49 protein-coding genes and 2 tRNA genes (2 of these 51 cut by a window edge) are annotated in these 57,671 nt (G+C 38.9%); 37 read left to right on the top strand and 14 right to left on the bottom strand.

Translation table 11 applies throughout. From position 1 onward, the window contains the following. The 14 genes from GWJ01_RS08610 to GWJ01_RS08675 form a co-directional block, all read left to right on the top strand. A protein-coding gene (locus GWJ01_RS08610; protein ID WP_075673439.1) for a hydrogenase 4 subunit D crosses the window boundary here: on the top strand, positions 1-6 show its 3' portion. 1,446 nt of this gene lie to the left of the window's left edge; only the last 6 of its 1,452 coding nucleotides appear in the window; the start codon falls outside the window, past its left edge; it ends in the stop codon at positions 4-6. 12 nt (positions 7-18) lie between these two features. Then, positions 19-669, top strand: coding sequence for a hydrogenase 4 membrane subunit (hyfE, locus tag GWJ01_RS08615; protein ID WP_036934333.1), 651 nt, complete (start codon positions 19-21; stop codon positions 667-669). A 4-nt stretch (positions 670-673) separates the two neighbouring features. Continuing rightward, positions 674-2,242 carry a hydrogenase 4 subunit F gene (locus tag GWJ01_RS08620; protein WP_109402373.1) on the top strand — a complete coding sequence of 523 codons (1,569 nt, stop codon included), beginning with the start codon at positions 674-676 and terminating at the stop codon, positions 2,240-2,242. A 1-nt stretch (position 2,243) separates the two neighbouring features. Next, positions 2,244-3,977: a hydrogenase large subunit gene (locus tag GWJ01_RS08625; RefSeq protein ID WP_075673441.1), complete on the top strand. Its 1,734-nt coding sequence runs from the start codon at positions 2,244-2,246 to the stop codon at positions 3,975-3,977. A gap of 11 nt (positions 3,978-3,988) precedes the next feature. After that, complete coding sequence (gene hyfH / locus GWJ01_RS08630; RefSeq protein WP_075673442.1) at positions 3,989-4,543, top strand: hydrogenase 4 subunit H; 555 nt, start codon at positions 3,989-3,991, stop codon at positions 4,541-4,543. After that, positions 4,540-5,322, top strand: a complete 783-nt coding sequence (locus tag GWJ01_RS08635) for an NADH-quinone oxidoreductase subunit B family protein (RefSeq protein WP_109402372.1) — start codon at positions 4,540-4,542, stop codon at positions 5,320-5,322. The genes hyfH and GWJ01_RS08635 overlap by 4 nt, the downstream gene beginning before the upstream one ends. Continuing rightward, positions 5,315-5,725 carry a formate hydrogenlyase maturation HycH family protein gene (locus tag GWJ01_RS08640; RefSeq protein WP_088494545.1) on the top strand — a complete coding sequence of 137 codons (411 nt, stop codon included), beginning with the start codon at positions 5,315-5,317 and terminating at the stop codon, positions 5,723-5,725. Before GWJ01_RS08635 ends, GWJ01_RS08640 begins: the two co-directional genes overlap by 8 nt. Further along, positions 5,722-6,222 (top strand): hydrogenase maturation peptidase HycI, encoded by a 501-nt coding sequence (gene hycI / locus GWJ01_RS08645; RefSeq protein WP_109394985.1) that lies wholly within the window; start codon positions 5,722-5,724, stop codon positions 6,220-6,222. Before GWJ01_RS08640 ends, hycI begins: the two co-directional genes overlap by 4 nt. A gap of 389 nt (positions 6,223-6,611) precedes the next feature. Continuing rightward, positions 6,612-7,601 carry a glycosyltransferase gene (locus tag GWJ01_RS08650; RefSeq protein ID WP_161710978.1) on the top strand — a complete coding sequence of 330 codons (990 nt, stop codon included), beginning with the start codon at positions 6,612-6,614 and terminating at the stop codon, positions 7,599-7,601. Positions 7,602-8,011: 410 nt separating this feature from the next. Beyond that, positions 8,012-9,595, top strand: a complete 1,584-nt coding sequence (locus tag GWJ01_RS08655) for an ABC transporter substrate-binding protein (protein ID WP_161710979.1) — start codon at positions 8,012-8,014, stop codon at positions 9,593-9,595. Beyond that, entirely contained in the window at positions 9,580-10,563 is a 984-nt protein-coding gene (locus GWJ01_RS08660) for an ABC transporter permease (protein WP_109394988.1), read from the top strand. Before GWJ01_RS08655 ends, GWJ01_RS08660 begins: the two co-directional genes overlap by 16 nt. After that, positions 10,560-11,372: an ABC transporter permease gene (locus GWJ01_RS08665; protein ID WP_109394989.1), complete on the top strand. Its 813-nt coding sequence runs from the start codon at positions 10,560-10,562 to the stop codon at positions 11,370-11,372. The genes GWJ01_RS08660 and GWJ01_RS08665 overlap by 4 nt, the downstream gene beginning before the upstream one ends. Further along, the gene (locus GWJ01_RS08670; RefSeq protein WP_075673451.1) at positions 11,366-12,163 is read left to right on the top strand and encodes an ATP-binding cassette domain-containing protein; all 798 of its coding nucleotides are present in this window, start codon (positions 11,366-11,368) and stop codon (positions 12,161-12,163) included. The genes GWJ01_RS08665 and GWJ01_RS08670 overlap by 7 nt, the downstream gene beginning before the upstream one ends. A 59-nt stretch (positions 12,164-12,222) precedes the next feature. Next, entirely contained in the window at positions 12,223-12,867 is a 645-nt protein-coding gene (locus GWJ01_RS08675; RefSeq protein WP_109402369.1) for an ATP-binding cassette domain-containing protein, read from the top strand. Between the two features lie 79 nt (positions 12,868-12,946). Here GWJ01_RS08675 and GWJ01_RS18830 read toward each other — a convergent pair whose 3' ends face one another. From GWJ01_RS18830 to GWJ01_RS08695, 4 genes are all read right to left on the bottom strand, one after another. Continuing rightward, positions 12,947-16,129, bottom strand: a complete 3,183-nt coding sequence (locus GWJ01_RS18830) for an autotransporter domain-containing protein (RefSeq protein WP_237585709.1) — start codon at positions 16,127-16,129, stop codon at positions 12,947-12,949. 111 nt (positions 16,130-16,240) lie between these two features. After that, positions 16,241-17,104, bottom strand: coding sequence for a YjjW family glycine radical enzyme activase (locus GWJ01_RS08685; RefSeq protein ID WP_109394190.1), 864 nt, complete (start codon positions 17,102-17,104; stop codon positions 16,241-16,243). Next, positions 17,076-18,617 (bottom strand): YjjI family glycine radical enzyme, encoded by a 1,542-nt coding sequence (locus tag GWJ01_RS08690; RefSeq protein ID WP_109402089.1) that lies wholly within the window; start codon positions 18,615-18,617, stop codon positions 17,076-17,078. Before GWJ01_RS08690 ends, GWJ01_RS08685 begins: the two co-directional genes overlap by 29 nt. A 238-nt stretch (positions 18,618-18,855) precedes the next feature. Further along, entirely contained in the window at positions 18,856-19,572 is a 717-nt protein-coding gene (locus tag GWJ01_RS08695) for a YtjB family periplasmic protein (protein ID WP_098941880.1), read from the bottom strand. Positions 19,573-19,681: 109 nt separating this feature from the next. Between GWJ01_RS08695 and serB the strand changes: the two genes are divergently transcribed. From serB to GWJ01_RS08740, 9 genes are all read left to right on the top strand, one after another. Next, complete coding sequence (serB, locus tag GWJ01_RS08700; protein WP_075672712.1) at positions 19,682-20,659, top strand: phosphoserine phosphatase; 978 nt, start codon at positions 19,682-19,684, stop codon at positions 20,657-20,659. Positions 20,660-20,697: 38 nt separating this feature from the next. Continuing rightward, positions 20,698-22,089 (top strand): DNA repair protein RadA, encoded by a 1,392-nt coding sequence (gene radA / locus GWJ01_RS08705; protein WP_075672711.1) that lies wholly within the window; start codon positions 20,698-20,700, stop codon positions 22,087-22,089. 11 nt (positions 22,090-22,100) lie between these two features. Continuing rightward, positions 22,101-23,345: a multifunctional transcriptional regulator/nicotinamide-nucleotide adenylyltransferase/ribosylnicotinamide kinase NadR gene (gene nadR / locus GWJ01_RS08710; RefSeq protein ID WP_109394187.1), complete on the top strand. Its 1,245-nt coding sequence runs from the start codon at positions 22,101-22,103 to the stop codon at positions 23,343-23,345. A gap of 379 nt (positions 23,346-23,724) precedes the next feature. Beyond that, a complete protein-coding gene (locus GWJ01_RS08715) occupies positions 23,725-24,864 on the top strand; it encodes a YdcF family protein (protein WP_109394186.1) in 1,140 nt (379 codons plus the stop codon). A gap of 264 nt (positions 24,865-25,128) precedes the next feature. Then, on the top strand, positions 25,129-26,661 hold the full coding sequence (locus tag GWJ01_RS08720) for an alpha/beta hydrolase-fold protein (RefSeq protein ID WP_237585710.1): 1,533 nt from the start codon (positions 25,129-25,131) through the stop codon (positions 26,659-26,661). 211 nt (positions 26,662-26,872) lie between these two features. Continuing rightward, positions 26,873-28,312 carry an alkaline phosphatase gene (gene phoA, locus GWJ01_RS08725; RefSeq protein ID WP_161710980.1) on the top strand — a complete coding sequence of 480 codons (1,440 nt, stop codon included), beginning with the start codon at positions 26,873-26,875 and terminating at the stop codon, positions 28,310-28,312. A 421-nt stretch (positions 28,313-28,733) separates the two neighbouring features. Continuing rightward, positions 28,734-30,368 carry a Na/Pi cotransporter family protein gene (locus GWJ01_RS08730; protein ID WP_109394183.1) on the top strand — a complete coding sequence of 545 codons (1,635 nt, stop codon included), beginning with the start codon at positions 28,734-28,736 and terminating at the stop codon, positions 30,366-30,368. Continuing rightward, complete coding sequence (locus GWJ01_RS08735) at positions 30,368-30,916, top strand: GNAT family N-acetyltransferase (protein ID WP_109394182.1); 549 nt, start codon at positions 30,368-30,370, stop codon at positions 30,914-30,916. Before GWJ01_RS08730 ends, GWJ01_RS08735 begins: the two co-directional genes overlap by 1 nt. A gap of 203 nt (positions 30,917-31,119) precedes the next feature. Then, positions 31,120-31,383, top strand: coding sequence for a DUF1435 family protein (locus tag GWJ01_RS08740; RefSeq protein WP_109394181.1), 264 nt, complete (start codon positions 31,120-31,122; stop codon positions 31,381-31,383). Between the two features lie 58 nt (positions 31,384-31,441). Here the strand turns inward: GWJ01_RS08740 and GWJ01_RS08745 are convergent. The 3 genes from GWJ01_RS08745 to rsmC form a co-directional block, all read right to left on the bottom strand. Continuing rightward, a tRNA-Leu gene (locus tag GWJ01_RS08745) sits at positions 31,442-31,528 on the bottom strand. A 39-nt stretch (positions 31,529-31,567) separates the two neighbouring features. Next, positions 31,568-31,654, bottom strand: a tRNA-Leu gene (locus GWJ01_RS08750). A 153-nt stretch (positions 31,655-31,807) separates the two neighbouring features. Beyond that, positions 31,808-32,824: a 16S rRNA (guanine(1207)-N(2))-methyltransferase RsmC gene (gene rsmC / locus GWJ01_RS08755; protein ID WP_075672705.1), complete on the bottom strand. Its 1,017-nt coding sequence runs from the start codon at positions 32,822-32,824 to the stop codon at positions 31,808-31,810. A gap of 129 nt (positions 32,825-32,953) precedes the next feature. Between rsmC and GWJ01_RS08760 the strand changes: the two genes are divergently transcribed. From GWJ01_RS08760 to deoD, 11 genes are all read left to right on the top strand, one after another. Next, entirely contained in the window at positions 32,954-33,364 is a 411-nt protein-coding gene (locus tag GWJ01_RS08760) for a DNA polymerase III subunit psi (protein WP_109394180.1), read from the top strand. Then, complete coding sequence (gene rimI, locus GWJ01_RS08765) at positions 33,333-33,779, top strand: ribosomal protein S18-alanine N-acetyltransferase (RefSeq protein ID WP_023582914.1); 447 nt, start codon at positions 33,333-33,335, stop codon at positions 33,777-33,779. Before GWJ01_RS08760 ends, rimI begins: the two co-directional genes overlap by 32 nt. Positions 33,780-34,460: 681 nt before the next feature. Beyond that, the gene (gene prfC / locus GWJ01_RS08770) at positions 34,461-36,050 is read left to right on the top strand and encodes a peptide chain release factor 3 (protein WP_109394179.1); all 1,590 of its coding nucleotides are present in this window, start codon (positions 34,461-34,463) and stop codon (positions 36,048-36,050) included. Positions 36,051-36,886: 836 nt separating this feature from the next. Beyond that, positions 36,887-37,231, top strand: coding sequence for a BON domain-containing protein (locus GWJ01_RS08775; protein ID WP_109394178.1), 345 nt, complete (start codon positions 36,887-36,889; stop codon positions 37,229-37,231). A 117-nt stretch (positions 37,232-37,348) separates the two neighbouring features. Further along, entirely contained in the window at positions 37,349-38,413 is a 1,065-nt protein-coding gene (locus GWJ01_RS08780) for a patatin-like phospholipase family protein (protein WP_109402083.1), read from the top strand. Continuing rightward, positions 38,406-39,188: a TatD family hydrolase gene (locus GWJ01_RS08785; RefSeq protein WP_109402082.1), complete on the top strand. Its 783-nt coding sequence runs from the start codon at positions 38,406-38,408 to the stop codon at positions 39,186-39,188. Before GWJ01_RS08780 ends, GWJ01_RS08785 begins: the two co-directional genes overlap by 8 nt. Positions 39,189-39,439: 251 nt before the next feature. Continuing rightward, positions 39,440-40,741 carry a NupC/NupG family nucleoside CNT transporter gene (locus GWJ01_RS08790; protein WP_075672698.1) on the top strand — a complete coding sequence of 434 codons (1,302 nt, stop codon included), beginning with the start codon at positions 39,440-39,442 and terminating at the stop codon, positions 40,739-40,741. Between the two features lie 519 nt (positions 40,742-41,260). Next, positions 41,261-42,040, top strand: coding sequence for a deoxyribose-phosphate aldolase (gene deoC / locus GWJ01_RS08795; protein WP_064721106.1), 780 nt, complete (start codon positions 41,261-41,263; stop codon positions 42,038-42,040). 70 nt (positions 42,041-42,110) lie between these two features. Next, entirely contained in the window at positions 42,111-43,433 is a 1,323-nt protein-coding gene (gene deoA, locus GWJ01_RS08800; RefSeq protein WP_109394174.1) for a thymidine phosphorylase, read from the top strand. Positions 43,434-43,499: 66 nt separating this feature from the next. Continuing rightward, the gene (gene deoB, locus GWJ01_RS08805; RefSeq protein WP_098941894.1) at positions 43,500-44,726 is read left to right on the top strand and encodes a phosphopentomutase; all 1,227 of its coding nucleotides are present in this window, start codon (positions 43,500-43,502) and stop codon (positions 44,724-44,726) included. Between the two features lie 77 nt (positions 44,727-44,803). Further along, the gene (gene deoD / locus GWJ01_RS08810; protein WP_036934279.1) at positions 44,804-45,520 is read left to right on the top strand and encodes a purine-nucleoside phosphorylase; all 717 of its coding nucleotides are present in this window, start codon (positions 44,804-44,806) and stop codon (positions 45,518-45,520) included. A gap of 82 nt (positions 45,521-45,602) precedes the next feature. Here the strand turns inward: deoD and GWJ01_RS08815 are convergent, their stop codons facing one another. After that, positions 45,603-46,052 (bottom strand): hypothetical protein, encoded by a 450-nt coding sequence (locus tag GWJ01_RS08815; RefSeq protein ID WP_109402080.1) that lies wholly within the window; start codon positions 46,050-46,052, stop codon positions 45,603-45,605. Between the two features lie 693 nt (positions 46,053-46,745). Here GWJ01_RS08815 and GWJ01_RS08820 point away from each other — a divergent pair. After that, a complete protein-coding gene (locus GWJ01_RS08820; protein WP_109394172.1) occupies positions 46,746-48,482 on the top strand; it encodes a pyridoxal phosphate-dependent decarboxylase family protein in 1,737 nt (578 codons plus the stop codon). 96 nt (positions 48,483-48,578) lie between these two features. Here GWJ01_RS08820 and GWJ01_RS08825 read toward each other — a convergent pair whose 3' ends face one another. The 4 genes from GWJ01_RS08825 to GWJ01_RS08840 form a co-directional block, all read right to left on the bottom strand. Further along, positions 48,579-48,845 (bottom strand): DksA/TraR family C4-type zinc finger protein, encoded by a 267-nt coding sequence (locus GWJ01_RS08825; RefSeq protein ID WP_109402079.1) that lies wholly within the window; start codon positions 48,843-48,845, stop codon positions 48,579-48,581. A 159-nt stretch (positions 48,846-49,004) separates the two neighbouring features. After that, the gene (locus GWJ01_RS08830; protein WP_161710981.1) at positions 49,005-50,165 is read right to left on the bottom strand and encodes an MFS transporter; all 1,161 of its coding nucleotides are present in this window, start codon (positions 50,163-50,165) and stop codon (positions 49,005-49,007) included. Positions 50,166-50,192: 27 nt separating this feature from the next. Then, on the bottom strand, positions 50,193-51,494 hold the full coding sequence (locus GWJ01_RS08835; RefSeq protein WP_161710982.1) for a hypothetical protein: 1,302 nt from the start codon (positions 51,492-51,494) through the stop codon (positions 50,193-50,195). A 39-nt stretch (positions 51,495-51,533) separates the two neighbouring features. Further along, entirely contained in the window at positions 51,534-52,721 is a 1,188-nt protein-coding gene (locus GWJ01_RS08840; RefSeq protein ID WP_227003149.1) for an ROK family transcriptional regulator, read from the bottom strand. Between the two features lie 285 nt (positions 52,722-53,006). Here GWJ01_RS08840 and GWJ01_RS08845 point away from each other — a divergent pair, with 285 nt between their 5' ends. After that, positions 53,007-53,423, top strand: coding sequence for a Rap1a/Tai family immunity protein (locus GWJ01_RS08845; RefSeq protein WP_161710983.1), 417 nt, complete (start codon positions 53,007-53,009; stop codon positions 53,421-53,423). A gap of 105 nt (positions 53,424-53,528) precedes the next feature. Here GWJ01_RS08845 and pyk read toward each other — a convergent pair whose 3' ends face one another. Together pyk and GWJ01_RS08855 are read right to left on the bottom strand one after the other, a co-directional pair. Next, positions 53,529-54,980 carry a pyruvate kinase gene (gene pyk, locus GWJ01_RS08850; RefSeq protein WP_075672689.1) on the bottom strand — a complete coding sequence of 484 codons (1,452 nt, stop codon included), beginning with the start codon at positions 54,978-54,980 and terminating at the stop codon, positions 53,529-53,531. 65 nt (positions 54,981-55,045) lie between these two features. Next, positions 55,046-56,383, bottom strand: coding sequence for an MFS transporter (locus GWJ01_RS08855; RefSeq protein WP_075672688.1), 1,338 nt, complete (start codon positions 56,381-56,383; stop codon positions 55,046-55,048). A 312-nt stretch (positions 56,384-56,695) separates the two neighbouring features. Here GWJ01_RS08855 and GWJ01_RS08860 point away from each other — a divergent pair, with 312 nt between their 5' ends. Then, positions 56,696-57,671 carry the 5' portion of an ABC transporter substrate-binding protein gene (locus GWJ01_RS08860; RefSeq protein ID WP_075672687.1) on the top strand. The gene runs 314 nt beyond the window's last position, so only the first 976 of its 1,290 coding nucleotides appear in the window; the start codon lies at positions 56,696-56,698; the stop codon falls past the right edge of the window.

Genomic DNA, 57,671 nt, shown 5'->3' on the forward strand with positions numbered 1-57,671 from the left:
GGATAAGGGAGATAAATCATGACTGGAGCACTTATCGTAAACAATTTGGCGGGGTTAATGATGATCACCTCGCTACTGGTAATTGGCGCTAAAAAGCCGATTGCTTCATGTTGGTTCTATGCATTGCAATCTTTCGTTTTAGTGATGATCTTCGTCACTTTAGCCAATACATTAGATGCTCACCAACTCACACTTTGGGCGATTACCGCCTTCTTTACTAAAGTTCTGCTTGTGCCACTTATTTTAGGATTTGCATTCCGTAAGTTATCCGATCCTAGTGCGAATATCAGTGTTATTAGCCCTGCACTTTTAATGTTGTTGGCTGCTGTTATCGTTATTTTAAGTTGGTTTGTGGTTGAGCCAATTCAAATACCAATGGTTGTTGATTTGAAACCTGCACTTGCAGTTTCTTTAGGACACTTTATGTTGGGTCTGCTTTGTATCGTGACTCAACGAAATATCCTAAAACAAGCTTTTGGTTACTGCTTAATGGAAAACGGCTCTCACTTAACACTGGCACTATTAGCGTGGAGAGCACCAGAACTGGTCGAAATCGGTATCGCCACTGACGCCATCTTTGCTGTGATTGTTATGGCAGTGTTGGCTCGTAAGATTTACCGCACGCTCAACACACTGAACGTGGATCAACTGACCGCGCTGAAGGGGTGAGGAGATGAACCAAACAACCATGTTAACAATTTTAATGTTTGCACCGTTGGTATTTTCAATACTGGCGTTTCTAAGTCCGTTATTAAAAGCGGGTGCGCGTCCTGTTGTGACGGGTATTCATGCTATTGGTATCACCGTATTGTTAATCGCTGCATTAGGGACTGTGGCAGATGTCATGTCTCATGGCGAAATATTGGCTGCTGCTAATTGGGTTCATTTAGATAGCCTAGGCGCATTATTCCTTACCATCTTAGGTATTATCGGCTTTTTAACGGGGCTTTATTCTATTGGCTATATGAATCACGAAGTGGATGAGGGTGAAATCTCAGTACGCACTTTGTGTAACTACTATGGATTCTTCCACCTCTTTTTATTCACCATGTTATTAGCAATCACGAGTAATAACTTGATCTTAATGTGGGCGGCCATTGAAGCAACAACCTTAAGCTCTGCATTCTTAGTCGGAATTTATGGTCAACGTTCTTCTCTGGAAGCTGCGTGGAAGTACATCATCATTTGTAGTGTGGGTGTGGCGTTTGGTCTTTTCGGTACTATTTTGGTTTATGCCAATGCCGCAAGCTTTATGCCTGATCCAGATCAGGCCATCTTCTGGACTGAAGTGTTGAAATATACAGACCAGTTAGACCCAACACTAATGCATTTAGCTTTTGTCTTTATTTTAATCGGTTTCGGTACCAAAACGGGTTTATTCCCAATGCACGCATGGTTACCCGATGCGCACAGTGAAGCGCCAAGCCCAGTCAGTGCGCTGTTATCAGCTGTACTACTGAATTGCGCGCTGTTAATCATCATTCGTTACTACATTATTATTGATGCGGCAATCGGTACTGAATTTACTCGTAACTTACTGTTAATCTTTGGCTTCCTCTCTGTTGCTATCGCGGCATTCTTTATTCTTATTCAGCGCGATATGAAACGTCTTTTAGCGTATTCCAGTGTGGAAAATATGGGATTAATTGCCGTCGCGTTAGGAATTGGCGGACCAATTGGCATTTTGGCTGCTTTATTCCACACCTTAAACCACAGTCTGGCGAAAGCACTGTTGTTCTGTGGCTCCGGTAACGTGTTATTGAAATACGGTACTCGTGATTTAAATGTCGTGAAAGGCATGTTTAAAGTGATGCCATTAAGTGCAGCTCTTTTTGCTGGTGGTGCTTTAGCGTTAGGCGGTATGCCTCCTTTCAACGTCTTTATCAGTGAATTTATGATTGTTGTAGCAGGTTTAGCTTCTCAGCACATTGGCTTAACTATCCTATTATTATTGTTATTGACTGTAGTATTGGGTGGGTTAGTTCGTATGGTGGCTAAAACAGTCTTTGGTCCAAAACCTGATGTTGTTGCTAAAGGTGAACTGGGAATTTTAACCACATTACCAATGGTCATTCTGATTGCTCTTATGCTGTTAATGGGAACTCACATTCCTAAGCCTGTCAGCGAGCTGTTAGAAAATGCCGCTAATATCGTGATGAATATTGATAAAAGTGAGTCACCTACTTATGCATGGCCAACGGCTTTAATCAGCAATCCATCCACATCGGTTCAGGAGATGTAACGTGAGCTACCAAAATTATGTCAGTAGAAAAGAGGGAAAAGAACTAGGTGGAGATTATGTTGCCAAAGTTCGTGAAAAGTTCCCATCAGCTGTTCTTGATGAAGAGCGACAAACCGCTGATCAATTGACGATAACAGTAAAAACGGAATCACTTCCTGAAGTGGTGGAATACCTGTATTACGGCTTAGGCGGTTGGTTACCTGTTTTATTTGGTAACGACGAACGTAGTTTAAACGGGGACTATGCTGTTTACTACGCATTATCAATGGAAGAGGGTGAAAAATGCTGGGTTGTTGTAAAAGCCCACGTTAGCCCAATCACTTTAGAATTCCCGTCAGTGACACCGCGTGTACCCGCTGCAGTGTGGGGGGAACGTGAAATCCGTGATATGTATGGTCTTATCCCAGTTGGTTTACCTGATGAACGCCGTTTAGTGCTTCCTGATGACTGGCCTGAAGAGATGTATCCACTGCGTAAAGATGCGATGGATTATCGCCAACGTCCAGCACCAGCGACCGAAGTCGAAACTTATCCTTTCTTGAATGAAGGTAAGCAAGATGCGCGTGTTGTACCAATTGGCCCTATGCACATTACCTCAGATGAACCGGGACACTTCCGCTTATTCGTAGACGGTGAAAATATTGTCGATGCTGATTACCGCATGTTTTATGTTCACCGTGGTATGGAAAAACTCGCTGAAACCCGCATGGGTTATAACGAAGTCACATTCTTATCAGACCGTGTGTGTGGTATCTGTGGTTTTACTCACAGCGTGGCGTATGTGACTTCTGTTGAAAATGCGTTAGGCATTGAAGTGCCTCGTCGTGCGCATACTATTCGTTCTATCTTATTAGAAGTTGAACGCCTTCATAGCCATTTATTAAACATTGGCTTAGCTAGCCACTTCACTGGTTTTGATACTGGCTTTATGCAATTTTTCCGCATTCGTGAAAAATCAATGCAGATTGCAGAAATGCTGACTGGTGCGCGTAAAACGTATGGCTTAAACCTAATTGGTGGTATTCGTCGCGATATCTTAAAAGATCAGCGCCTGAAAACAATTCAATTAGTTAGAGAAATGCGTAAAGAAGTCACTGAATTAGTGGATATACTTCTGTCAGCGCCAAATATGGAACAACGTACTGTCGGCGTAGGTATCTTAGATAAGAAAGTTGCTCGTGATTTTAGCCCAGTAGGTCCAATGATCAGAGCGAGTGGCTTTAAACGAGACGTGCGTTTTGACCACCCATTTGCAGATTATGGCAATCTTCCACTAACTCTCTTTAGTTATGAAGGCGGCGACGTATTCTCTCGTGTGATGGTGCGTATTAAAGAAGTCTTGGATTCAATGGCAATGATTGAATATGCCTTAGATAATTTGCCTGAAGGCCCATTATTAACCGAAGGCTTTACTTATCAACCCTATAAATTTGCACTAGGCTTTACTGAAGCGCCACGAGGCGAAGACGTTCACTGGAGTATGTTGGGTGATAACCAAAAATTATTCCGCTGGCGTTGCCGTGCTGCAACTTATGCTAACTGGCCTGTATTACGCTATATGTTGCAAGGAAATACAGTCTCTGATGCACCGTTAATTATCGGTAGTCTTGACCCTTGTTATTCCTGTACTGACAGGGTAACGCTCGTCGATGTGAAAAAACGTAAATCTAAAACAGTTTCTTATAAAGAAATTGAACGTTACAGCATCGAACGTAAAAATTCGCCGCTCAAGTGAGGGAATGAACGATGTTAAAATTGTTTAAAACCATAATCAAAACAGGCGAAGCAACGACCAAATATCCATTTAAGCCTCTGGATTTACCTGATGGTTTCAGAGGAAAGCCTGAATATGATGCACAGCAATGTATTGTCTGTGGTGCTTGCACCGCAGCTTGTCCTGCTAATGCGTTAACGATGGAAACGAATTTGGAAACAGGCGAGCGTCATTGGCAATTATTTATTGGTCGCTGTATTTACTGCGGTCGTTGTGAAGAAGTTTGCCCAACAAGAGCGATTGTTTTATCCGATATGTTTGAAACGGCAGTGACTAAAAAGTCAGATCTTTATATTAAAGGGACTTTTAAATTATTGAATTGCCGTGAATGCCATCAACCATTTACGCCTAGAAAATCAGTTGAATATGCGATGGAGCTATTAGTGCAATCAGGTTGGGATGAGCAAACTGTAGAAGCGATGCGCCCACAATTTGAAACTTGCCCTGAATGTAAGCGTAAACATAACTTGTTATCTGATGGTCGTGAAAATATTAGTGTGGGCGAAATTGGGAGTACAATAAAATGAGTCTACCAGAAATTCCCATTAATCATCATGTTAGCCAACCGATCACCCTTGATGATCAGGTACAAAAGCTAAAACAGACATTGTTGAAAGATATTCAGCGTTCAGCTTATGTTTATCGTGTTGACTGTGGTGGTTGTAATGGTTGTGAGATTGAAATTTTCTCCGCAATTACACCAGTTTTTGATGCTGAACGTTTTGGTATCAAAGTGGTAGCCTCACCTCGTCATGCTGATATTTTATTATTCACTGGCGCAGTAACGCGCCAGATGCGAGTTCCTGCATTACGTGCTTATGAATCAGCGCCAGATCCAAAAATTTGTATCTCTTATGGTGCTTGTGGCTGTGGTGGCGGTATTTTCCACGATCTGTATTGCGTATGGGGTGGTAGCGAATCTATCGTGCCTATTGATGTGTGGATCCCTGGTTGTCCTCCAACGCCAGCAGCAACGATTTATGGTTTTGCTGTTGCATTGGGTTTGTTAGATCAAAAATTAAAAGGCGAATCACACATTGAAGTAGAAAATGAGAAAGCATCTCTAATTCTACCTTCTATTCCTCTAGATGCTCGAGTAATGATTGAGCGTGAAGCACGTCGTCTTGCTGGTTATTATCAAGGAAGACAAATCAGTGATCATTTTCTTACCTTATTAGAAGGTGCCACTATTCAAGAAGTGAATGGACGTGTTGATGAATGGCTACGACAAGCTAACGATCCTCGTTTATCAGAGATTGTAAAACGTCTGGTCTATTCATTAAGCCAAGGAGGAATTTATGCCTGATGACGCTAAAGTTTACTTTTGGTCACTAAGACAAAAGTTTGTTGATAGCGATGATGATATTCCTGAGCAAGCGCAACAGGTGATGTACTATTCGCTCGCGATTGGTCACCACGTGGGTATGATTGATTGTCTAAAAACAGAACTAGTCTGTCCTTTAGAAAAATATAAAGCATGGATTGATTTATTACCTGAAGGCGAAGCAAAACGCAAAATGCAGGGATTGCTGACATTTGGTGAAATCAATATTAACTCGGAGCATACTCACTTATTAGCGTTAGCATTTGATCCTATTATTAAAAATGACGATCCTATTTTTAGTGAATGGAGTCAAACGCTGATTAAATTACTGGGTGAGATCCACGCAGAACCTGCTATTTATTTGATTGTGAAGAGAAAACCATGAGTAAAGCAATGACAGCACCTAAAGTGGTATTAACGGTTGGCAACAGCATGATGGGCGATGATGGAGCTGGTCCTCTACTTGCTGAGTTAATGGAAGCAAACCCAATTGATGGATGGATTGTTATCAACGGGGGAAGTGCACCTGAGAATGTTTCTTACCAAGTAAGAGAGTTACAACCACAATGTGTTGTCATTGTTGATGCTGCTGACATTGGTTTAAACCCAGGTGAGATCAGGGTGATAGATCCTGATTATATAGCGGAAATGTTTATTATGAGCACCCATAATATGCCGCTGAATTTTCTTATTGATCAATTAAAAGATGATATCCCTGATATTACTTTTCTAGGGATCCAACCTGATTTAGTCGGTTTTTACTACCCAATGACGGAAGCCGTAAAAAATGCCGTTGACGAAGTTTATCAAGGTATCAAGTTTTGGCGAGTTGATTACTTTCCGGAGCTTGAAGTTTGTGATGAAGAAGATATCGAAGAATAAAAATAGAACAAGTATCCAAAGATTATAGATAAAAACTAAAACATCCGCTTTGCGGATGTTTTTCGTTAATGACACCTATATTACTCATTAAGAAGTAAGGTTGTGGCTAATAACATGCTTTTTATGCGCTAACCTTAATTTTTCCTTTAGTAATTTCTTTTAAAAAACAATCCTGCTTAACCTGTTCTTCATAGGGTATCTTAAAAGTTAATTATACTTATTCTTTATTAATAATGATTTTTACTTCAAATTAGCAAAAAAGTAACTTTTTACTTAGGCATAACGAGTGAATAGCAAGAATAGCTCCATATTGAGGCTGGTATCTTTGCTATCCTTGCCCAATATGTTCAGAACGAAAGTTGCTTATTAGAAAGAATAAAAGGTTGGTTATGTCTTCTTTTGTACCTCAATTAAGTATTGTGGTCGCCGTTTATAATGGCGAGAAGTTTTTATCAGAATTTTTTAATTATTTACAAGCGCAGAAACTACCAAGTTGGGAGCTTATTCTTGTTGATGATGGTTCTAACGATAATTCATTAAAATTACTTTATGAATGGAAGGATAAATTTCCTGATGTCACTATTTTGACACAAGAAAACCAAGGTGTTTCCGTTGCTCGAAATACAGGGTTTAAAATAGCTCGTGGCCAATATGTGGCGTTTCCTGATATTGATGATGTCATTGATGCCAGAATGTATCCACGTCTACTTGAAATCGCGCTTGCTGATGATTTAGATATTGCAACTTGTAATGGTAATTATGTCTATGCAGATGGGCGCCCTTCACGACCTATATTTCCATCTAACCGCTTACAGACAACAGATGTTTTAACGGGGCCTCAATGGCTTGAGCGTGCTCTTGAATCGAAAAAGTTTTTACATGTAACTTGGTTAAATATTTATCGTCGCGATTTTCTACTTGCTCATGGTTATTATTTTGAGCCAGGTTTACATCATCAAGATATTCCATGGACAACAGAAGCATTATTAACCGCTAAACGTGTTAAATATATTGATGAGCGTTACTACGACTACTTTATTCACTCTGAATCTGTTTCTCATAAAACACCTAATGATACTATTCATGTTAGAACAATTCATAATTACATGAAGATATTAGAGATGCTTGATGCTATTAATCAAAAGCATAAGGAAGCCACTAAAAATATCAATGCATGTTATTGGCAAATTGCAAAAGAAGGTTTAGGAATTATTCACGCAATCGGTTCTATTCAATCTATTGAAATTAAAAAACAAATAGTTAAAGAGTTTTTTGATAGAGGGATTTGGACACTTATCTGGCAGAATGCGAAAGATTTTAGATTGCGTTGGCGTTTAGGACGACGCTATTTCAAATTAAAAAGAATATTAAATACATGATCACAAGAGGGCACAATAATGTGCCTTTTTTATTTTCAGTATAGATTAAATAAAAAGAAATAATTTAATTTCGTTAAAAAGTCACTTTATTTCGTTTTACGCTCACTAATAGATTCAATGATAAATATATAACTTATTTATTAGAAAAATACTGTGCACTTGCTAGAAGTTTGCCATAATGAGTATTACTGCTTAATAAAAGTTTATGTAAAATCAATAAACTGTCGAATATTATTCGAGTTGAATAAAAAAAATTATTATGATGCCACTGGTTTAGCCTTTATTTGTATTATCTGTACCAAGTTGCAGAACATCATAATTATCATTGTTATTTATCTTGTTTCAGCCTCTTCATCTTATTTAGATAGAGACTGATGATAAGTCGTATCTAAAAAATCGGAGAATGTTTTATGTCTATTCGGTTTGGTTGGCGTCAATCATTAGTAACGTTAACTTGTTTAGCCGCGTTAAGCGTCCCTTTTGCAACATCTGCTCAAACGTTGAAATTAGCGATTGGTGAAGAGCCAACGGAGGGTTTCGACCCAATGCTGGGCTGGAGTCATGGCAGTTATTTACTTCTTCATAGCCCATTGTTAAAGCAAAATGCGGATCTCTCTTGGTATAGCAATATGTTAAGTGACTATCAGCCAAGTGAAGATGGTAAAACATGGAAATTAACGTTAAAGCCAGATTTAAAATTCTCTGATGGTCTGCCACTTACAGCAAAAGATATCGCCTTTACCTATAACAATGCAGCTGCAAGTGGCGGTAAAGTGGATATGGGTAACTTCCTTTCTGCAAAAGCCGATGATGACTTACATGTCACTATTACATTAAAAGCACCGCAAAGTACTTTTGTGAACGTACTAGGCTCTTTAGGTATTGTTTCTGCTGATAAGTATGATGAAAAAACCTATGCACAAAAGCCAATTGGTGCAGGCCCTTATCGCATGGTCAGCTTCCAACCAGGTCAGCAATTAATTGTTGAAGCTAACCCCTATTATGCGGGACAGAAAAACGATTTTGAAAAACTGATTTTTGTTTTCCTTGATGAAGATGCCGCCTTTGCTGCTGCTCAAAGTGGGCAATTAGGCATTGTGCGCATTCCACCAGCAACGGCTGCAATCGCTAAGAATTTGCCCAATACCAAATTGTGGGAAAGAGCAAGTGTTGAAAACCGCGGTATTGTTTTCCCAATGGTAAAATCAGGTGAGAAAAACACCTTAGGTTATGATATTGGTAACGATATCACAGCAGATATCGCTATTCGTAAAGCGATTAACTATGCTCTTGATCGTAAATTACTGTCAGAACAAGTACTTGATGGTTATGCCGTTCCTGCGTATACCGGCGTAAAAGGACTGCCTTGGGATCAAACTGAAGCCGCATTTAAAGATGGTGATGTTGAAAAAGCGAAGCAAATTCTTGAAGATGCAGATTGGAAACTCAATAAAAACGGCATTCGTGAAAAAGACGGTTTAGAAGCCAAACTGACCTTATGGTATACCAGTGGTGATGCAACTCGTCGTGATTTAGCTGAGTCAATTCGTGCGTTAGTGCAACCTATTGGCATTCAAATGGATCTTAAATCAGGAAGTTGGGATACAGTAGAACGTTATATGCACTCGAATCCGACTTTATTTGGCTGGGGCAGCCTTGATCCAATGGAGCTCTATCATCATTACAGTGCTAATGCTGCCGGCGTTGGTTATTATAATCCGGGTTATTATAAAAATCCTGAAGTCGAAAAACATCTACAAGCTGCGCTTGATGCTCATACATGGCAAGAAGCGGTTCCTCATTGGAAAGCCGTTGAGTGGGATGGTAAAAATGGCGTTGGTGTAAAAGGTGATGCTGCTTGGGCTTGGCTGATGAATGTACAACATACTTACCTAACTAACCCTTGTGTTGATCTGGGTACAGGAACACCTGAAATCCATGGTTCATGGTCATTATTAAATAGCGTAGATACTTGGAAGTGGACTTGTCAGTAATACGTCAAAGTGCGGGTTTTTTCCTGCGATTACTCTGCCTGCTGTTGGTGACAACAGCAGGTGTTTTTATTTTATTAAGTTTTTCACCGATTGATCCCATTAAGGCCTATATCGGTAGTGATCTACTGAATGTTCCTCCAGAGCAATATCCTTTAATTGCGGCGCGTTGGGGAATTGATCAGCCTTTATGGATGCGATTTTGGCTTTGGTTTAGCCAAATCATTCAAGGGGATTTTGGCTATTCCATGTTGTATAACATGCCTGTTATTGATGTTATTCGTGAACGTGCAGGACCTTCGTTTATCTTGCTTTTTTCAGCATGGGTATTTTCAGGTGTTATTGGCGTTGTGATGGGATTAGTCGCAGGTCGATATCTTAATCGTTGGCCAGATAGAATTATCTCTACTTTATCTTATCTATTAGCCGCATTACCGACGTTTTGGGTGGGATTACTGCTGCTATCTCTGTTTTCTGTCACCTTACATTGGGCACCAATTTGTTGTGCATGGCCGATGGGAAGTAGTGCTGAAACAGCAACATTAAGCCAGCGTTTTTCTCATCTTATCTTACCTATGATTGCGCTTGGATTATTAGGTACCGGGAATATCGCTTTGCATACTCGTGCGAAAGTCGCTGAAGTGATGGGCAGTGAATTTATCCATTTTGCTAAAGCTCAAGGTGATAAAGGTTGGGCTATGATGCTATTTCATGTTCTACGTCATGCCATTACGCCAGCACTTTGCTTACAGTTTGCATCAATTGGTGAATTACTTGGTGGCTCTCTTTTAGCTGAAAAAGTATTTGCTTATCCAGGCTTAGGGCAAGCAACGGTTGATGCTGGATTACGAGGTGATATTCCTCTGTTAATGGGGATTGTTGTTTTCAGTACTATTTTGATTTTCTTTGGTAATAGTATTTCTAACATATTATTAAGACGTATTAATAAAGGAATTTTACGAGACTCATGATTTACGATCCGAACAAGCCTTTGCTACGACTTTTGTTAGTCACCCTCGCGTTAATTGGGTTAGTTGCATATGGTTTTTCTGTTTCTCACACTGATATCGTAATGGACTTTTTGGCTAGAAATCAGGCTCCGTCAGATCAATATTGGTTCGGTACTGATAACTTAGGCCGCTCTTTGTGGCTACGTTGTTTCCAAGGCATGTTAAGTAGTTTAAATATCGGTGTGACGAGTGCGGTTGTGAGTGGTGCAATTGCCTTAATTTTTGCAGGTATCTCCTCAATTAATCGTTATTGTGATTTTTTTGTAAGAGGCGTTGTTGATGCGCTTTTAGCATTACCTCATTTATTACTGTTGATTTTAATTTGTTTTACCTTAGGTGGTGGGCAACAAGGGGTGATTTGGGCTGTGGCATTAACCCATTGGCCTAAATTAGCTTTAATTTTACGAGGTGAAATTCAGCGTATTAGAGAAGCTGATTATGTGATGTTATCGCGTCGTATTGGTAATACGCCTTTTGAGTGTGTGAAAAAACACTATATTCCTATGCTGTTACCTCAGTGGATCGTAGGAACCTTATTAATGTTTCCTCATGCAGTATTGCATAGTGCAGCGTTGAGTTTTCTTGGTTTTGGTCAGGCAGCTCATGAACCTTCACTCGGCTTATTACTGGCCGATGCACTACGTTATTTAAGTACAGGCTCTTGGTGGATGGTGGTGTTTCCAGGGCTGATTTTGATGTGCTTAGTATTGATTTTTGATCAATTTGCTAAAGCAATGCAACAATTATGGTTAAGAGGGGCAGGATGTTAAGTTTTGAACAACTTTCCATTGATATCGCGCAATTTCGTTGGTTAGGAAAACGAAATTGGCAGCCGTTGCTAAAATCAATCTCACTGGATATTAAACCCGGAAAAATGCTGGCATTAGTGGGGGGCAGTGGTGAAGGAAAAAGCCTGTTATTACAAAGTGCGTTAGGACTTTTACCTGCCAACATGCGAGTTCGTGGTGCGATTAAATTGAATGGGCACACACTAAGTGAACGGGAACTGATTGCTTATCGTGGGAATACCTTTTGTTACATTCCTCAAGGTGTCAGTGCTCTCAATCCGTTGATCTGTATTGGTGATCAATTAAGTCGCTCTGCGCGTTTAAGTGGTGCAGATGTTTCGTCTGATGATATTGTACAACAGTTAGGGCTTTATCATCTTTCAGGCTCTTTGGTAAAAACGTATCCAGCAAAATTGTCTGGTGGAATGGCAAAACGCGTATTAGCCTGTAATGCAACACTCTCTAATGCACAGTATATTTTGGCGGATGAGATCACCTCATGGCTTGATGATGAACATGCATGCTTGTTATTAGGTCATTTAAGAGAGTTATGCAATCAAGGTAAATCAGTGCTTTGGGTTACACATGATTTAGCCTTAGCCGCAAGGTTTGCGGATACTATAGCGGTGCTTAATCAGGGGGAAGTTAACGAAGTCATTCCTGCTAATGTGCTTAATCGTCATGAAGGTAGTGAGTGGTTAAAGACACTCTGGAACGCATTACCTGAACAACAATTTATCAATACAAAAGAAGCATCACTTAATCCATTATAATATTGAGTTCTCAAGTTTTATTTTTATACATTTCATTTGTTATTTTTGGAGTTATCTTTATGCCACTTTTAGAGTTAAAACAATTATCTGTGGAGCAAGCAGGTAAGATGTTATGGCAAGATCTCTCCTTTTCGTTAGATGCGGGAGAGCGACTCGGTATTTCAGCGCCAAGTGGCACAGGGAAAACGACATTAGGTCGCGTTTTAGCGCAGTGGCAAGCACCAACTCAAGGTTCAATTCTTATTAATGGCAAACCATTATCTAACAAGGGTTATTGCCCTATTCAATTAGTTCCTCAGCACCCTGATAAATGTTTTAATCCCTTTCGAACAACAGGAGATAGCCTCCGAGATGCTTGGACGCCTGATGAAAGTTGGTTTGAAAAATTACGGATAAAGAAAGAATGGTTAACGCGTAGACCTAATGAATTATCCGGTGGAGAGCTTGCTCGTATTGCGTTATTGCGCGCGTTAGATCCTCGTACTCAAATATTGATTGCAGATGAAGTCACGGCACAGTTAGATGCACAAATTCAAGCTGATATTTGGCAAGTATTGATCGATGAAAGTCAGAAGCGCCCTTTAAGTTTGGTTATTTTTAGTCACAATAAAGCACTACTTGAGAAGGTTTCTACCAAAGTGTGGTGGGTTAATGAAGAAAAAAACAATTCTATTATTTCAAATTTGAATTATTCAATCAGTTAATAAAAAAGAGCTTCCTATATATTTTTATAGGAAGCCAAATAATACAGCTAAAATAAATTCCAAATGTAACAATAAGGAACTAGAAGCGATAAGTGTAACTTACACCAATTTGCATATCGTGATTGCGATAGGTTGTCATTTCCCAATTTGCTGATGTATTGACGGAAGATTGTTTATCAAACTGGTAAGTGACTCCAACATTGGCAAATGGGCGTTGTTTTACCTGTTTTTTATTTTCTGAATAATCAATTTGTTGTTGACCTAAATAGTCAATATGACTACGAAAATCCCCTTGATAATGCGATAAGTTCCACAGTAAGCCTGCTTTTGTATTAAGTATGAAAGAAGAACCTAATAAATGCTCCACACCCAATCCTATTTTGGCGAACAATGAATGCGTTTTAAGGGCATCATAGTGTGCTGCAAATTGGGCATTTTGAGTTTCACTATAAGCTGAACGTGAGATTTGATTAAAAGTAAGTCCTACAAATGGCGTTAACAGTAAGTTATTTGTTAATGAATATGGATAATAAGCTTTCAAATCAATATGATAACCTGAAATCTTAGCATTGCCTTTACCTGATTCAGTATTTGCTAATGCTGCTCTTTCAATAGAAACTTTACGATTTAAATAAGCACCTTTTAAAGAGAAATGCAGTGCATTATTATTTAGCTCTGCATTCAATGACGGCATTAAATCTAAACTAAAACCAATTAAAGGTAATGCATAGCCTTGATATTGATAACCTTTAGGTAATGAAGAATAGACATCAGTATCAATGGCAAGCCCTACAACTAATGGAATATGATTAATATCAAAACGATAAGCACCACTTAACCCAGTTTGTGTTGCATTGGCTTTATTTACATTTTGATAGTGTGTAAAACCACTAATACACGCTTTTTCAGTACCTACAGAGCAAGTTGCAGAAGCTAGGTAACGCAATTGACCTTGTTGCATATCTATAAGCTTATAGCCGTTTTCAGCCATTAATTGCATTGATTTATAAGTGCTTTCAATGTCGATAGGTTTGCTGATAATGATCGATGGTTTTGTTATTTCTTTCTCTTTTGCTCGTAGTTCTAATTCATCTTCTACTGGGATTAGTTCTTTGGCTTTTTCTTCGGCAATGTCCTTAGACTCTTCTTGAGTTTTCGCTTCTTTGGCCAAACGTTGTTTTTCTCTGGCTTCATCAGCCAAACGTTGTTGTTCTCTGGCTTCGTCAGCCAAACGTTGTTGTTCTCTGGCTTCGTCAGCCAAACGTTGCTTTTCTTTGGCTTCATCAGCCAAACGTTGCTTTTCTTTGGCTTCGTCAGCCAAACGTTGTTTTTCTCTGGCTTCGTCAGCCAAACGTTGTTTTTCTCTGGCTTCGTCAGCCAAACGTTGTTTTTCTCTGGCTTCGTCAGCCAAACGTTGTTTTTCTCTGGCTTCATCAGCCAAACGTTGCTTTTCTTTGGCTTCATCAGCCAAACGTTGCTTTTCTTTGGCTTCATCAGCCAAACGTTGTTGTTCTTTGGCTTCATCAGCCAAACGTTGCTTTTCTTTGGCTTCATCAGCCAAACGTTGCTTTTCTTTGGCTTCATCAGCCAAACGTTGCTTTTCTTTGGCTTCGTCAGCCAAACGTTGTTGTTCTTTTGCTTCATCAGCCAAACGTTGCTTTTCTTTGGCTTCTTCGGCAAGGCGTTGTTGTTCTTTGGCTTCATCAACAAATTTTTGTTTTTCATTGTTAAAATATTCATTACTGATTTCATTATTTTTCCAAATGACTTGGCGCCAATTATTATGTTTATCAGTAGATAAACCATAAATAATTCTTCCATCGTCAGTAATTGAATGTGCTTCAGAATCATTACCTTCGTCAAGAGTTCCTAAATCGTACATTTTTTCATTTAAGTAAAGAAAGCCATGACGATGAAACATAATAAACGCTTCTGGGCCTCTTTTTGATGAATCCTTTGGGATAGTATCGTAATTATAATGATCCGTTTCAGACCATCCCACGATATATTTCCCATCAGCTGAGATATCCATGGCTCTTGCATTTCTAAATTGTGTTTCACCTGCCTTTTCAGAAAGGTTACCTATATTCTTCAGCTTATCGTTCGAAAAATCATAGAGCAGTGCATGGCTAAAAAGTGAAGAGGATTTTTTTATGCTATGAGGCAGTTTTATTTCATAATCAGCATGCCAAATTTCGCCCCAACCAACACTATAATTGCCATTTTCTGAAAAAGCAGTTAGTTTGGATGAACCAAAATCAGAGTAGCTCACTTCTTTTATTGGGCCTTCTTTTTTTGCAATAAAAGCTACTTTAGGATATCCAGCATCAATGAGTTGTTTTTTAGATAGTTTTCTATTGAGTTGACCAATAATTACCTGAGCATTATCACTTACTTTTTGGATATCAACATTTCTTTTCTTTATTTTATCTAAAAATGGAGGAGAGGTTATTTCTAAAAGTAAGCGGTCTTTTTCAGGGTGCTCTGGTAAATAATGGTTAATATTTTCAATGCTAAGGATAAAACTTTCTTTTTTAGCTATATCGTATATATGTAAATTTTTTTCTTTTTTTGAGGAATACAAAATAAAGTTACCATCTTTAGTAAGATGATGAATATTTATCTTATTATCTAGGATTGTAAATATATTATTTTTACTATTGTAGATAAAAGTATGACATAAAGGATAACCTGAGCAATTATCCATGTCATAATTTATCTCAGTTAACCTTGATTTAGACGCTGTAGCATAACCAACAATAACTTCACCATTATAAGAGCTTCTATCTAGATAAAGGGTATCTAATCGTTCATCGCTCCCTTTATTTATTTTCTTCCGAGTTATACCGCCATCTGTGCTGATAAATAATTCACTGGGCAGAATGCTTTCATCAAAAAATGATGAATTTCTTATGTTGTAAGAAGGGTGCTCTTTTTGAATTTCATTATTTATATTATCTGCAAGAGTATTATACTTGAAAAGCGTATCATCATCTATGGCAGTATAAATATAGACACTTCCAAAGGAGGTAACTAGTCTCTGGTTATAAGTACCCTTATCTAATATTTTACCATGTCTATATTTAATATCTTCATATTTCTTCTCGCGAAGTTGATAGTATTGGTTTGCATTATTTGAAATACTGAAAGGTTTATAAATTGAATTACCCATATCTTTTATATTATAATTAGCATGAGAATTAATTGGAAATATATATATTGAGTATGTTATCAATAATATTGACTTGTATTTTATTTTCATAGCAGGAGCCCATAAAGAGATTTTCTAAATGAGATTATCTTCTGAGTTAATTAAAGTCAAATAGATAAAATTATATAATTATTGCATCCAATAGGAGTAAGTTATTATATATTAATAAACATTTGGTATTTTAATTGAATTAATGTTTCTAGCTTTGAATTCATTCATTAAATTAATAACTTCTTTTTGAGAAGTTGCACGCCAATTACCAGCCTCACCATATACTCCATGCTGATGAAAAGCATTAATTCTAATTAATATGGATTCACCAAGTGAATTAATAAATTGAGAAAGTAATTCAATATTTTCTAAATAGTCAGTTTTCTCGGGTATATATAAAAGGCGTAATTCTGTAAGTAAATGATTATTAGCTAACCATTTTATTGATTCTTTAATTCGCTGATTACCTCGACCTGTTAAATAAATATGAGTATCTTCATTCCAACTTTTTAAATCAATCATAGCACCGTCCATATAAGGGGCGATTTTTTGCCAGCCATTAAGTGAAAGTGTGCCGTTACTGTCGATTAAACAAGTAAGATGCTTAAGATCCGGTGCTTCCTTGATTGCCTTAAAGTAATCAATTAAAAAAGGAAGTTGTAATGTAGATTCACCACCACTTACTGTTACGCCATTAATAAATGCTGCATATTTACGGGTGAGCGCCATTAATTCATTGACAGTATAAGTTAACGTCATCGGGCTTGATTGACGTGGGCATTGCTGAATACAAGTATCACATTGTTCACAACTGGCGCTGTTCCAATTTATCACACCATTTTGTAATGAAAGTGCTTGCTGTGGGCAAGCTGGAATGCAGTCACCACAATTGTCACAGATCCCCATGGTGTAGGGATTGTGACAATTTTTACAGCGTAGATTACACCCTTGTAGGAAGATGGCCAGACGATTGCCTGGGCCATCAACACAAGAGAAGGGGAGGATCTTACTTATCGAAGCGCATCTGCTGTTCATGACTGATAACTCGTGGTTTACGTTCAGTAATATGACAGTTTGCTGTGGCTTCATCACCTAACCAAGTGGTATTTAGGCGAGAGCCTTCTTCTTTATACTTTTTCAAATCAGATAAGCGAACCATATAACCTGTCACACGGACAAGATCATTTCCGCCCACATTGGCAGTAAATTCTCTTAATCCAGAAGAGAACGCGCCTAAGCAGAGTTGCATTAGGGCATCAGGGTTTTGTTTGATCGTTTCATCAACCGTTAAAATATCGCTGATCCCTGAGGTATAAAATTGATGATGAGGTGCAACCGTCATTAAATGGGTAACAGGATCGGGCTCTTTACCATAAGGAATACGAGTCGCAGGTGTTGTGCCAATATCTGAACTAATACCCGATTGAGCATGTAGCATAGCTCTGTGTTTCCAACCATATTTCACGGGTGTTTTGGTAACAAATTGGGCCAATTTTTCACTGATCATATAGCTAAGTTTGTTGGCAGATTCATTATCACCATAAGCGACATTTTTACCTTCTTTTTCAAGTAAAAGTGCTACTGCTTCTGCCATGCCATAGATCCCAAACATAGGGGCAAAACGATCAGGTGAGATTAATCCTTCTTCAACTAAGAAACTCTGTTTAAAGAAGTTAGATTTTTCATAGAGAAACTCACAACGAGCATCAATGATCTCAATTTGTTTTTGCATATAAAAAGGCAATACATTATCAAGAAAATCGGGGCTATTTTGGCTACGCTGTGCAACCTCTTTGAGATTTATGCGCACTAAGGTGCTACCTCCACCACTTTGAGGCAAAGAATTATAACAACTCACAATTCCGTATTCATCTTTGCCAAATACTGCATCTTGCAACGTACCATTAGCAATGTGAGGTTTACTACTGTGGCAAATATTGGTGATAGCTTGGTGAAGTAAATCAGCAGGCGTTGATTTCGCATCATAAATAAACGTGAGATTAGGTGCGACTTGCTGAAGCTCAACATCCACTTTAAGAATGAGACGTGTAAGGACAGAGTCTTCTGGGCCAATATTGGCGTGCATAAAGGCATCTGGTAGCGTTCTATCAAGATAGCGCCAGAAGCGTTTTAATTTAGGGTAAAGCTGTTCTTCGGTAAGGTTGCCAACATAAGGCAGTAAGATTTTATCAATGCGGCCTAAGTAAACAGGCATAGAGGTTACAGAAGGAACATGATGATAAAGAATAGTCAGCATGTTTAAGGCATCGTCAAAATCTTGCGCAGGTTCTAGTTCTAAATAGCGAGAGCCTTGTGCTAAAAACTTCGCATAATCAGGCAAGACATAACGTGGTTTATAAGGGGCGTGACCTTCATACATATCACAGATAACCCGTTCATTAAGCGCTTTAGCTGCATCCTCAGGAAGTGAGGGATAAGGCAACATATTTTCAGCTTCTAAAGCGAGAAAATGACGTTTTTGTTCAGGGGAAAGGGTTGGGTTTTCTACGATTTGTTGACAACGTTGGATAACAGATTGTTCAGTCATAACCACCTCAGTACTCAAAGAGCCAGAAAAAGATTTAAAACTTATCTTTTTAGGTTAATGACTTGGTGAGAATTTACCGTGACTTTAAACAAAACCCCTTTAAAGATTAAGGAAATAGCACGAAAATACGTATAAATTAGATATATCTAATTTAAATTCTGGTTAGCCAGAAATAAAAAAAGTGAGTTCAGCTAATGAATGACTCAACCCACTTAGTGACTTCTCAATAGAATAAAAATTATGACTTTTCTATTTTATTTTCCGCGTCGTTATCTTCCTCAGTAGATCCTTTTTCTTCATTACTCTCGTTTTCTTCAGTCTCTTCTTTTTCAGTACGAGGCGGTAAATTGGCGGTTAATAAATAAGGAGATTGTTGCCAATGAACGGGGGTTAGTTGAAGAAGGTTATGAGAAAGCAAAAAGCCAATCGCAAGCGCAACTAATAACATTACACGTAATAAATTTGTTGTGTTATCGACTTGGCTTGATTCAGTGACAAGTTGATGAGTATCCAGCGTAAGCCTTAAAAAGCCTTTGGGTTTATCTTTACCCGGCACAGGCACAACGAGTTGGTGATTAAAAGAACCTCCACTTTTTTGCCCTTCTAGTGCTAATCGCTCTTTAACAGTGACATTTTCACCACTATGCGCTATTTGTGTACCATCTTCTAAATAAAGACTGGCATCAAGCACCCGACTATCGTGAGTCAGATGATTTAAATTAGCCATAATGAGGGGATTTACGTTATCTTTGCTACTGTCATCTATATAAGTGGATAAAGAGAACGCAACTTGTTCTGCCAGCGTTTTTGCAAGTTCTTCAAACTGAGTAATGCGGGCGTGCTGATTTGCACGGCTAAAATAAGACGCGCCTTGCATAAGAAATGCCAATAGTGCGATACAAATCAGTATAATCGCCGTTTTTTGTAGTTTGAATTTTAGTTTGTCTTTAAGCATGTTCATCCTTTTGCGTGAGCAAGTATGTGCATGTTGCCAGATGAGCCAGAGATAGAATAGGCTGAATAACGATTATTTTGTTCAGACAGGGGAAAACAGGAGAATAAGTATGTCAAATAGTCTGACCTATTGCTATTTACCGGATGAAATCCGTAAATGGCCAGGTCTGCCGTTGTCACTCAGTGGTGAAGAGGTAATGCCACTAGATTACCGTGCTGGAGATAGTGGGTGGTTACTTTATGGACGGGAACTTGATAAGAAAAGAATAAGTGAGTTCCAACATAAATTGGGTGTGGCAATCGTCGTGGTTTCTTCATGGCGCATTGATGATTACCAAGTTGTGCGTATTGCAGGCAGCCTAACTCGCCGGATCCGCCGTTTATCCGATGAGTGTGGCCTAGATGTCGTTCCGCTAGGTGAAATTCCTCGTTTACGTTCTCCTGGGCTTTTAGTGATGGATATGGATTCAACGGCAATTCAAATTGAATGTATTGATGAAATCGCCAAACTAGCAGGAGTGGGAGATAAAGTTGCTGCGATAACAGAGCGAGCAATGCAAGGTGAAATGGATTTTAGTGAAAGCTTAAAACTGCGTGTTGCTGAACTTAAAGGTGCTGATGCTTCTATTTTACAAAAAGTGATGGATGATCTGCCTCTTATGCCAGGGTTAACGAGTCTAGTTCGAAAGCTTCAGGCGATGGATTGGCATATTGCTATCGCATCTGGCGGTTTTACTTATTTTGCTGATAACTTAAAACAAAAATTACGTTTAGTGGCTGCTGTTGCTAATCATCTTGAAATTAAAGATGGCAAACTAACGGGTAAAGTTAAAGGCCCGATTGTTGATGCGAAATATAAAGCACAAGTCCTTGCACGTTTAGCCAAGGATTTAGAGATCCCAATAGAGCAAACCATTGCCATTGGGGATGGTGCAAACGATCTTAAAATGTTGAGAAAAGCAGGGCTTGGCATTGCTTATCATGCAAAACCTAAAGTGTATGCTCAGGCAAAAGTGGCGATCCGCCACGCCGATCTAATGGGTGTATTGTGTATTTTAAGTGGTGGTTTAAAACACGAAGAGCGCTAATGGTGTTTTTCTAAAATAGTTATTGTTGGGAGAGAAGTGTGGCAAAAGCAGCAAAAAGAGCCTTTGTATGTAACGAATGTGGTGCAGATTACCCTCGCTGGCAGGGGCAATGTTCTGCTTGTCATGCGTGGAATACAATTACAGAAGTGCGCCTTGCCGCAGCCCCTTCTTCACGCAACGAGCGTTTTAGTGGATTTGCGGGTGATGCAAAAGGTGTTAGTCGTGTTCAAAAATTATCGGAAATTAGCCTTGAAGCATTACCTCGATTTTCCACAGGGTTTAAAGAGTTTGACCGCGTACTAGGTGGTGGTGTTGTTCCCGGAAGTGCCATTTTAATCGGGGGAAGCCCCGGCGCAGGTAAAAGTACTTTATTGCTACAAACCATGTGTCGTTTAGCGACTGAAATGAAAACACTGTATGTCACGGGTGAAGAGTCGCTACAACAAGTCGCTATGCGCGCTCATCGATTAGGTTTACCAACAGCAGAACTGAATATGTTGTCAGAAACCAGTATTGAACAGATTTGTTTAATTGCCTCACAAGAACAACCTAAATTAATGGTGATTGACTCTATTCAAGTGATGCATATGGCGGATATTCAATCTTCGCCGGGCAGTGTTGCTCAAGTCCGTGAAACAGCCGCATATCTGACTCGTTTTGCTAAAACTAATGATGTTGCCATTATTATGGTAGGCCATGTGACAAAAGATGGCACCTTGGCTGGGCCTAAAGTGTTGGAACACTGTATCGACTGCTCAGTTATGTTGGATGGTGAAACAGACTCTCGTTTTCGTACTTTACGCAGCCATAAAAACCGTTTTGGCGCCGTTAATGAATTAGGCGTTTTTGCCATGACAGAGCAAGGATTACGAGAGGTGAGCAATCCCTCTGCTATCTTTTTAAGTCGAGGTGATGAAATTACTTCAGGTAGTTCTGTGATGGTGGTGTGGGAAGGTACAAGGCCTTTGTTGGTGGAAATCCAAGCGTTAGTTGACCACTCAATGTTATCTAATCCACGGCGTGTTGCGGTGGGATTAGAGCAAAATCGCCTTGCTATTTTACTTGCCGTTTTACATCGCCATGGCGGGTTACAAATGTCTGATCAAGACGTTTTTGTGAATGTAGTTGGTGGGGTAAAAGTCACAGAAACTAGTGCAGATTTAGCCTTGTTATTATCATTAGTATCAAGTTTTCGTAATCGCCCTTTACCGCGTGATTTAGTGATATTTGGTGAAGTGGGGCTTGCGGGAGAAATTCGACCTGTACCTAGTGGACAAGAGCGCATTGCAGAAGCTGCAAAACATGGATTTAAACGGGCAATTGTACCTAGTGCAAATATGCCGAAAAAAAATCCCCCTGATATGAAAGTATATGGTGTGAAGAAGCTGTCAGATGCGTTATCTGTCCTTGATGATTTGGAAGATTTCTAAAGGAGAAAAGTATGGGTTCTTTTGATTATATCAAACAGGCTATCAGAAAAAATGGATATACTTTACAACAAGTTGCTGATAAAAGTGATATGACGAAAGGCTATCTTAGCCAATTGATTAATAATAAAATCAAGAGTCCCAGTGCTCAAAAGATGTCGGCATTACACCAATTCCTAGGGTTAGAATACCCAGTGAAAAAGAAAACTATCGGTGTGATTTTTGGCAAATTTTATCCTCTTCACACCGGACATATTTACTTAATTCAACGTGCTTGTAGTCAAGTCGATGAATTACATGTCATTTTATGTCATGACGAGCCTCGTGATAAAAACCTCTTTATCAACAGTGCGATGTCACAGCAACCTACGGTCAGTGATAGATTACGCTGGTTATTACAAACCTTTAAATATCAAAAGAATATCCGTATTCATGAGTTTGATGAATACGGTATAGAGCCACAGCCTCATGGTTGGGAAATGTGGAGTGAAGGGATCAAAACATTTTTGCGTGAAAAGCAGATAACCCCTGATTTTATCTATACCAGTGAACGGGAAGATGCGGATCAATATAATGCTTTCTTGGGTATTGAAACGGTTCTGATTGATCCTGAACGCTCATTTATGAATATCAGTGGCAGTCAAATCCGCCAAGCGCCTTTTAAATATTGGGAATATATTCCAACAGAAGTAAAACCCTTCTTTGTGCGCACAGTAGCGATTTTAGGTGGTGAATCCAGCGGTAAATCAACGTTAGTGAATAAGCTTGCTAATATTTTCAATACGACAAGTGCATGGGAATATGGTCGTGATTATGTGTTTTCTCACCTTGGTGGTGATGAAATGGCATTACAATATTCCGACTACGATAAAATTGCATTAGGGCATGCTCAATATATTGATTTTGCTGTTAAATATGCAAATAAAGTCGCTTTTGTTGATACGGATTTTGTCACAACGCAGGCATTCTGTTTGCGTTATGAAGGTAAAGAGCATCCTTTTGTTCAAGCTCTGATTGATGAATACCGTTTTGATTTAGTTATTTTGCTAGAAAATAACACGCCATGGGTAGCCGATGGTTTGCGTAGTTTAGGGAGTGATAAAGATCGTCGGCGTTTCCAAACCTTGTTAATGGAAATGCTCGATAAAAACAATATTGAGTATATCAAAGTTAACTCCCCTGATTATGATGAACGCTTCTTAAGTTGCGTTGAATTGGTCAGAGAATTATTGATGATGCAATCAAAGCATATTGAGTAAAAACATAAATATAAAACGCCTTCAAGGGCGTTTTATATTTAAGAATAAAAATAATCACTGCCCTCAAAACGCAATGTTTTTTCTTCCTGAGTAAACGCCTTTTATTCTTTATCACTGATGACTTATCAGAACAAAATCACTTACCAAAAGATAAAAATATATAAAAAAATCCGTTAAATAAGCTATCTGCGTAATAATGCTATTTTTTTCAATAAGGTGAAGAAGGTTACTGAAAATTAATGCGGGGATCTCTATGATAGATAACAGGTATAGATTTATCGGTGTGTATTTCTTTTGCCATTAGGTGTGAGGAGTCACACTCTCTATCTTCATTCGCTCAGATGAAGAAGCAGACTATTTTTCGTAAAAGGACAAGATAATGGCGCAACCTTCCCGTGTTTCACTTCATATCAAGAAAACAGTCATTTCGTTAGCGATTGCTGCTTTAGGTTTTACTGTCTCATCAAATGCATTGGCTTATCAAAAAGTTCATCAACCGGATAATAGCTATCAGCAATATGTTTCTCAGCGTCAGGTGGTTGATAGTTTGATACAAGATGCATTAGAGGCATTTAAGTCACCTGCACGTGTTTCTGATGCTGGATTTACGGGAAAGCTGCCATCAAATATGGAAATTGTGGCGCAAAAACTGCAACAAGCTTATAAGTTAGAACCTTATCGTTTAGATTTACTGTTTAGTACGGCGAGTGCTTATATTTATAACAATGATGTTTCTCGTGCAGTTACGATTTATAAACAGATTTTAGAAGCCGCTCCTGATGATATTGATGCGTTAATTTATGTGACTTCGTGGACACGTTTCGAAGGTAAAGATAAAGAAAGTGAAGCCTATTTCACTAAATTAAAATCATTAAATCCGGCGAAAGCGGATGAGCTCAAACGTTTCTTTGCTGAGATAGATCGTGTCAGCAAAATGCCGTTAAGTGATAAATTAACGCAAACAGATTTGGCAAAACTAAATAAAACCAAAGATAACAATGCGATTGTGACATTGGGTTATGCATTGAATCCTGATGGTACAATGAATAAAATCTTAATTGAACGTCTAAATAAAACCTTAGAAGTCGCTAAACAATTACCTGAAGCCATGATTATCGTGACGGGTGGTGTGCCTAAAGCACATCAAACAGAAGGAAAGTTAATGGCGGATTGGTTGGTGAAAAATGGTATTGCACCAGAGCGTATTCATCAAGAGAACTATGCGCGTACAACCGTCGAAAATGCATTATTTAGCCGCTATGCCTTAACCAAACATCGTATTAAAACAGCCGTTATTATTAGCTCTGGTAGTCATGTTCGTCGAGCTGATGCGATTTTCACGCTTGCAAGCTGGCAAAGTGGCCCAAGTGATATTTCTTATCTAACTGTTGTTGCACCGGATAAGCCATTAGCTGAATTACAAAAGGCAAGTAAATCAGATATACAAGGTATCTATCGTGATGGCTTAAAAGCGCTAGGATTATGGAGCTTCCGTAGCTATCCATTAGAAGAGCGTTAATGGGGGCATTTTAACGTTAATTAACTTAGCAAAATCTGCCATAAACCTTCGCCCAATACGGGCGGAGATATAAAAAAGGAAACCTCCCCAATAACAAAAATGATTGAGGAGGTTTTTATTATTTTTCCCTGAGGAGTCAAATTTATTATAAATTTGTACACGCTTAATTTTTATTGAATTGATAACAATTATCATTACTATTGATTCTCACAATAGTTAATAATGAGAAATAAAGTGAGAATTCTTCTGATGATATGCGCATTGATGGCCTCTTTTCCCAGTTTTGCTGGTTGCTTAGCAGTAACTGAAAATAAAGAAATGACAGGTCAGTTTGATAACAACAATACGTTGTGTTTTACCGCTCATTTAGAAAGCCAACGTTATGTTGAATTAAACGTAAAAGGGATACAAAACCTACGGTTAGAGAAACAAGATGGCACTCATATTCGTAGCTTGTTAAAGGATATTCCTGCTGATGGGCAACAGAAAGTACGCTTTCTATTACCTGAAACGACAAATTATCAATTGGTTGCACAAGGCGAAGCTAAAAAGCAGTGGCAATTCACGCTAACAACACAGCCTTATCAACCGGTAGATAAAGATGCAGGTATTGCACCAACAAGTCCCCGTTTACAAACACTCGCCAAACAACTTGATCAACAAAATATTCAGGCATTTTGGCAACAAATACGCCAAGAAGGTACTCCTCTGATTGAGCCTTATGATAATGATAAAAAGCGAGTGACTTTTTTATGGCAAGGTGCAAAAAAGAATGTTTATTTATTAGGATCACCCGATGGTAATCATGATCCGTTAACCCATTTAGCCAATAGCGATATTTGGTATCGTAGTTATATCGTGCCTAACGACACATTAATGCAATATAAGTTAGCCCCTGATGTGCCTGTTATTGAGAATGCAGAACCCTTTGAGCAACGTCGCGCGATCTTAACCACAGCACAAGCCGATCCGTTTAATTCCCAAAATTCTCCAAGTCAATCTGAGGATATCTATAATCACTTTTCGTTATTGTCGTTAGACAGTAAACGTGAATGCCAATTGCCCGATATTCTTGATAGAACAATGAAAGGCAAGACAGAGATTGTTCGTTTTCACAGTGAGATCTTAAATAATGATCGTGAAATCGCACTTTATCTACCTGCCCAAAAAATGGAAATACCACGGATCTTGGTCTTATTTGATGGACAAATTTATCGTCGCCAATATGGTATTGATCGGTTTTTTGATAAACAGATCGAGGAAGGTAAATTGGCACCTATGATGATCTTATTTGTTGATAGCATTGATAGCGATCGCCGTAGTGTTGAATTACCGCCAAACCCTGATTTTTACCGTTTCTTAGCAGATGAACTATTTGTTTGGCTAGAAAAAGAGAAGGGTATTCACGTATCTGGAGAGGAAACGATGGTATCAGGGTCAAGTTATGGCGGATTAGCGTCTTCATGGGTCGCATTTAATCGCCCTAATCGTTTTGGTAAAGTGCTGAGTATGTCCGGTTCTTATTGGTGGGCACCTGAAAATGAAGAGCCTGAATGGCTTATTAGACAATTTGAGCAAGCAGATAAAAAGCCATTGCAGTTTTTCTTAGAAGCAGGGCTATTTGAAAGTCGTGGTGATAAAGGGGGGATTTTAAATAATAATCGCCATCTTAAGCAGGTTTTAGAGCAAAAAGGCTATCCTGTTAAATCACTCGAAATGGCCAGTGGGCATGATTATATTTCTTGGTGTGAAACCCTGTATTTGGGCGCAAAAGCATTAACCCAAGAGAATGACTAGTTTAAGATCTCGCCTTAACAATATGCTTTAATACAACAGAAGCTTATATACGCATTCGCGGTATAAGCTTTTTGTTTGTCATCAACTTGTCATAAAGCTGTCATCGAAATCGCTTTTACTCTTCATTTCTCTGTCATTTAACTGCCGTAAGCTTTTCCTGACTTAAAACATTAATCCTGTTTTTTTTATTTTAGAGTGCAAGGAAAAAGCTATGTCTCATCGTTACCAACGTTCTATTTTATCCGTTATTGTAACAACGCTATTAGCTGGTGCGAGTTTCTCTTCTTTTGCTGCTCCCATTGCTGCTGATGCAATTTTGGCACAAGATCGCGCAGCAAAAGGTAATATCACGGAATTTGGCGGCGCTCGCCGTATGACTCAAGATCAAACTGAAGCATTAAAAGCAGCTTTAAATAATAACCAAGCAAAAAATGTGATCCTCTTTATTGGTGATGGTATGGGGGATTCTGAAATCACTGTTGCACGTAACTACGCTGAAGGTGCGGGTGGCTTTTTTAAAGGTATTGATGCGTTACCGATAACGGGTCAATACACACACTATTCATTAGATAGAAAAACACAAAAACCTAACTATGTAACCGATTCGGCAGCCTCAGCAACGGCATGGGCTTCTGGTGTGAAAACCTATAATGGTGCATTAGGGATTGATGTATTTGGTAAGGATCACCAAACCATTTTGGAATTAGCAAAAGCCAACGGAAAGGCAACGGGGAACGTGACTACATCTGAAATTCAAGATGCGACACCTGCCGCACTATTTTCTCATGTCACTGGACGTAAATGCTATGGTCCAGTTGAAACCTTAGAAAAGTGCTCAACTAATGCATTAGAAAATGGCGGTAAAGGTTCTATCTCTGAGCAATTATTAGTGACTCGTGCAGACGTTACATTAGGGGGCGGAGCGAAAAGTTTTGCTCAAACTGCGGCTGCGGGAGAATACAAAGGTAAAACGTTAGAGCAACAAGCTATTGAGCGTGGTTATCAAATCGTGAAGGATGCAAAATCACTGGATGCGATTACGCTGGCAAACCAAGATAAACCTGTATTAGGTTTGTTCCACGAGGGCAATATGGCTGTTGCGTGGGAAGGTCCTAAAGCGACATATCATGGTAATTTGAACAATCCACCATTAGAGTGCAAACCTAACTCTAAACTTGATCCAAATGCGCCAACACTGGCACAAATGACCAAAAAAGCGATCGACTTACTGAAGACCAATGAAAATGGTTTCTTCTTACAGGTCGAAAGTGCCTCTATTGATAAGCAAGATCATAATGCTAATCCTTGCGGACAAATCGGTGAAACTGTTGCGCTAGATGAAGCCGTACAAATCGGTTTAGATTTCGCTAAGCAAAACGGTGATACGCTGATTATCGTGACTGCAGACCATGCCCATTCAAGCCAAATTATTGAAGCGGATGTGAAATCAAGTGGATTAACACAAGCGCTTATCACTAAAGATGGTGCTGTAATGGTGGTGAATTACGGTAACTCAGAAGAAGGATCCCAAGAACATACTGGAGCTCAGTTACGTGTTGCTGCTTATGGTCCACACGCTGCCAATGTGGTTGGGTTAACTGACCAAACAGACTTGTTCTTCACGATGCGTGATGCAATGGGTCTGAAATAAATTTAAGCTGAATTTATAGTCTGTCTGAACTTGTAGTCGAATTGCCTTACTAAATTGTTGTATTTTCGCGCGACTTAGAGAGATACCCTCTGGTCGCGTTTTTTTATTAATAATTTAGTCCATTTAAAATAAAATGATAATAAATCAATAGGTTATTTACAGGCTGATTTTGAAAGTTACACATTCTCTGCTATAATTAACAGAATTTACAAATTAATCTATGTAATATTCTCAACTTCTCCATTGATTATTGTACTTAAGTTGCAATATCTTTTTGTCTAATAACGCTTCACGTTATTAAGGCATTACCCGTAAAAATCTTTTCTCAGATAGATTATCTGCTCGTGGTCTTTCTCTTTTTTATGAGATTGAAGGAGAACAGAGTCAAACAAACAACGATAAAAATAAGGTTATTCTTTCTATGCTGACACTGCTTCATTTACTCTCATCAGTCGCGCTTCTTGTCTGGGGAACACATATTGTTCGTACAGGCATTATGCGTGTCTTTGGTTCTGATTTACGCCGAGTTTTAGGTAAAAGTATTAATAAAAAATCCAACGCCTTCCTTGCGGGTGTGGGGGTAACGGCATTAGTCCAAAGTAGTAATGCGACGGCACTTTTGGTTATCTCTTTTGTGACGCAAGGGCTGATTTCGATTACACCGGCACTGGTTATTATGTTAGGTGCAGATGTGGGTACTGCACTTATGGCGCGAGTGCTAACCTTTGATCTCTCTTGGTTATCTCCACTACTTATTCTTGTCGGGGTGATCACTTTTCTAAGTCGTAAAAAAGAGCGTGTCGGGCAATTAGGGCGTGTAGGAATTGGTCTTGGTTTAATTATTTTGGCCTTACAACTGATAGTCACTTCCGCAGAGCCAATTACCCATGCCAGTGCGGTACAAGCTATCTTCACATCATTAAGTGGAGACACTGTTTTAGCTCTCTTAGTGGGTGCTTTATTTGCTATGGTGAGTTATTCAAGCCTGGCTGCTGTGTTATTAACAGCAACATTAAGTGCAACTGGGCTAATGCCTTTATACATCAGTTTATGTATTGTGATTGGTTCTAATATTGGTAGTGGTTTGTTGGCGTTAATGAGTAGCCGAGGGCAAAGTGTTGTTTCACGCCAAGTAGTACTAGGAAGTCTATTTTTTAAATTGATTGGTGCGCTATTGGTTTTACCTTGGATAACAATCATTGCAAATAAAATTCAGCAATATGGATTTTCACCGGCTGAAATCGTTATCTATTTTCATGTTATTTATAATCTTGCACGCTGTGTAATGATGATCCCTTTTGTCGGCATAATGGCAAAATTATGTCAGAGACTGATCCCCGAATTGCCTGCTACAGGATCTGAGGTTGCACCTCGTTATTTGGATCAATCTGCTATTGATACGCCTTCTTTAGCTATCGCTAATGCGGTTAGAGAATCACTACGATTAGGTGATGTTGTCGAACAAATGTTGCAACGTTTTACTGCATTAATGGAAGGTGATCGTCAGCAGAAAAGGGAAATTATCCAGTTAGAGGAAGAGGTTGAATTACTCCACAGCAGCATTAAATTGTATATGGCACAAATTCAACAGCATGATCTAGGAACTGAAGATTCTCGACGTTGGGCTGAAATTATTGATACAGCGATGAATTTACAACAATCATCCGCTATCATTGCGCGTATGTCGGCTGAAGTGGTGAGTAAAGGTTTAAATCATCACTTATTTTTATCGGAGGAAGGACGTCGTGAATTACAGACACTCCTTGAGCGTCTGCAAAGTAATCTGAATCTGGCGATGTCGGTATTTGTTTCCGGCAACATGGAACATGCTCGTAAATTACGTCGAGCAAAACATCGTTTCCGTTTACTCAACCAGCGCTACTCGTTTGCTCATGTAGAACGTCTTCATTTGCATAATATGCAAAGTATTGAAACCAGTTCTCTGCATACCAGTTTGCTCGGTGATATGAAACGGTTGAATTCCTTATTCTGTGCAGTGGCTTACCACGCATTAGAACGAAGTGAATCATCATCAGAACAGGTTAATCTTTTATAATGAAAAACAATATTCGTCAATTAACTAGAAATGAAATTCCACAAGTGTGGGAAATTGATAGAACTGAGCTTATTGAAAAGCTATATGTATTAAAAGAAGGAACGTTGCATTTATCAGAACAACGCTTTGATATGAAAGGTTGGCCAGAAGGTGAGGCAGAGCATTACACCCCTGTTTTACTCGAAAGTTTTGACCGAGGAGCGCCTTTCTGGGGCGTTTTTAAACGAGGTCAATTGGTTGCAGCTGCGAGTGTTGATCCGCAAAAACGTGGTCAAAATGGTACTTTACTTCAACTCTCTTTTTTACATGTTAGCCACCAGCTACGTGGGCAAGGTTTAGCTCGAATATTATTTGATTATTGTGTGGAATATGCGAAGAAAAGAGGGGCTGGTGGATTATATATCTCATCAACACCTTCTGAAAATAGCGTGAATTTTTATCAGCATTTAGGATGTCGATTAGTCGATACTCCTGATCCTGAACTTTATGAAAGAGAGCCTGAAGATATTCATTTAGTCTTTCATTTTATCAATCTAAATAACGCTTAGTTTCGTTTATTGACCACTACAACATAATAAAATTGAACGTCTTATCGTGAAAATGGTAAGGCGTTTTTTATTTATTATACTAAAAATACACATAACCCTTTAAAAAATAAGGATATAAAATAAGTTTTTTTCTTTATATAAGTTGATTTAGTATAAGTGTTATATATAATAATGAAAATCATTATCATTAATGGTGGGTTATTATGGCTAAACCAACACGTATATCTCCAGTGACATCTTGGACATCTCGCATTAGTTTATGGGAAATGTTGGCTGTTTCTTCCTTGCTAACAGTGGTCACACATTCTATTGCAGGAACATCTGCCTTTACGCTGATTTTAGTGGTTTCAATGCTGTTATCCACCTTGATGCTGTTCCATAAAAAATTACAGATGTGGGTGATGATCCCCGCAGGTGTTGTATTAACCTACAGTTTGATGACACTTTTAGTCGCATATTATGGATAGAGAATATTCGGTGTGTGATTGGAGGGGGGGATCACAAGGAGAAAAAAGGGTTATTGAGTGGTGCGAAGAGGGGGACTTGAACCCCCACGTCCGTAAGAACACTAACACCTGAAGCTAGCGCGTCTACCAATTCCGCCATCCTCGCAGTCTTACTCAATGAATTTTACTCTGGACATTGTCTGTTTGGTGCGAAAGGGGGGACTTGAACCCCCACGTCCGTAAGGACACTAACACCTGAAGCTAGCGCGTCTACCAATTCCGCCACTCTCGCATTCAGACCGGAAGCGAATTTTATGCCTTTTATTTTTGGCGTCAATTATTTTTTATCAATAAATTATCTTTGTGATGAAAATAAAATACCTTGAATTATCACTTAAAATTAGCCCCAAAAATAAAGCCCTGTTTTAGATAACAGGGCTTGTTATTAGTCTTTCTTGGTTGCTTGGTAAACTTTGAATTTACCTGTTGATGCAAGTACTTCGTGAGAGCCAAATACATGATCCAAAATATCTGGATAAGGGATAAACGAATTCGCCACAATACGTAATTTACCGCCTCTTTTCAGATAATTTGGAGCAAGACGAATAATATCTTCAGCTGCGGTATAGCTTGTGCCTAAACCATCATGGAAAGGCGGGTTTGAGATTATCCAATCATAAGTTTCTTCAACCGCTGAATAGACATTACTTGCAATCACTCGACCTTCTAATTCATTCACGTTTAAGGTGGCGATACTAGAAGAAATTGCCGCAGCATTCACATCACACAGTGTCAGTTTCAACATTGGGTTTTTCTTACCGAGTACAGTGGCAAGTACACCACAACCACATGCCATATCCAGTAAATCGCCAACCATTGCATCATCAAAAGTTGAAAGTAATAAACGACTACCTTCATCTAATGCGTTTTGGCTAAAGACACCCGGTAATGCCATTACAGTAAGATCATCATGGCGATAAGTTTGCCACCAGTTATTACGGTCAAACAGTGTTTGATATGTTTGAGTACCAAAAAATAAGCTACAACGGCGTGCTGAATCTATTTTTTTAAGTTTAGCGATACCGTTCATTAATTCAGTGGCACTTTTAACACCGCTACGGTTCTCACCGACGATAAAGATTTCAGTACCCACTTGTAAGTTAGAGCAAAGGCTACGCAGTTGGAAAGTGGCTTCGTTTTTATTTTTAGGCCAAAAGTAGATCAAGGTATTGCAATATTTCACAAAGGACTGATCTGCAACTAAACCAAAGAGTGCGTTATCACCCATTGATTTTAGTAATGGTAGCCACTGGTGATATTGGTTGGTATATGCTCTGACACTTTTCGCCTGAATCTGTGCTGCGAAAGTATCTTGAAGATCACCTGCAATAAGTACATGCCTGTCTGCGAAATGATCTAGGTGACGAAGAATAACTTCGCTAGCAGGGGACAGTGAGGACATTATGATTATTACTCCTTAAAAAACTTGAGACGCATGATATCAGATATAAAGAAACCGACGCTATTTATTGGCGTAGTTTATGCCCTCTGATACTATGTACCGTTGTTCTACACTTGATAGGTAAGCATAATGAGCCGTAAAGACAGAATGTTATCCCAACTTGGAATTCGTCAGTGGGTACTTCATAAGCCTGCTGTGTTAAAAGGCGAGCATTCTGTTCAATTTCCGGATACAACACGTTTACTTATCATTACTGATGATACCGTTGATCTAAATAACGGGCTTTTCTCTGATATTTTTAGCGCCATGGGGATAGACAAAGACGAAATCTATTGTATTACAACAGATGATGTGAGCATGCTCACAGAATCATTTGATCTTCCCTGCTGGTTATTAGGCACTGATCTCATACTTCCCTCTGAATATACTTCTCTGAGAAGCCCTTCATTACATCAGTTATATTTTGATGCTGATGCAAAACGCGATCTTTGGAAACAAATCTATCAATATGAAGACCATTTCACTCTTAAACCCTGCTGATTTACCTTTAGCATGGCAAATTGAAAAATTAAGTCATTCATTCCCTTGGAGTGAAGAAACATTTTATAGTAACCAAGGAAGTCATTATTTTAATCTGAAAATTTGCATTGATAATATTATTGTAGGTTTTGCAATTACGCAATTAATATTAGATGAGGCAACACTTTTTAATATTGCAATCCATCCTGATTATCAGGGGAAAGGTTACGGCAAAGCACTTTTATTAGAACTGATTGAAACGCTTGAGAAAAAAAATATCACCACCCTGTGGTTAGAGGTGAGGGAATCTAATGAAAAAGCGTTCAATCTCTATGAATCTATAGGATTTAATTTCGTTTCAAAACGCAAAAACTATTACCCAACAAAGACAGGGAATGAAGATGCGATTATCATGGCTTATCCTATTTCTTTCTAATTAAATCTTTATTTAAGTTAAATTTAAAACGCCTTCTATTAGGCGTTTTTTTTATTTTATTTGAAGTATGAAGATTTTATTTTTTATTAATTGTATTTAAAATTTATCTTTATTTGTACTTAATGTAAATTTATCAAGTTAATTTCACTTTTGTCATTGTTTAATTTTAAAACGTTAGGTGATTATAACAGTGTTAAAAAGGTGAATGTTATTTAAAATAAGTAAATTGAGTATTTATTTTTGTTTTAAATAAAGTGATTAGTCTCTAAATATAGACAAAATTAAATCTAAATGACGGTGTGTTTATTTAGGAACTTATATTCAATCTCGAATTTAACCGAAAATAAATAGGCTAATTCGGGGCTTTATTAGTAACTCATAAAGTCAGTTTGTAAAATTTTTAGTAAAATGAGTATTTTGAGAGTATCAATGAAAACAGCGTTACTCTTATTACTTTTATAAAGCAATGGGCACGATTAATTTTTTCAAACACTAGGCATCACTCCCTCAAGCAGATAAAATAGTAACCATTGATTGTTTATACAGACAAGATAGGCGAAAATAAGCGCCAATTAAGATTAACTTACGGGTTGAATGTCTTTATAGTCACTTTAATTATTACTTATAGCAATATATCAGTGCCTTACATTCTCTCGTCTATCAACCAGAAGATCACCATTGATGTCTAATCCTATTTTTCAGCAAGAAGTTGCTCGTCGTAGAACTTTTGCCATTATTTCCCACCCCGATGCGGGTAAAACAACCATCACTGAAAAAGTGTTGTTATTCGGACAAGCAATTCAACGTGCAGGAACCGTAAAAGGCCGTGGTTCAAATCAGCATGCAAAATCTGACTGGATGGAAATGGAAAAACAACGTGGTATTTCTATTACAACCTCAGTCATGCAGTTCCCTTATGCAGATTGCTTAGTTAACTTATTAGATACCCCAGGGCACGAAGACTTCTCTGAAGATACTTATCGTACTTTAACCGCAGTTGACTGCTGTTTAATGGTAATTGACTCCTCTAAAGGGGTTGAAGATCGTACTCGTAAGTTAATGGAAGTAACGCGTCTACGTGATACACCAATTCTGACTTTTATGAATAAACTCGACCGTGATATTCGTGATCCAATGGAACTCATGGACGAAGTTGAAACAGAATTAAAAATTGCGTGTAGCCCTGTGACTTGGCCTATTGGTTGCGGAAAACTCTTTAAAGGGGTTTATCACATTCTTAAAGATGAAACTTATCTTTATCAAACAGGCCAAGGTCATACTATTCAGGATTCTCGCGTCATTAAAGGGTTAGATAACCCAGAGCTTGATGAAGCGATTGGTGATGATTTAGCAAGCCAATTACGTGATGAATTAGAGTTAGTATTAGGTGCATCTCATGAATTTGATCATGAAGCATTCTTAGCTGGCGAATTAACTCCAGTGTTCTTTGGTACGGCATTAGGTAACTTTGGTGTTAACCATATGCTTGATGGCCTTGTAAAATGGGCACCTGCACCAATGCCTCGTCAAACAGATATGCGTGAAGTTACCGCTTCTGAAGAAACGTTCACAGGTTTCGTCTTTAAGATCCAAGCCAATATGGATCCTAAACACCGCGACCGTGTTGCATTCTTACGTGTTGTATCTGGTATGTATGATAAAGGCATGAAGTTACACCAAGTTCGAATCAAAAAAGATGTGGTAATTTCTGATGCATTAACCTTTATGGCTGGCGACCGTTCTCACGTTGAACATGCTTATCCAGGGGATATTATCGGTCTTCATAATCACGGAACAATCCAAATTGGTGATACCTTTACTCAAGGTGAAATTCTGAAATTTACTGGTATTCCAAACTTTGCGCCTGAGCTATTCCGTCGTATTCGTTTACGTGATCCGTTGAAACAGAAACAGTTACTTAAAGGATTAGTACAGTTATCAGAAGAAGGTGCTGTACAGGTCTTTAGACCACTGGCAAATAACGATTTAATCGTAGGGGCAGTGGGTGTACTTCAGTTTGATGTGGTTGTTGCAAGACTTAAGAGTGAATATAACGTTGAAGCGATTTATGAATCCGTTAACGTTTCAACAGCTCGCTGGGTTGAGTGTAATAACGAGAAAAAACTCGAAGAGTTTAAACGTAAAAATGAACAAAACTTGGCACTTGATGGCGGCGATAACTTAACTTATATCGCACCAACAATGGTCAACTTGAATTTAACGCGTGAGCGTTATCCTGATGTTGAGTTTCATCAGACGCGTGAACACTGATACTCGTCATACTTCAAGGTGTAGCGTTGTTGACGGCGTTCATTCGCACTAGTCACATACTTATGTATGCTCCTAGCGACTTATTCACTTGTCGCCTAGCTACATCTTGAATTATTTAGAGTATCTACTCTTCTGCTTCAAGGTGTAGCGTTGTTGACGGCGTTCATTCGCACTAGTCACATACTTATGTATGCTCCTAGCGACTCATTTGCTTGTCGCCTAGCTACATCTTGAATTATTTAGAGCATCTACTCTTCTGCTTCAAGGTGTAGCGTTGTTGACGGCGTTCATTCGTACTAGTCACATACTTATGTATGCTCCTAGCGACTCATTTGCTTGTCGCCTAGCTACATCTTGAATTATTTAGAGTATCTACTCTTCTGCTTCAAGGTGTAGCTTTTAGAGTAAGAGTGTTGGCATACTTACAGTTGTAGCTTGAATTACTTAGAGTATTTAACTTAATGAAAAGGCTATATATTTTTAATATAGCCTTTTTTGTTTCTTCGTTTTTCTTTGTTAAATTTACTTTGTATATCACTAATATCCTGCCAAAAAGCCCTTCTTCATTTGGAATTACTCTCTTTTTTTTCTGTTAATATTATGCTCGTTTTTATACTTATTTATAAATATATGTAAAATTTATTATAGTTTTATTGGTTATTATTAGAATAAAATTATTAGGATTAGTCTTTGTTTGTTATTTTTTACTTTATTTAACTCAAATAGCTTATTAGTGTAATAGCTTGGATTGTTAAAATTTTGTAGTACTTCATAAAAATACAGATATTAAAATACACATATTTCCTATCGCCGTTATTGTGATTAGGGGGAGAGCAATGAAACAATATAAAACGCTGAAACTAGCGTTAGTAATGTCAATGGGCTTGGCTTTTGTCAGTATGGGTGCATCAGCTGAAACATCGTGGTATAGCGAAATCAATAACAGTGGGAATAACACGGGGTATTATTTAAGTGATACTTCTATCTCGAATAAAATTAAAGATACGTTATTACCAATGCAAGATATTGATAGTGAAAATATTTCTATTCGTACTGAGTTTGGACATGTTTTTCTTTCAGGTTTTGTTGATAGTAAAGCGCAAGAAGAAAAAATCTTACAAATTATTGAAAAAATTGAAGGTGTTAAAAGCGTAGACTCAGATGTAAATATCAAATCATAAAGATGATTTTCTTTTGTATCGTAAGATATTGTCTAATTTATTTGTACGAATACGTAAAAATAGTGACGTCAAAAAAATGTGCGGGTATCCTTTGATAAGTTGTATAAAGGAGACATTATGGGGAAGTATATACCTGTCACATTAAATAATATTACGGCACTCGAATTTCAATCCTCATTACCACAAGGCAAAGTCGCTTTAGTTTGTGAAGGCGGAGGTCAACGCGGGATCTTTACTGCGGGTGTCCTTGATGAATTTATGCGATCACAATTTGATCCCTTTGATATTTTACTTGGGGTGTCTGCAGGGGCGCAAAATTTATCTGCTTTTGCCTGTGGTCAGCGTGGATATGCACGTAAAATTATTAATCGCTATACAACTAATAATCAATTTTTTAATCCTCTTCGCTTTGTCCGAGGCGGTAATTTACTGGATCTTGATTGGTATATAGACACAACAGCCAAAGAAATGCCTCTTGACATGCCAACAGCGCTACGTCGTTTTGATACGGGGCGCGAATTTTATATGGTGGCAAGTCGTTCCGATAATTTTCAGGCAAATTATTTTCAACCCGATGAACCGACTTGGCTTGAGATAATCAAAGCATCCAGTGCTATTCCTGCTTTTTATCGTAATGGTGTCTTATTTCATGATGTTGTTTATCATGATGGTGGCATTAGTGATGCTATTCCTGTGAGAGAAGCTTATCGACGTGGCTGCCGTACTATCGTCGTTGTTCGTACTGTTCCTTCTGAATATCAATACACAACAGAATGGGTTGAGCGTATGGGAAAATGGTTTGAAAATAGCCGTTTACAGCGCTTTATGGAGATGGCTCAAGTGCATATCGAAACCTATACCGAGACAATTAAATTTATCCAATCTCCCCCAGAAGATGTTGTGGTTATTGAAATATATCCACCAACGACATTGCAATCTAGCGCGTTAGGAAGTCGTTTAAGTGCACTAAATCATGATTATCATGTGGGCAGACGTTGTGGGCGCTATTTTCTGGCAACAATTGGTCAGCACTTTTCTAAGAAAAAATTCAAACAACACGATAAAAAAGTCTTTAGTTTGTTTGAACAAGAAGCGAAGGCTGATAAAGCAGAGAATGCCTCTATAATTCAACAAGGAACTCGCAGCGTACACCCTGATGTGAGGCAGATTCAGAATGAATAAATTTATTGATACACACTGCCATTTTGATTTTCCGGTTTTTTATGATGATATTGCTAACAGTTTGTCACTAGCGCGTCAGGCTCATGTTGAAAAAATCATTATTCCCGCCGTTGCACGTTGGAATTTAGATGTTGTTGCAGAGCTCGCTAACCATCACCATCAATTATATTGTGCATTGGGATTACACCCTTTATATATCAATGAGCATACTGAACAGCATCTTTTGGAATTGGAACAAAAATTAAAAACGGCTTCTCGTTGTGTTGCTATCGGCGAAATTGGGCTTGATGATTATATGGAAAATCCCCAGTCAGAGAAGCAAGAGGCATTTTTAATTGCACAGCTTAAATTAGCGATTAAATTTGATTTGCCTGTGATCCTACATTCACGTAAAACCCACGATAAGCTAAGTGCACTTTTACGCCGTTATGATGTGCCTCGCAAAGGGGTTATTCATGGTTTTGCAGGAAGTCTGCAACAGGCAGAAAAGTTTATTCAGCAAGGCTATTTTATTGGTGTTGGTGGAACCATTACTTATGAGCGAGCACAAAAAACTCGCCGTGCAATTGCCTCGTTACCACTAGAATATCTGTTATTAGAAACAGATGCTCCTGATATGCCTGTAAGTGGTTTTCAAGGTAAACCTAATCGCCCAGAACGTATTCAGAACGTTTTTTCCCAACTCTGTGAGCTGCGTCAAGGATCACCAGAGGCGATCGCAGAGCAACTCTATCTCAATAGCCTACAATTATTTGGGCTCAACAATATTACCTAGCGCTTGAATGAAAATGCGGTTTATCTAAAGGTTAAAAACTCCCTAGCCTGTTCAACAAATGCATTTTCTTTTTTGTGTGATCTACTTCTCATTTATGACTTTTGTGTTACTTTTTTCAGACTCTATTTGTGATGGGTATTGAGGGTTCTTTTCTTAGACTAGGTATAATTATCCGGCAAAAAGAGTCAATAAGCTCTGGTTAGAGCGTTATTGATAATCCATTAAATTTTTATGTGAACAGGGATCCTTCAATGCAACTCATTATGAGCTTGGTCGGAATGGCAACATTAATATTGATAGCCATTCTGTTTTCCAGCAATCGACGTGCAATTAGATTACGTACAGTTGGTGGCGCATTCCTTATTCAGATTGGCTTAGGCGCATTTGTACTTTATTCAGATGGTGGTCGTAAAGTATTAATGGCTATTTCTGATGGTGTTAAAAATGTCATTGATTACGGTGAAAATGGAATGAGTTTTCTGTTTGCCGGCCTAGTATCAGACAAAATGTTTGAGTTATTTGGTGGTGGTGGTTTCGTTTTTGCCCTACGCGTGCTGCCTGTTATCGTATTCTTCTCTTCACTAATTGCTGTGCTGTATTACCTCGGTATCATGCAAATTGTGATTAAAATTCTTGGTGGTGGCTTACAGAAAGTATTAGGCACATCACGAACAGAATCGATGTCTGCAACAGCTAATATCTTTGTTGGGCAAACAGAAGCCCCGCTGGTTGTTCGCCCTTATATTGCAAGAATGACAACCTCAGAGCTCTTTGCTGTTATGTGTGGTGGTTTAGCCTCTGTTGCAGGTTCTGTGCTTGCTGGATACGCCAGCATGGGCGTACCGTTAGAGTATTTGATCACGGCATCCTTTATGGCCGCTCCTGGTGGTTTACTCTTTGCTAAATTATTGATCCCTGAAACAGAAACACCTGATGATCAAAAAGATGCACTTGATAAAATGGCAGATGATGAGAAACCTGCCAATATTATTGATGCTGCCGCTGCGGGTGCCTCTTCAGGCTTACAGCTTGCTCTGAACGTCGGTGCCATGTTACTTGCTTTCGTTGCATTGATTGCATTAGTTAATGGTATTCTTGGCGGTATTGGTGGCTGGTTTGGTTATGAGAATTTCTCATTAGAATTAGTGTTAGGTTGGATCTTCGCACCAATTGCTTTCCTTATCGGGGTACCTTGGAGTGAAGCAACTATTGCAGGCTCATTTATTGGACAAAAAATTGTTATTAATGAGTTCTATGCTTACTCTGAGTTTAGTAAATATCTACAAGAAGATGCATTAGTTGCAGGTTCTGGACTTATGGTGCTATCAGAGCAAACGAAGATAATCATCTCCTTTGCATTATGTGGTTTTGCTAACCTCTCTTCTGTTGCTGTACTGCTAGGTGGTTTAGGTGGAATGGCGCCAAACCGTCGTAAAGATGTGGCTCGTTTAGGAATGAAAGCTGTGCTAGCTGGTACACTTTCTAACTTAATGAGTGCAACGATTGCAGGATTCTTCTTTGCATTAACGGCAATGGCTGTTGTTGCTGCTTAATTGATTTTTAGTGTGAAGAGCAGATGGGTTTTGCCTATCTGCTCTTTTATGTTTGTTTTCTGTTGTAATGTTAACTACTTTTATTGTGTGAGATATTTCGCAATTTGTATTGAGTAGGGTCAATAGCAATATCATTTCATATTGATCACGCTTTTTTTGCGTTATAAAGACGACTTAAAAGCGCTATTCGAGTAACATTAAACCAGAAAATGACCTAATTGTGATATTGGTCACAATTTTATGTCATTGTTTGCAAGTTGCATTTAATTAGTGTGACGTAAAGCACATCTAATTGTTCCTTAGCGTGTTCAAATAAGATGTGCTGAAACTTCATGGAATGGCGAAGGCTCAATGACGGGTCGCCGAAGTGAGCATAGCGCGGTGAGAGGGAGCTCAGCTGTCGTTGTAGCGCAAGTTACAACAACATCTTCAAGGAACCAAGTCCGCTCGCCAACAAATTTAATCGCTAACCTTAAGCGTACGCCCAAAAGGGCTTGAGAAACATCGTTGGAGAGTTTTATGACAGATTTAACCGCTGCAGCGCGCCTTGCGCTGTCTTTGATGGATTTAACTACATTAAATGATGACGACACTGATGCAAAAGTGACTGCATTATGTCATCAGGCTAAAAGCCCAGAAGGCAATACAGCCGCTATTTGTATCTACCCACGTTTTATTCCGTTAGCACGTAAAGTGTTACGTGAACAGGGTACTCCAGACGTCCGTATCGCAACCGTAACTAACTTCCCTCATGGTAATGATGATTTAGATATCGCATTAGCAGAAACCAACGCGGCATTAGCTTATGGCGCAGATGAGGTTGATGTAGTTTTCCCTTACCGTGCATTTATGGCAGGTAACGAGCAAATCGGTTTTGATATCGTTAAAGCATGTAAAGAAGCTTGTGCAGAAGCAGGTTCTTTACTGAAAGTCATTATTGAAACGGGTGAGCTGAAAGATCCTGCACTTATCCGTAAAGCATCTGAAATTTCAATCAAAGCAGGTGCTGACTTTATTAAAACTTCCACAGGTAAAGTACCTGTAAATGCAACACTGGAAAGCGCTGAGTTAATGATCCAAGTGATCCACGATATGGGTGTTGGCAAAGAAGTTGGTTTCAAACCTGCGGGTGGTGTACGTACCGCTGAAGAAGCTGCTCAATACCTTGCATTAGCTAACCGCATTATGGGTGACAACTGGGTTGATGCCCGTCACTTCCGTTTTGGCGCGTCAAGCCTGTTAGGTAATTTATTAGCCACTTTAGGTCATGGCGAACAAAAATCGTCTAGTGGTTACTAATCCATTCGTGAAATACGCTCACTCTTCATTATTGTGGGCGTTACCAATGCTATAAAACCAGGAGGTTGCAGTGTTTCTTGCCCAAGAGATTATTCGTAAAAAGCGTGATGGTCATCCTTTAACTGAGGAAGAAATTCGTTTTTTCATTAATGGCGTCAGAGATAATACTGTTTCTGAAGGTCAAATTGCTGCATTAGCAATGACTATTTATTTCCACGATATGACAATGCCAGAGCGTGTTGCTTTGACATTAGCTATGCGTGATTCCGGTACAGTACTGAACTGGAAAAGCCTAAATTTAAACGGCCCAATCGTTGATAAACACTCAACTGGTGGTGTGGGCGATGTAACTTCACTGATGTTAGGGCCAATGGTTGCGGCTTGTGGTGGTTATGTTCCTATGATCTCTGGTCGTGGATTAGGCCACACAGGTGGAACATTAGATAAGCTTGAAGCAATTCCCGGCTTTGATATTTTCCCTGATGATGAGAAATTCCGCGACATTATTCGCAATGTCGGTGTTGCCATTATCGGACAGACTAATTCATTAGCACCTGCTGACAAACGCTTTTATGCTACCCGTGATATTACTGCTACAGTTGATTCAATCCCGCTTATCACTGCATCTATTTTAGGTAAAAAATTAGCTGAAGGCTTAGATGCATTAGTGATGGACGTTAAAGTGGGCTCAGGTGCCTTTATGCCGACTTATCAGAAATCTGAAGAGCTGGCTGAATCAATTGTTCAAGTAGCAAATGGCGCAGGCTGTCAAACTACGGCACTGTTAACTGATATGAATGAAGTATTAGCTTCTAGTGCAGGTAATGCGGTTGAAGTTCGTGAAGCAGTTCAATTCTTAACAGGCGAATATCGTAATCCACGTCTATTTGAAGTCACTATGGCGCTGTGTGTTGAAATGTTAGTATCAGGCCGTTTAGCGGATGATCGTCAACAAGCTCGTCAAAAACTACAAGATGTGTTGGATAACGGTAAAGCGGCAGAAGTCTTTGGTCGTATGGTTGCAGCACAGAAAGGCCCATCTGATTTTGTTGAAAACTACAATAAATACCTGCCAACTGCGGTATTAAGTAAACCTGTATTCGCTGAGAAAGCAGGATTTATCACTGAAATGGATACGCGTGCATTAGGTATGTCAGTTGTGACATTAGGTGGTGGTCGTCGTAAAGCAACTGATGCTATTGATTATAGTGTTGGCTTAAGCGACATCGTAGCGCTTGGTGCTGAAATCAATACAGATACACCTTTAGCGATGATCCATGCTAACAGTGAAAAATCATGGCAAGAAGCTGCGGCTGAAGTCCGTAACGCGATGGTAATTGGTGACAGCAAACGCGAAGCTTCACCAATGGTGTACCGCCAAATCAGCGAATAAGAACTCAATTACGATTTATAAGTGACATATCCGTGGTCTACGGAGAATGACACAGGAGAGAGAATTATGAAACGTGTACATATCATGGTATTAGATTCCTTCGGTATCGGTGCTGCCGGTGATGCGGAGAAATTCGGTGACCAAGGTTCAGACACTTTAGGGCACATCGCACAAGCGTTTGCTGACGGTAAAGCAGATAGAGAAGGTCGTAAAGGTCCTCTTCATTTACCTAATCTTTGCCGTTTAGGTTTAGGTAAAGCTGCGGAAGAATCAACAGGTAAATTCCCTATTGGTTTAGATAAAGACGCAGATATTATCGGAGCTTATGGCTACGCGAGTGAAATCTCTTCTGGTAAAGATACTCCGTCAGGCCACTGGGAAATCGCAGGTGTTCCTGTTCTGTTTGATTGGGGATACTTCAAAGAACTGAAAAATTCATTCCCACAAGAACTGTTAGAAAACATCGTTAAACGTGCAAAATTACCAGGTTATTTAGGTAACTGCCACGCATCTGGTACAGTCATTTTGGATGAACTGGGTGAAGAGCATATGAAAACCGGTAAGCCGATTTTCTATACCTCTGCTGACTCTGTATTCCAAATTGCATGTCATGAAGAAACTTACGGTTTAGATGAATTATATGAGCTGTGTGAAATTGCTCGTGATGAACTAAACAAAGGCGATTACAACATTGGTCGTGTTATTGCGCGTCCATTTATCGGCGATAAACCGGGTAACTTCGCTCGTACAGGTAACCGTCATGATCTAGCGGTTGAGCCACCTGCACCAACTATGTTGAAAAAACTGGTTGATGAAAAACAAGGCCACGTTGTTTCTATCGGTAAAATTGCTGACATCTATGCAAACGTAGGTATCACGAAAAAAGTGAAAGCGACGGGTATTAATGCTCTGTTTGATGCGACACTTGAAGAAATGAAACTCGCGGGCGACAACACAATTGTATTCACCAACTTTGTTGACTTTGACTCCTCTTACGGCCACCGTCGTGATGCTGTAGGTTACGGTGAAGCACTTGAGTTATTCGACCGTCGTTTACCAGAATTAATGGAACTGGTAAAAGAAGATGACATTCTTATCTTAACAGCAGACCACGGTTGTGACCCAACTTGGCCAGGTTCTGATCATACTCGTGAGCACATCCCAGTTCTTGTTTATGGTCCAAAAGTTAAACCAGGTTCATTAGGTCATCGTGAAACCTTCGCTGATATCGGCCAAACTGTTGTTAAATACTTCGGTTTATCTCCAGTCGATTATGGTAAGGCAATGTTTTAATTTTACTTCGGTAGGTATAGCAATATGCCTACCGAATTATATTTAAATAGTAAAAAGATAAATTAAAAGGAAGAATTATGGCTACCCCTCATATTAACGCAGAAATGGGCGATTTTGCTGATGTCGTTTTAATGCCGGGCGACCCGCTTCGTGCTAAATACATCGCTGAAACTTTTTTACAAGACGTGCGTCAGGTAAATAATGTTCGTGGTATGTTAGGTTTTACAGGTACGTATAAAGGCCGTAAAGTTTCTGTAATGGGCCACGGCATGGGTATTCCTTCCTGCTCAATTTACGCAAAAGAATTAATTACAGATTTCGGCGTGAAAGTTATCATCCGTGTTGGTTCATGTGGTGCAGTATTACCTGATGTTGAACTGCGTGATGTTGTTATCGGTATGGGCGCATGTACTGACTCTAAAGTTAACCGTCTGCGTTTCAAAGACCAAGACTTCGCTGCTATCGCGGATTACCAATTAGTTCAAAATGCTGTTGATGCAGCAAAAGCGAAAGATATTAAAGTTCGCGTTGGTAATATCTTCTCTGCTGATCTGTTCTACTCTCCAGATCCAGAAATGTTTGATGTAATGGAAAAATACGGCATCCTAGGTGTTGAAATGGAAGCAGCAGGTATCTACGGTGTTGCAGCTGAATACGGCGCAAAAGCACTGACTATCTGTACTGTATCTGACCACATCAAAAAAGGTACACAGACCACAGCAGAAGAGCGTCAAACTACCTTTAATGAAATGATTGAAATTGCATTAGAATCTGTTCTGTTACTAGAAGACTAATCAATACATTTCGTTGCTTAAAAATAATAAAAAACCCAATTTTTAAATTGGGTTTTTTATGTCTAATTAATAAAGCTAGAAACTAGGGAGCATAAATATACGTTTCTAAGTAAGGATCCATTTTGATGGCATAATTTTTGATATTATCCAAACTTGGTGATAATGGCTCTTTACACTCTTTCTTACTGATAATGTTATTGTCTTTATAAACAATAATGCCGTTAAAATTCCAACCTCTCCCTTCGCCGTCATAAACGACGTAGCTATAGTTTCCATTCTTAAAACGAACATAGGTCGATGCCCCTGCAACAAACATCTGATGCCCATAAAAGACATTATTATTGGGCTGTTGAGGCACTGGTAGTGTTATCTCTGTTTTAGCAAGTGTGCCATAACGATAAACAGGTGGCTTTCCATGTTCAACGAACACGCTGACATACTTACCATTTTCAAGTTGGCAGGTAAATTCTTCAGCATGGATATTTGCGGATAATAATACGAATACAGCAGCAATAGTGATATGCGTTTTCATATTGTATTCTCCTTTAATTACCTACTCTATTACCTTAAGTATCGGCAAAGAACACAAAATATGTAGAGTAAATATTCTGATTATTTAGTTAGGTTACTAATTTTCATTTTAACCAATATTTACATTATTACTAGAATAATCAACTGTGATAATTTCTTTGTTTATATTTTCACTGAGCGCTATCTATGAACTTAGTCTTAACCCATATTTTGTACCTAATTATGGTTAAAATTAGAATTAATTTGCTGATTATGAAAAATATAGTAGTGTTTTCGTTCGATTTTATTCGTTGTAATTAAATTAAATGTAATTTTTGCTGTACCAATTGTGGAAATAACAGATTAATTCAATTAATTAAATTAAGAATTAAGCAATATCAGTTGGTTAGCATGTTATTATTATATTTTGATTATATTTCAAATAGTTAATAGTATTGCAGGTGATTATTTTTGTTTATAGCATTATTTTCACTGTGATGTCAGTCACATAAGCATATAAATGAAATAATAACATCTGTAAATTTAACTTTCCGAAGATTTCTATTGTATTGATATTAAATAATATATTTTGTTTTATGTGGTTGCCAACAGAACTTATGTGATCGCATGAAGCACTAACTAATTTAATTAGAAAATGTATAGTATTGCTATGCAATCAATTTAAATTTTTGTCGGTTTCTATTTGGAGAATATAGTGAAAAATCAAGATTTATTAGGTCTATCTTCTGCTAACATTCTGAATGCGGAATTTGAGAAGAAATACCACGACGTTATTGCTCACTTTTTCAGCCGAGATCCGAAGTATTGGCCGATATTTCAGGATAAAACAATCCAATCGATTACACAGTTTAGAAAAACAACAACTAATGATAATGACCAATTACGGCGTTACTCAAATGGGCAACAGCTATTCGATCGTTTAATGGCGGATACACAAATCCAGCAAAACATTAATTACCCAGAAAATGATCCTAATGAGCTACTTATGTTAGTTTCAACACTGTGTAAAAACTGGGAAAACCCATTAGCGGTTGAAAACGTTATTGCAATGCCAAGTGATCCCGGTGTTTATGGTTCAATGTTAGGGTTAATGGGCAACCCTAACATGGTGTATTGTGAATATTCAGGTGTCGCTGATGCGTTAGAAAAAGTGACAATCAAAAAAGTCGCTAAATTGGTTGGTTACGATCCTGAAGTTGCATCTGGTGTGTTCACTCAAGGTGGCACTATGTGTAACTTATATGGTTATCTATTTGGTTTACGCAAATCTATGCCTAATTCTAAACATTTAGGTATGGCAGCAGATCAAGATTATCGCATCATTAACTCTCAAGGTGGTCACTACTCAAATATGACTAACCTTGCTCTGTTAGGTGTTGATGTTGATAACAAAACCATCCGCATTAAAGTCTCTGAAGATAACACCATTAATTTAGAACACTTAGAACGTGAACTAAGAGCGTGCTTTACTGTTAAGTGCAAAGTGCCAACGATCATGTTAACTACCGGAACAACAGATACCTTTGGTGTCGATGATGTGAAAGGTGTTTGTGAGTTACGTGACCGTTTATGTGAAGAATTCGAGATCCCTGTTAAGCCACATGTACACGTAGATGCCGCAGTGGGTTGGCCGATTATCTTCTTCTTAGAATATGACTTCAGCAGTAATCCACTGGCAATTAACGATGTCACTTTAGAAGGTTTACGCCAAAATGTTGAGAAATTTAAACATCTGAAATATGCCGACTCTATCACTATCGACTTCCATAAATGGGGCTATGTTCCTTACACCTCAAGTTTAGTGCTGGTGAAAAACGGTAACGACTTCGTGGCACTGGAAAACGATCCTGAAAACTTCACCTATTTTGAGCATGAGTTAGAAGGGCAGACTCACTTACAATCTACTATTGAATGTACACGTAGTGGTGTGGGTATTTTTGGCGCTTATTCTGCAATGCATTATATGGGAATTGAGGGGTATCAAACCATTATTGCTCACTGCCTACAAAACGCGAACTACATGCGCCACCAACTATTAGAGATGGGTAACGCAAAAGTTATCGTTCCTCAAAACCAAGGGCCAAGTGTTGGTTTTAAACTGTATGATCCTAATTTAGTAAAAGATCCTAATGTTGCTTTTGATTTAGAACTGACATGTTCTACTGATAAAGAAGCGTATGACTTTATGGTTCATAACACACAGTGGCATAGAAAACTTTTCTTACAGCGTGGTAGAGAAGGGTTGTTTACTAACTGGGTGGATTCTATTGCCTGCTCTAAATATGCGAAAAATAACCGTTATGTTTATCTTCCGGGTGAAAAAGCAGTATTTATGAACCCAAATACTGAACGTACGCATATTGATAATTTTATGAAGATTTTAACTGAGATGAGTCAAGATCTGAGTTCGAAGAAAGTGGCAAAAATTTAATCAAATTATTGTCTGATTAAATAAAACAAACTGTACTTTAATAGAGAAAACTCATATTAAGGTACAGTTTTTGTTTTACAGGATAATAGTTGCAGATTATCTGAGTTGGCTATCTTTACTACCACGACGATTATACCCACTAAACGCATTATTCTTTTTATCGAACGCTTCTTGGCAATTTAAACAATAACGTACACCAGGAACGGCTTTTTGCCGAGCTGGAGAGATTGGCTTACCACATTCATCACAAAACTCTGCACTTTTACCTTGTGCCATTTGATTGCGAGCTCTTGCAATTGCATCATCAATGGTGGCATCTATTTGCTCTTGAACTGCACTATCATTAGCCCATCCACTTGCCATTATATTCTCCTATTTTAACAGTGAATATAAATACTATTATTAGGGTAATGGTGAAAAAATCAACAGAATAAAAGAGAAAATAGATTACGAAGATAGGGGAATAGAAATAAAAACCCCCTCATAAAGAGGGGGGAATTTCAGAGGCATAATACGTCGTTGTTATTGTTTTTGTTCTCTAATAAACAGAGAAATGATAAAGAAGAGGGCGACGAATATGATAATTAGGTTAAAGCCAACAGAAACATTATAGCTTTCTGAAACCTGACCGATTAATGAACCTGCTAACGCACCGCCCAATCCTGAAGCTACATAAATAAGTCCCATCACCGAGCCACTTTTGCTAGTTAATTTTGTGGCAACCGCTGCGGCTGTTGGAAATAGCACAGATAATGCAAAACCAAATACCATAAATAGATAAACAACATCTTGCACAAAGATACGGCTAACAATAATGGCAATAAGCGAGAACAGTGAGAATAAAATCAATGTCTTACGATCACCCAGTGCAAGGTTAATAAAGCCACCAATAAAATGACCGATAGTAAATAAGAATGCAAAACTAGAAATAACATAAGCGGCGGTTTCTGCTTTTTGTGCATTACTCATATTCCCAATATCCATAGAGGTATAGAAAATAGGGAAGAAGTTTAAGAACGCGGCTTCGGCTGCCACATATAAAGTGATAAATAAAATAACCAGCAACAGTGATTTTTGTGTCAGCAACTCTAAAAAGTCACTGAATTTCATATCGACTTGTGCGCTACTTTCTATTTTTAACGTACTTAATACTAAAATAATTACAGCAACAATAACGGCAACACCAACATAAAAGGTACGCCATGAAATAGAGTGTGAGAATAAATATTGTAAAATAAGAGGCGTAACAATCATCCCCACACCAAACATGGCGTTAGAGACGTTAAACATCATTCCTGCTTTCTCTTTATAGAAAGTTGGAATAACAGTAACGATAGAGACAAGCATTGAGCCAATCCCTAAACCAATGACCAGATAAAAGCCAAAAAATAGCATCACATTGAAAGCAAGGCTGGTTCCTGTTAAACCAACAGCCATCATTAATGAGCCAATAAACATCATGACTTTTAACCCTTTTTTATCGGTAAAATAGCCCGTTAATAAACTGGCGACTAAAAAGCCGATTTGGAAAAAGGTAATTAATGAACCTACTTGGCTCATATTTAATGAAATATCATGTTGAACTTGTTCTAGGATCAGCCCTTTTGTATTTTGAATGCCACCGAGTAAAAACATCGTGACAAACAGAAGGAAAAAGACTTTCCATTTTTGTTGTTTAGCCATAATTTGATCCTGATTTTCCGCGGTGTATTATTCTTTAATTGTGTTGTTGTTATAAGTGTTATTATTAGGTGTATTGTGTTCACCAATCGCATCAAATAATTCTTGAGTCGCCCATCCATAGCAATAATAAAGTAAGTCATCACAAGCACTCTCTTCTGCAGCAATAACGGCTTCAATTAATTGAGAGGCAGGCAAATTCCACATTTGAATACCGCTATAAATAAAGGTATTTGGCTGTGAAAGCTGGCGAACTTTATTATTTTGTTCTGCAACAAAGTGAATAGGGAAACCCTGCTGTTTAAAGGTTTCATATGAAATATCATAAGGTAATTCAAATAAACGTTTAAACGCAGTGAATGCCCGCTCTTGGCTTTCACTATCATGAGCAAAATGATTAATTAACCCTTGAACATCCGCCCCGCCCCCTAATTTGTGATAAGGGAAATGTTTAAGTGTTGATGAATAACGCGTTAATTCATGATAGTTCTGACCTAAGATCCAACTGTAAGCAGGTGGCCACAAATCGAGCCATAATGTAATTCCATCCGCCGTTTGTTTGGCATCAGACAGTAATTTCTCAACCAACTGAGTCACACTTTGTTGGCGAAATAGTTGCCATGCTTTTAACAGAGGCTCTTCTTTTAATGCTGTAACAGGCGTTTCAAAATCCCCTTGTTTTAATGAATCCGCTAAAGCCGTGAGGCGATGTTTGATTTCATTAACAGGTAAGCCTTGCTGTACCATTTTCTTTTCACAGTGAGGGCAAAAACAGGTAAATAATCCCGCTGGATTGACTTCTTTACCTGCCCAATCAGGGAAACGAATGCGGTCAATTAAAAAGGTGTCATAACCGTAGTTTTGTTTTAATGCTGTGAATGTCTTTTGCCATAATTGAGCAACATCAGGAGCATTAGGGCAGAGCCAATGTTCTTGTGGACGGCCTTTAAAATCGACAACCTGATTGTTTTCTACATTACCAATAAAATCGCCATTCAGAATATTTGCCCATGGAATGACTTTATATTTTCCACCATCGGTGGCTTTTTTTATCGTCATTAGTGGATCTGCACCCGCTAAAATAGTGGGATCGACCCGTTGGCTCAGACGAGGAAAATCAGTATGAGTATTGATATGTAGTGTACCTGTTCCCATAACTACACTATGAATAGGGTTATGAGGTAGATCGCCAACAGGATAAGGGTTACGTTCAAAAATCGTATTAATTTCGACAAATAAATGCTCAACATGCTTCATATCGTCAAGGCGTTGAAGAATAGCGGGCATGCCTTCATCTAAAATATCATGTGGGTGAAGATGTATTCCTGCCATGAGTTGCTCCCATCTCGTTTAAAGACTTTTTTATTAGGGTTATCTCAATTGGATCTCGGGCATAAATTGAATTGATGGATAAACCGTGGCTAAGGCGAGAATAGCAATGCCATAAAGCGGGCCTTTTTCCCATAATTCAGAAAGCTCGATATTCACTTTGGTGTTAGCAAATAAATGTCTATCTAGATTTGCCTGAACACGCGGTAAAAAGGTGTCAGCAGAGCGGGTGATCCCGCCTGTTAATACCACTTTTTCCAAATTTGCAATGGCGACTAAATTCATAATGCCGATAGCAAGATAATCAGCCATTTCTTCAACTAAGGATTGAGCAAGCGGATCACCTTGTTGTGAGGCTTGAATAATCTCAATTGCACTAAGATTTTCCCCTCGTAAGTTTGCCACTCGCTCACTTAAACCTGAGCCAGAGCAGAAACTCTCAAAGCATCCTTTATTACGCCAATTGCGAAAGAGATGGTCACGAGCAAACATCATATAGCCGATTTCACCAGCTGCATTGTTTGCGCCACGGATAACTTTTCCATCCATTAGCAAAGCGGAGCCTAACCCTGTGCCGATCCCAATCAGCGCACAACTGTGTGTATGACGGCAACGGCCTTTCCACATTTCACCGACAAGTGCTGCACGAATATCATTTTCGAGTACAACGGGTACATTGAGTTTTTCTGTAAGCTGTTGTGCTAGAGGTAAATTATCCCACTGAGGTAAGTTAGGGGAGCCTTCTAGTACAACACCATTTTTGATATCGATGATCCCTGGTGTGGCGACACCGATAACATTGATCTTCTGACGGTCTACACCGCTTTTCTCGATCACATTTTCAATACTTTGTGCAAATTGCGTAATAAAGTAATCACGATCGACAGTGTCAAAGGTAGGCTCTTGATATTCATACAACAATTCAGCATCTAAGTTAAAAACCGCATAAGCGATTTTGGTTCCACCTAAGTCAATACTGACACCTAAACTGTGTTGAGGATCGAAGTTAACTAAAATACCTTTTCTGCCTTGTCCTGCTGGTGAACTGACACCGCTCTCATAAACGATTTTTTCTTCAAGGAGATCGTTAATAATTTCAGACACCGTCGCTTTTGTAATTCCGCTAATTTTGGCTATCTGAGCCCGTGACAAAGGACCTTGATGACGAATGACATTTAATACAAGCGAGGCATTCATTTGCCGTAATGTATTGGGTACGTTCGGTGTCACGTTACTACTCCATTTGTTTAGAAACAAAACTAAAAGATGTTTTTTTTATATAAAATCGTCTGTGCTTGATAGTTATGCACCGTTTTATTTACTTTGTAAAGTATAAAGCGACTAATTAGTTTAGAAACCATCCTAAATGCGTTTGTGATCACAATTTGATGAGCCTGATTTGCACAATGAGATCGTCCAAAAGATCTTCAATGTATATATTTGTTGCACATATTCTTAGGGCAATAAAACGACTAGAATGAAATCAATATCTATTGAACTAAAGAGAAAATTAGCATGAAAAAAGGAATGTTATTAAAAGGGTTAATAGGAATGTTATTGCTATTCCCACTGTATTCACAGGCAGTAACATTAAGCGGTTATCTTGAGGTAAAACGATTATTAGCTTTAGATCATCCTTCTAATAAACAACTAGAATCAGTGACACAAGCGTATTTAAACGGTATTGCGAATGGATTTAATTTTTATGCTGTTGCCGTAAAAATTGAGAATCAAAATAACGATGATTTTCGACCTCTTTATTGTCCGCCTTCGAAAGTAGAACAAAATGGCGATTTTATGGTTAAGCATATCGATGCTTATTTAGATAAAAATCCTGAAGTGAAGAAAAAACAAAAAGAAACGCCGTTGGAGTTAATTTATATTTTGGCATTACAAGATGCCTATCCTTGCCATGCTGATGGAAGTGTCTAAACGAAAAATAGCCACAGTCCCTGTGGCTAAAATGATTTTGGTGTGCTCTTTTTCTTGTTATTTACTTCAGGTTGCCTCTCTCATAAGCTCCTTGATGGAAGACACTCAAGCCGTTGCTGCTTCAACTTGTTTTACAGGAACAAGATGACAACAATCGCTTTCACCAGTTTTTTCAAAGGTTGATAGACGGGTGATTAAGAGTGAATTCATGTCTGTTAATAATCCCTCTGCTTGCAGTTTTTGCATGATGCTTTCATCACAGTCATTGTTGTTTTGACGTTGATAAGCAACAGGCGTTACACCACGTAATACAGTCAATTGACCAGCAAGCGCGGGATTATCCGTTAATGCGTATACGTTGTTGTTTGGCATAAAGCGTGACAATAAGGTCACTGATTTGCCGTTTTCTGTTAATGCGGCAACGCTTAAATACTTGTCGTCATGAAAAGCCGTTGTGGCAGCAGCTAGTGCAATCCAACGACCAGTTTGTGAATAGTAAGACGGTGATTGCCAAGGATTTTCAGCATTAGCCGCAAAAGAGCGCTCTGCGCCTTCAGCTACGCGTGCCATTGCACTAACAGCTTCCACTGGATATTTCCCTGCCGCCGTTTCAGCTGACAACATGACGGCATCTGTTCCATCACCAACCGCATTCGCAATATCCATAACTTCTGCACGGGTTGGCATTGGGCTTTCAATCATTGATTCCATCATTTGGGTTGCCGTGATCACAGGGCAGCCTAATGCGCGACAGCGTGCAATCAATTGTTTTTGTGCGCCCGGTAAGCTGGCATCACCAATTTCTACAGCTAAATCGCCTCGTGCCACCATAATGACATCAGATGCTTTAATGATGTCATCCATATTTTCTTCACAAGAAACCACTTCTGCACGTTCAACTTTAGCAACGATTTTGGCGTGACTTCCTGCTGCAATCACTAAACCACGGGCATATTCAATATCTGCACCATTACGCGGGAATGAAACAGCGATATAGTCTGCTTGAATAGCGGCTGCTGTGTGTATGTCTTGCTTATCTTTGTCTGTTAATGCAGGTGCAGATAAACCACCACCGAGTAAGTTAATACCTTTACGGTTAGATAATTTTCCACCAACAGTAACGACAGTCTCTATTTTATTATTATTGACGGCGCTGACTTGTAATTGAATATTGCCATCATCAAGTAACAGAATATTCCCTGGTGTGACTTCTTGAACAAGTTGTGGGTAGTCCAAACCAACTTGTTGCTCGTCGCCTAATGTGCTGTCTAAATCTGCATTTAGAATAAAGCTATCGCCTTGTTTTAATTGAATTGAATCATTTTTAAAGTTAGCGATACGAATTTTTGGGCCTTGCAGGTCTGCTAAGATCCCGATAAATACACGATGTTTTTCTGCGACCTGACGGATAGTTGCGGCAGTGGCCTGATGCTGTTCGCGAGTGCCATGTGAAAAGTTTAAACGAAATACGTTAGCACCTGCCATAATCAGCTTTTCAATCATCTGTTCTGAACAGCTAGCTGGGCCAAGAGTCGCAACAATTTTTGTCTTACGCATAATGACATTCTCTTTTTAAAGAGGGATACCCAACGGTATCCCTTGATGACAACTTAATTAATTCATTAATCCATGGTAACTTTTTTCGCATTCCAGACTAGCGTCGCTAAAATCATGGAAACGATGGCAGAACCTATCCAGAAATACTGTACTGTGGTGAAGTCGTAATTAGTGATATCACCCACTTGAGTTACTTTAATCAATGATGCTGAAATCAGTTCTTGAGCGGATGCTGCAATGTAAGCGAACAGTCCGATAAAGCCTTTTACTGCACCTACTGCGTTTTTCGGCATCAGGTCACAAGCGGTTAAGCCTGCTAAGAACACAACCAGACCACCCATTGCAAAACCAACCATACTTAATGCAACAGCATCCATAACACGGCTTTGTGGGCCCCAGAACATCAGTGCAAAACCAGCGATGTTGGCGATACCGTAAATCAGTGTTGGAATATGACGGTTAGCGTTGAACAGTTTGTCAGAAGCCATACCCGCTAAGATTGCACCGAAGAAACCCGCGATTGGATAAGTTGACATTGCGAAACCCGCATCAATCAGTGAGTAACCTTTTGAACCTTGTAGGTAAAGAACGGCCCATGAACTGATTGCGTAGCGAGAGATATACATAGCCGCACATGCTGCTGCGATGATCCACACTGTTGGTTGTTTTAATACGAATAACTGAGCGCGACGAGTTTCTTTAGGATCACTTGATTTAACCGCTTCTGACTCTTCGCCATACGCAGTTGCTGGATCAGGCAAGCCATAAGTACGAGGACGGTCTTTTAAGATCATCAGTAAGATGATACCCGCAGCAATACCTGCGATACCTGCACCGATAAAACCTGCACGCCAGCCGAAGAAGCTCACTATGGTTGCAGTCAAGACCCATGTAATTGCTTCACCAATATTACGCGAGCCACCCCAGATGGAATAAACCGTACCGCGCTGTTTTGGTGAGAACCACTGGAAGATAGAGACACAAGAAGGTGCTGAACCAACAGATTGGAACCAACCGTTAATACCCCATAACAGGATAAAGAATAGGCTCGCCGTTGACATTCCCATGAAGATACAAACAAAGGATGAGGCAATTAACGAGATGGACATAAAGCGTCCAATATTGGCATAATCTGACAAGAAGCCGTTAGAGAACTTACCAAATGCATAGGTAAAGAAGAACGCAGAACCCATTAAACCAAGTTCAGCGGTGGTTACGATACCTGCATCCAGCATAGGTTTTTTCACCACACCGAGTGCCATACGAACCACATAGAACATGGCATAACCAAGAACAAGACCAAAGAAGACCTGCCATTGGTGCTTTTTATATATTGCGCGGATCTTTTCACTTGACGCTTCTATTAGCGGCAGATCCTTTCTGGTTTTAAAGAAACTTAGCATAGAGATGACTCCGAATATTATTCATGTCTGAAGCTGATTTTGGTTTTCAGAGCTGATGCTATTCATTTGGGTCATCTTGGTGCAAAAGAAGGAATTTGAGTCATCGATGACACATTCTGCTGAATCGGTGAGTCAAATTTGTAACATCGCTATTAGGTGTTGGTTTGAAAATGAGTGAAGATATCGTCGTATCATTATTGTAAATGGGTCATTAAGGACTCATTAGCTCAAAATAATAAATATTGCTAAATATCAGAAGTTTGAAGTTCGACACATTTTTATGTTTATTCAAAACAAAATCAGGGGTATGTCATGAGAATAAAAATAACACTAAGCCTCGTCTGTTTATTGTTTAGTTGGCTGTTTATCACACCAGTACGTAGTGATGAGCAGCCACTTGTTATACTGACGACACTTTCAGATACACCAATGCGACCACTCACTGAGGCCTTTAGTGCGCGTTATCCAGATACTAAGGTGCAAGTGGTTTATCGCCGTGTCGCGATTGCGACACGGATGATGAAACAATATCCCACACAGCCTGTTGATATTGTGATGTCGTCATCGGCTAATTTTTTCCATCATCTAGATAGAGAAGGGCTACTAACACGATTACCTGTCAAGTATGAAACGCCAAAATGGTTAATGCGCCATAGTGATATCTTAAACGATAAGATAACCACGGTTGGCTATTCCGGTATTGGCATTATGAGTAATACGCAATATCTACAAAAACTCGGTATTCCGGCACCTAAAAGTTGGGTTGATTTAAGTGATCCTATTTATCAAGGACATTTAACCATGACGACGCCGGCAAACTCCGGCACGATGCAATTGATGGTGGAAAATGTGCTACAAGAGTATGGCTGGGAGCGTGGATGGCAGATCTTACTTGAAACCAGTGGCAATCTTTCTTCCATTTCGGCACGTAGTTCACGTGTTAGTGATGCTATTGCCAGAGGCATTGTCGGTGCTGGGCCAATTATTGATAACTACGCTTTTAACCATCAAAAACGTTTTGATTTTGTCGAGTTTAGCTATTTTGATAAGTCGATTATTTTACCGGCTTATGTCGCGATTGTGGCAGAAAGCAGTAAAAGAGACACAGCCGCCAAATTTATCGCCTTTCTTTTATCGGATGAAGGACAAGAGATCATCTATAAAAGTGATATGGCAAAGATCCCATTAAGTAAAGAGATCTTACGTAATAACGATGAACTTGCTAATAACACGGAATTTATTTTAAACAGCAATGAGGCTTATCGTCGTAGTGAAGTGGTTAGTGTGT

The sequence above is a fragment of the Proteus sp. G2618 genome (assembly GCF_009915995.1).
In the GTDB taxonomy this organism is placed as follows: Bacteria; Pseudomonadota; Gammaproteobacteria; order Enterobacterales; family Enterobacteriaceae; genus Proteus; species Proteus terrae.

What these genes read in the sequence shown, in the direction of transcription:
- hyfE (WP_036934333.1), top strand. Translation starts at nt 19, where the DNA reads ATGACTGGAGCACTTATCGTAAACAATTTGGCGGGGTTAATGATGATC.
- GWJ01_RS08620 (WP_109402373.1), top strand. Translation starts at nt 674, where the DNA reads ATGAACCAAACAACCATGTTAACAATTTTAATGTTTGCACCGTTGGTA.
- hyfH (WP_075673442.1), top strand. Translation starts at nt 3,989, where the DNA reads ATGTTAAAATTGTTTAAAACCATAATCAAAACAGGCGAAGCAACGACC.
- GWJ01_RS08635 (WP_109402372.1), top strand. Translation starts at nt 4,540, where the DNA reads ATGAGTCTACCAGAAATTCCCATTAATCATCATGTTAGCCAACCGATC.
- GWJ01_RS08640 (WP_088494545.1), top strand. Translation starts at nt 5,315, where the DNA reads ATGCCTGATGACGCTAAAGTTTACTTTTGGTCACTAAGACAAAAGTTT.
- hycI (WP_109394985.1), top strand. Translation starts at nt 5,722, where the DNA reads ATGAGTAAAGCAATGACAGCACCTAAAGTGGTATTAACGGTTGGCAAC.
- GWJ01_RS08650 (WP_161710978.1), top strand. Translation starts at nt 6,612, where the DNA reads ATGTCTTCTTTTGTACCTCAATTAAGTATTGTGGTCGCCGTTTATAAT.
- GWJ01_RS08655 (WP_161710979.1), top strand. Translation starts at nt 8,012, where the DNA reads ATGTCTATTCGGTTTGGTTGGCGTCAATCATTAGTAACGTTAACTTGT.
- GWJ01_RS08665 (WP_109394989.1), top strand. Translation starts at nt 10,560, where the DNA reads ATGATTTACGATCCGAACAAGCCTTTGCTACGACTTTTGTTAGTCACC.
- GWJ01_RS08670 (WP_075673451.1), top strand. Translation starts at nt 11,366, where the DNA reads ATGTTAAGTTTTGAACAACTTTCCATTGATATCGCGCAATTTCGTTGG.
- GWJ01_RS08675 (WP_109402369.1), top strand. Translation starts at nt 12,223, where the DNA reads ATGCCACTTTTAGAGTTAAAACAATTATCTGTGGAGCAAGCAGGTAAG.
- GWJ01_RS18830 (WP_237585709.1), bottom strand. Translation starts at nt 16,129, where the DNA reads ATGAAAATAAAATACAAGTCAATATTATTGATAACATACTCAATATAT.
- GWJ01_RS08685 (WP_109394190.1), bottom strand. Translation starts at nt 17,104, where the DNA reads ATGAACAGCAGATGCGCTTCGATAAGTAAGATCCTCCCCTTCTCTTGT.
- GWJ01_RS08690 (WP_109402089.1), bottom strand. Translation starts at nt 18,617, where the DNA reads ATGACTGAACAATCTGTTATCCAACGTTGTCAACAAATCGTAGAAAAC.
- GWJ01_RS08695 (WP_098941880.1), bottom strand. Translation starts at nt 19,572, where the DNA reads ATGCTTAAAGACAAACTAAAATTCAAACTACAAAAAACGGCGATTATA.
- serB (WP_075672712.1), top strand. Translation starts at nt 19,682, where the DNA reads ATGTCAAATAGTCTGACCTATTGCTATTTACCGGATGAAATCCGTAAA.
- nadR (WP_109394187.1), top strand. Translation starts at nt 22,101, where the DNA reads ATGGGTTCTTTTGATTATATCAAACAGGCTATCAGAAAAAATGGATAT.
- GWJ01_RS08715 (WP_109394186.1), top strand. Translation starts at nt 23,725, where the DNA reads ATGGCGCAACCTTCCCGTGTTTCACTTCATATCAAGAAAACAGTCATT.
- GWJ01_RS08720 (WP_237585710.1), top strand. Translation starts at nt 25,129, where the DNA reads ATGGCCTCTTTTCCCAGTTTTGCTGGTTGCTTAGCAGTAACTGAAAAT.
- phoA (WP_161710980.1), top strand. Translation starts at nt 26,873, where the DNA reads ATGTCTCATCGTTACCAACGTTCTATTTTATCCGTTATTGTAACAACG.
- GWJ01_RS08730 (WP_109394183.1), top strand. Translation starts at nt 28,734, where the DNA reads ATGCTGACACTGCTTCATTTACTCTCATCAGTCGCGCTTCTTGTCTGG.
- GWJ01_RS08735 (WP_109394182.1), top strand. Translation starts at nt 30,368, where the DNA reads ATGAAAAACAATATTCGTCAATTAACTAGAAATGAAATTCCACAAGTG.
- GWJ01_RS08740 (WP_109394181.1), top strand. Translation starts at nt 31,120, where the DNA reads ATGGCTAAACCAACACGTATATCTCCAGTGACATCTTGGACATCTCGC.
- rsmC (WP_075672705.1), bottom strand. Translation starts at nt 32,824, where the DNA reads ATGTCCTCACTGTCCCCTGCTAGCGAAGTTATTCTTCGTCACCTAGAT.
- GWJ01_RS08760 (WP_109394180.1), top strand. Translation starts at nt 32,954, where the DNA reads ATGAGCCGTAAAGACAGAATGTTATCCCAACTTGGAATTCGTCAGTGG.
- rimI (WP_023582914.1), top strand. Translation starts at nt 33,333, where the DNA reads ATGAAGACCATTTCACTCTTAAACCCTGCTGATTTACCTTTAGCATGG.
- prfC (WP_109394179.1), top strand. Translation starts at nt 34,461, where the DNA reads ATGTCTAATCCTATTTTTCAGCAAGAAGTTGCTCGTCGTAGAACTTTT.
- GWJ01_RS08775 (WP_109394178.1), top strand. Translation starts at nt 36,887, where the DNA reads ATGAAACAATATAAAACGCTGAAACTAGCGTTAGTAATGTCAATGGGC.
- GWJ01_RS08780 (WP_109402083.1), top strand. Translation starts at nt 37,349, where the DNA reads ATGGGGAAGTATATACCTGTCACATTAAATAATATTACGGCACTCGAA.
- GWJ01_RS08785 (WP_109402082.1), top strand. Translation starts at nt 38,406, where the DNA reads ATGAATAAATTTATTGATACACACTGCCATTTTGATTTTCCGGTTTTT.
- GWJ01_RS08790 (WP_075672698.1), top strand. Translation starts at nt 39,440, where the DNA reads ATGCAACTCATTATGAGCTTGGTCGGAATGGCAACATTAATATTGATA.
- deoC (WP_064721106.1), top strand. Translation starts at nt 41,261, where the DNA reads ATGACAGATTTAACCGCTGCAGCGCGCCTTGCGCTGTCTTTGATGGAT.
- deoB (WP_098941894.1), top strand. Translation starts at nt 43,500, where the DNA reads ATGAAACGTGTACATATCATGGTATTAGATTCCTTCGGTATCGGTGCT.
- deoD (WP_036934279.1), top strand. Translation starts at nt 44,804, where the DNA reads ATGGCTACCCCTCATATTAACGCAGAAATGGGCGATTTTGCTGATGTC.
- GWJ01_RS08815 (WP_109402080.1), bottom strand. Translation starts at nt 46,052, where the DNA reads ATGAAAACGCATATCACTATTGCTGCTGTATTCGTATTATTATCCGCA.
- GWJ01_RS08825 (WP_109402079.1), bottom strand. Translation starts at nt 48,845, where the DNA reads ATGGCAAGTGGATGGGCTAATGATAGTGCAGTTCAAGAGCAAATAGAT.
- GWJ01_RS08830 (WP_161710981.1), bottom strand. Translation starts at nt 50,165, where the DNA reads ATGGCTAAACAACAAAAATGGAAAGTCTTTTTCCTTCTGTTTGTCACG.
- GWJ01_RS08835 (WP_161710982.1), bottom strand. Translation starts at nt 51,494, where the DNA reads ATGGCAGGAATACATCTTCACCCACATGATATTTTAGATGAAGGCATG.
- GWJ01_RS08845 (WP_161710983.1), top strand. Translation starts at nt 53,007, where the DNA reads ATGAAAAAAGGAATGTTATTAAAAGGGTTAATAGGAATGTTATTGCTA.
- pyk (WP_075672689.1), bottom strand. Translation starts at nt 54,980, where the DNA reads ATGCGTAAGACAAAAATTGTTGCGACTCTTGGCCCAGCTAGCTGTTCA.
- GWJ01_RS08855 (WP_075672688.1), bottom strand. Translation starts at nt 56,383, where the DNA reads ATGCTAAGTTTCTTTAAAACCAGAAAGGATCTGCCGCTAATAGAAGCG.